The sequence below is a fragment of the Kitasatospora sp. NPDC003701 genome (assembly GCF_053587085.1).
Genome location: NZ_JBSFNM010000040.1, coordinates 1 through 57,671 on the forward strand (window position 1 = coordinate 1; position 57,671 = coordinate 57,671).

Annotated in this window: 22 protein-coding genes (1 of these 22 running past the window's edge); 13 read left to right on the plus strand and 9 right to left on the minus strand. The window is 74.9% G+C overall.

The features are described 5' to 3' along the window. The first annotated feature begins 154 nt into the window (after positions 1 to 154). From ACWDRR_RS29770 to ACWDRR_RS29820, 11 genes are all read left to right on the plus strand, one after another. Entirely contained in the window at positions 155 to 1,021 is an 867-nt protein-coding gene (locus tag ACWDRR_RS29770) for a pyridoxal-phosphate dependent enzyme (RefSeq protein ID WP_449775333.1), read from the plus strand. A 110-nt stretch (positions 1,022 to 1,131) separates the two neighbouring features. Beyond that, entirely contained in the window at positions 1,132 to 2,130 is a 999-nt protein-coding gene (gene sbnB / locus ACWDRR_RS29775; protein WP_449775334.1) for a 2,3-diaminopropionate biosynthesis protein SbnB, read from the plus strand. Between the two features lie 279 nt (positions 2,131 to 2,409). Beyond that, entirely contained in the window at positions 2,410 to 2,622 is a 213-nt protein-coding gene (locus ACWDRR_RS29780; RefSeq protein ID WP_449775335.1) for an MbtH family protein, read from the plus strand. A gap of 107 nt (positions 2,623 to 2,729) precedes the next feature. Then, on the plus strand, positions 2,730 to 7,724 hold the full coding sequence (locus ACWDRR_RS29785) for an amino acid adenylation domain-containing protein (RefSeq protein WP_449775336.1): 4,995 nt from the start codon (positions 2,730 to 2,732) through the stop codon (positions 7,722 to 7,724). Further along, on the plus strand, positions 7,721 to 29,758 hold the full coding sequence (locus tag ACWDRR_RS29790) for an amino acid adenylation domain-containing protein (RefSeq protein ID WP_449775337.1): 22,038 nt from the start codon (positions 7,721 to 7,723) through the stop codon (positions 29,756 to 29,758). The genes ACWDRR_RS29785 and ACWDRR_RS29790 overlap by 4 nt, the downstream gene beginning before the upstream one ends. A 41-nt stretch (positions 29,759 to 29,799) precedes the next feature. Beyond that, on the plus strand, positions 29,800 to 30,759 hold the full coding sequence (locus ACWDRR_RS29795; protein ID WP_449775338.1) for an ornithine carbamoyltransferase: 960 nt from the start codon (positions 29,800 to 29,802) through the stop codon (positions 30,757 to 30,759). Further along, complete coding sequence (locus ACWDRR_RS29800; RefSeq protein WP_449775339.1) at positions 30,756 to 32,000, plus strand: MFS transporter; 1,245 nt, start codon at positions 30,756 to 30,758, stop codon at positions 31,998 to 32,000. Before ACWDRR_RS29795 ends, ACWDRR_RS29800 begins: the two co-directional genes overlap by 4 nt. 98 nt (positions 32,001 to 32,098) lie before the next feature. Continuing rightward, a complete protein-coding gene (locus ACWDRR_RS29805; protein WP_449775340.1) occupies positions 32,099 to 33,043 on the plus strand; it encodes a TauD/TfdA family dioxygenase in 945 nt (314 codons plus the stop codon). A 12-nt stretch (positions 33,044 to 33,055) separates the two neighbouring features. Beyond that, a complete protein-coding gene (locus ACWDRR_RS29810; RefSeq protein WP_449775341.1) occupies positions 33,056 to 34,018 on the plus strand; it encodes a TauD/TfdA family dioxygenase in 963 nt (320 codons plus the stop codon). Between the two features lie 32 nt (positions 34,019 to 34,050). Next, positions 34,051 to 34,797: a thioesterase II family protein gene (locus tag ACWDRR_RS29815; protein ID WP_449775342.1), complete on the plus strand. Its 747-nt coding sequence runs from the start codon at positions 34,051 to 34,053 to the stop codon at positions 34,795 to 34,797. Further along, positions 34,794 to 36,500 carry a fatty acyl-AMP ligase gene (locus ACWDRR_RS29820; RefSeq protein WP_449775343.1) on the plus strand — a complete coding sequence of 569 codons (1,707 nt, stop codon included), beginning with the start codon at positions 34,794 to 34,796 and terminating at the stop codon, positions 36,498 to 36,500. The genes ACWDRR_RS29815 and ACWDRR_RS29820 overlap by 4 nt, the downstream gene beginning before the upstream one ends. A gap of 68 nt (positions 36,501 to 36,568) precedes the next feature. Here the strand turns inward: ACWDRR_RS29820 and sbnA are convergent, their stop codons facing one another. From sbnA to ACWDRR_RS29865, 9 genes are all read right to left on the minus strand, one after another. Beyond that, the gene (gene sbnA / locus ACWDRR_RS29825) at positions 36,569 to 37,540 is read right to left on the minus strand and encodes a 2,3-diaminopropionate biosynthesis protein SbnA (protein WP_449775344.1); all 972 of its coding nucleotides are present in this window, start codon (positions 37,538 to 37,540) and stop codon (positions 36,569 to 36,571) included. An 11-nt stretch (positions 37,541 to 37,551) separates the two neighbouring features. Next, on the minus strand, positions 37,552 to 37,824 hold the full coding sequence (locus tag ACWDRR_RS29830) for an acyl carrier protein (RefSeq protein WP_449775345.1): 273 nt from the start codon (positions 37,822 to 37,824) through the stop codon (positions 37,552 to 37,554). A gap of 23 nt (positions 37,825 to 37,847) precedes the next feature. Beyond that, positions 37,848 to 39,539 carry an acyl-CoA dehydrogenase gene (locus tag ACWDRR_RS29835; RefSeq protein WP_449775346.1) on the minus strand — a complete coding sequence of 564 codons (1,692 nt, stop codon included), beginning with the start codon at positions 39,537 to 39,539 and terminating at the stop codon, positions 37,848 to 37,850. After that, on the minus strand, positions 39,532 to 41,262 hold the full coding sequence (locus ACWDRR_RS29840) for an acyl-CoA dehydrogenase family protein (RefSeq protein ID WP_449775347.1): 1,731 nt from the start codon (positions 41,260 to 41,262) through the stop codon (positions 39,532 to 39,534). The genes ACWDRR_RS29835 and ACWDRR_RS29840 overlap by 8 nt, the downstream gene beginning before the upstream one ends. After that, entirely contained in the window at positions 41,255 to 47,086 is a 5,832-nt protein-coding gene (locus tag ACWDRR_RS29845; RefSeq protein WP_449775348.1) for an amino acid adenylation domain-containing protein, read from the minus strand. The genes ACWDRR_RS29840 and ACWDRR_RS29845 overlap by 8 nt, the downstream gene beginning before the upstream one ends. Further along, positions 47,083 to 47,589, minus strand: a complete 507-nt coding sequence (locus ACWDRR_RS29850; protein ID WP_449775349.1) for a DUF3291 domain-containing protein — start codon at positions 47,587 to 47,589, stop codon at positions 47,083 to 47,085. Before ACWDRR_RS29850 ends, ACWDRR_RS29845 begins: the two co-directional genes overlap by 4 nt. 62 nt (positions 47,590 to 47,651) lie before the next feature. Next, positions 47,652 to 48,998 carry a cation:proton antiporter gene (locus ACWDRR_RS29855; RefSeq protein ID WP_449775350.1) on the minus strand — a complete coding sequence of 449 codons (1,347 nt, stop codon included), beginning with the start codon at positions 48,996 to 48,998 and terminating at the stop codon, positions 47,652 to 47,654. After that, the gene (locus ACWDRR_RS29860; protein ID WP_449775351.1) at positions 48,995 to 49,453 is read right to left on the minus strand and encodes a flavin reductase family protein; all 459 of its coding nucleotides are present in this window, start codon (positions 49,451 to 49,453) and stop codon (positions 48,995 to 48,997) included. Before ACWDRR_RS29860 ends, ACWDRR_RS29855 begins: the two co-directional genes overlap by 4 nt. 71 nt (positions 49,454 to 49,524) lie before the next feature. Next, positions 49,525 to 51,102, minus strand: coding sequence for a tryptophan halogenase family protein (locus ACWDRR_RS29865; protein WP_449775352.1), 1,578 nt, complete (start codon positions 51,100 to 51,102; stop codon positions 49,525 to 49,527). A gap of 707 nt (positions 51,103 to 51,809) precedes the next feature. Between ACWDRR_RS29865 and ACWDRR_RS29870 the strand changes: the two genes are divergently transcribed. Beyond that, entirely contained in the window at positions 51,810 to 56,771 is a 4,962-nt protein-coding gene (locus ACWDRR_RS29870) for an amino acid adenylation domain-containing protein (protein WP_449775353.1), read from the plus strand. A gap of 107 nt (positions 56,772 to 56,878) precedes the next feature. After that, on the plus strand, positions 56,879 to 57,671 hold the beginning of the coding sequence (locus ACWDRR_RS29875) for an amino acid adenylation domain-containing protein (protein WP_449775354.1). It continues 9,899 nt past the right edge of the window; 793 of the gene's 10,692 nt are visible here — the first part of the coding sequence; the start codon lies at positions 56,879 to 56,881; its stop codon lies off the right edge, out of view.

Below are 57,671 nucleotides of genomic sequence, written 5' to 3' on the forward strand. Positions count from 1 at the left end.
GCGCCCTCGTCACCCTGGCCACCACGACACAAGCAACCGCACGCGCAACCCGCCAACGAGCCATCGAAGCCGCAGGCAACCGCGAATAGAACACGACCGGCCGACACCGCACGCGAACCGCAGACGGCCACCGGAGAGGACGGGGTGAACTCCCATGGGGCTCAGCGCAGGGATCCTGGATACGATCGGCAATACCGCCCTGGTACGGCTGTCGCGCGTCGACGAGGGCTTCGCCGGGCAGCTCTACGCCAAGTTGGAGGGCTTCAACCCGACCGGCAGCGTGGAGGACCGCTCCGCCGTCGCCGCGGTGGACGAACTGCTCCGGCGCGGCGAGTTGGTCCCGGGCTCGACCCTGGTGGCCGAAACCGGCTCCGTCGACTTCGCGGTCAGCCTGGCCCAGACCTGCCGCAGCCGCAGGATCGAGCTGGTGTGCGTCGCCAGCCCCGCCGTCCGGTCTGCCGTCGGCGGGCTGCTGCGGGCCTACGGCGCCCGGGTCGAGGTGCCGGACGGCGACGCGGCGGACGAGTCGGCGCGGGAGGCGGCCGCCGGCGAGCTCGCGGCGCGGATCGGCGGGCACTGGCCCGGGCCGCACAGCGCGTTGCGCCGCGCCCAGTCCGACCCGGGTGCGGCGCGCGAGATCCTCGAAGGGCTCGACGGCCCGCCCGACCTGCTGATCTGCGCTGCGGACAGCCCGGCGGTCCTGCGCGGCTGCGCCGAGCTGATCCGGCTGTCGGGCCTGGCCACCGAGCTGGTCGCGGTCCACCTGGTCGCCGACGCCGATGATCCGATGCCGTCGGACCCGGGTGTCGAAGGGGTGCGCCACCGGCTCCTGATCGACCGGGCGACGGCCGCCCGGGCCTGCCGGCGCCTGGTCGAGCGGGAGGCGATCCTCGCCGGGCCGCGGTCCGGGGCGGCCCTGGCCGCCTTCGAGCGGCTCGCCGACGGGCTGGCGCCCGACGCGAAGGTCGTCCTGGTCTTCCCGGACAAGGGCCAGCGCTACCTGGACTCGATCTACCCCTGAGCACCGCCGGCTCCCGGAGGGGCGCGCACCGGAGCCAGGACCGTCGCGGCCGGAGCCGTAGCCGCGGTACATCCGGACCCCCTCCCGGGGTTCCCGACCGAAGGAACGTCATGCTGATCCTGCGAAACTCCGAGGTTCGCGAGATCCTCGCCACCCACCGCGACCTGGTCGTCCAGGCGGTCGGCGACACCTACCGCAGGCACGACGAGGGCCTGACCACGGTGCCGCACTCGATCTTTCTCCGCTTCCCGGACAAGCCCAAGGACCGCATCATCGGCCTGCCGGCCTATGTGCGCGGCGGCGAGGAGCCCTCGTCGACGGGGATCAAGTGGATCGCCTCCTTCCCGGGCAACGTCGCGCGCGGGATCGACCGGGCCAGCGCCGTCATCGTGCTCAACGACCCGGAGACCGGGCGGCCGGCGGCGCTGATCGAGGGCTCCGAGATCTCGGCGCACCGCACCGCGGCCAGCGCGGCGATCGGCGCCCGGGCGCTGTCGGTGGAGGCCGAGCCCGAGGAACTCGCCCTGATCGGCTGCGGCCCGATCAACCGTCAGGTGCTGTACTACCTGCGCGACGCCTTCCCGAGCCTGAGCCGGCTGCGGCTGTTCGACCTCGACCGCGAGCGGGCCGTGCAGTTCGGCGAGGAGGCCGCGCGGCAGTACGGTCTGGCGGTGACGGTCGGCGACTCGGTCGCCGAGACGATCGCCGAGCAGCGCCTGATCGCCCTCGCCACCACCGCGCCCGCGCCCCACCTCGACCTCGGGCCGGCGGCCAAGGACGCGACCGTCCTGCACGTCTCGCTGCGCGACCTGCACGTGGAGGAGATCCTCGCGGCGCAGAACGTGGTGGACGACGCCGACCACGTCTCCCGTGAGCAGACCTCGGTGCACCTGGCCGAACAGGCCAGCGGCACGCGGGACTTCATCGACGCCGAGATCGGTGCGATCCTGCGCGACCCGGCCGCGTTCCGGCGCGACCCGGCCCGCCGGGCGATCTACTCGCCGTTCGGTCTCGGCAGCCTCGACATCGCGCTCGCCGACCGCATCCGCGGCCTCGCGCAGGCGGCCTCCCTGGGCGTCGTCGTCGACGGCTTCCTGCCGGGCGAGTAACCCTCCCGCAGTTGGCTCCCGCCGGTCCCGTGGCCCCCTCGGCCGCGGGGCCGGCGCTGTCGTTCGCGGGCCGGGACGGGGTCCGGACGGTGCCGGGCGGCCCGGGGCCAGGCGAAGTATAGAACGCGGTATAGACGTCGCGCCGAGGATCTCCTTCGACGGGAAGGGCGCGTACCGCGGGATGCCGTGGGCGCTCCGATCCGCGTGCCCGGTTCCCGTTCCTCACCGATCGTCCGTCAGCCGGCATGCCCGCCGGCCGACCGTTCGTCAGGAGTACCGATGGAAGAGCAGACCGACCTCCGCCGCTACCGCGTCGTCCTCAACGACGAGGAGCAGTACTCGATCTGGTGGGCCGACCGCGACCTGCCCGCCGGCTGGCGGGCCGAGGGTGTCGAGGGCTCCAAGGACGAGTGCCTGGCCCACATCGACGAGGTCTGGACGGACATGCGTCCGGCCAGCCTGCGCCGCCGCATGGAGAACGCGGCCGGCTGAGGGTGTCCGGTGGATCGGACGGGCCACCGTCCCGCCCGGACCACCCGGCACCCCCTCAGTCCACCCCTTCGCCGCCACCGCGTCGTCCCCGATCAGGAGTGTCCACGATGAACCCGCCAGTGCCGAGCGACGAGTCCGCCCTGCTCGCGCAGCTCGTGGCCCAGCAGGCCGACCTGACGCCGCACGCGGTCGCGGTGACGGACGGCGCGAGCTCCCTCGGTTACGCCGAGCTCGACGCCCGGGCCAACCGGCTGGCCCACCACCTGCTGGAGGCCGGGGTCGCCCCGGACACCGTGGTGGGGGTCCGCCTGCCCCGGGGCGTCGAGCTCGTCGTCGCGCTGCTGGGCGTCTGGCGGGCCGGTGGCGGGTACCTGCCGCTCACCCCGGACCTGCCGGCGGCCCGGCTGGCCCGGCTGGTCGGCGACAGCGGGGCCCGCCTGGTGATCACCGACGCCGCCTCGGCGCAGGCCGTCCGGGAGGCGGGCGCCGACCCGGTCGTCCTCGACGGCTCGGCCGAGTGGTTCGACGCCCTGCCGGCGACGGCCCCGGAGGTGCGGCCGGCGGCGGAGCACCTCGCCTACGTCATCTACACCTCCGGTTCGACCGGTGAGCCCAAGGGCGTCGCGATCACCCACGGCGGCATCGCCAACCGGGTCCGCTGGGTCGTCCGCGAGGGCGGGCTGACCGGGCAGGACACGGTGCTGCAGAAGACCGCGATCACCTTCGACGCCCACTGCTGGGAGGTGTTCGCCCCGCTGATCAGCGGCGGCACCGTCGCCCTGGCACCGGTGGGCGTGGAGGCCGACCCGGCCGCCATGCTGCGGGCCGTCGCGGACCACCGCGCCACCGTGCTGCAGGTCGTGCCGTCGGTGCTCCGGCTGCTGCTGGAGGAGGACGGCTGGGAGCGCTGTGACGCGCTGCGGCTGCTGTTCTCCGCGGGGGAGCCGCTGACCAGGGAGCTGGTCTCCGCGGTGCGGAGCAGGGCGGCCGGGGTCCAGGTGTGGAACACCTACGGCCCGACCGAGTGCTCCATCGACGTCACGGCGCACCGGGTCGACCCCGAGGCGCTCACCGGGCCGGTGCCGATCGGCCGGCCCATCACCGGCATGCGGGTCCTGGTCGTGGACGCCGCCGACCGCCCGCTCGGCCCCGGCCGGGCCGGGGAGCTGCTGGCCGGCGGCATCGGCCTGGCCCGCGGCTACCTGGGCCGCCCGGCGATGACCGCCGAGCGCTTCGTCCCCGACCCGTTCGCCGGAGACGGCTCCCGGCTCTACCGGACCGGCGACCGGGTGCGCTGGCGCAACGACGGGGTCCTGGAGTACCTGGGCCGGATCGACGACCAGCTCAAGATCAACGGCGTGCGCGTCGAGCCCGCCGAGATCGAGGCCGCGCTGCTCGCCCACCCGTCGGTGCTGATGACCGCGGTGGTCGGGTACGAGACCCCGAACGGCGACAAGCGACTCGCCGCGCACTACGTCCCGCGCCCGGAGGCGCCCCGGGCCGGCTCCGCCGAGCTGCGCCGCTTCCTCGCCGAGGCGCTCGCCCCGGCGATGGTCCCGGGCACCTTCGTCGAGCACGCCTCGCTCCCGCTCGGGCCGACCGGCAAGATCGACCGCAAGGCCCTGGCGGTGCCCGCCGCCGGGTCGGGCGGTGTGCGGCGCGCCCCGGTGACGGAGGCCGAGCAGTTGGTCGCCGGAGCCTGGCGCACCGTGCTGGGCGCCGACGAGGTCGGCCTCGACGACGACTTCTTCGACCTCGGTGGCACGTCCCTGCAGCTGACCCGCCTGGTGACCCGGCTGCGCGAGCTGTCCGGCGCCACGGTCGCCCTGCGCGGGCTGTTCGGCGCCACCACCGTCGCGGCGCAGGCCGAGCTGCTGGGCACGGCCGCCGAGCCGGGCCCGAAGCCCGTCGACCGCGGCCGGCCGCTGCCGCTCTCGCCCGGCCAGCAGCGCATCTGGTTCTCCGAGCGGCTGCGCTCGGGCGTCGGCGAGTGGGTGTCCGGGCTCGTCCTGCCGGTGCCGGCCGACGCCGGGACCCCGGTGGTCCAGCGCGCGCTCGACCTGCTGGTCGAGCGGCACGAGGTGCTGCGCAGCCGCTTCCCCGAGATCGACGGCCTCCCGGTGCAGATCGTCGACCCGCCGGCCCCCGTCGGGCTGCGGGTGGTGCGCGGCGGCGCCGCGGCGGTGCCCGGCGTCCTGCGCACCGAGCAGCAGGAGGGCTTCGACCTGGCGGCCGGCCCGCTGCTGCGCGCGGTGCTGGTCGAGGACGGGACCGACCGGGCGCTGTGCCTGCTGATCCACCACATCGCCTCCGACGGCTGGTCGACCGGCATCCTGGAGCGCGAGTTCGCCGAGCTCCTCGGGGCGCTCGCCGCCGGCCGCACGCCCGAGCTGCCGGCCCTGCCGATCCAGTACGGCGACTACGCGGCCTGGCAGCAGGAGGCCGCCAAGGAGCCCTGGACCGAGCGTGAACTCGACCACTGGGCCCAGGAGCTGGACGGTCTCACGGCGCTGCGGCTGCCCACCGACCGGCCGCGTCCGGCGGTCCGCGACGCCCGCGGCTCGATCGTCCCGCTGGAGATCGACGCCGAGCGGAGCGAGGCGCTGGACCGGCTCGCCCGCAAGGCCGGCACCACCAGGTTCACCGTGCTGCTCACCGCCTTCGCCGCCCTGCTCGGACGGCACGGCGGCAGCTGGGACCTGCCGATCGGCACGCCCGTCGCGGGCCGGGAGTTCCCGCAGACCGAGGGCGTGGTCGGCTTCTTCCTCAACAGCCTGGTGCTGCGCGCCCGCCTGGAGCCGGAGCTGTCCTTCACGGCGGCCGTGGACCGGCTCGGAGGGACCGTCAAGACCGCGCTCGCGCACCAGTCGTTGCCCTTCGACCGGCTGGTGGAGCGGCTCGCGCCCGAGCGCGACCTCTCCCGCACCCCGATCTTCCAGGCCGCCTTCGACTTCCACGACGCCGACTTCAACGCCCTGATCGCCGAGGACGCGCCGGTCGAGTCGCTCGCCGAGATGTGGCACTCCACCCACACCGACCTCACCCTGATCCTGCGGTCGCGCTCCGACGGCTCGCTGGTCGGCGGCCTGGAGTACGCGACCGCGCTGTTCGACCAGGCGACCGTGCGCCGGATGACCGAGCACCTGCTGCGGATCATCGAGGTCGCCGCGACCGCGCCGCACCTCGCGCTGGCCGAGCTGCCGCTGCTCTCGGCGGCCGAGTTCCGGACCGTGGACGGCTGGGGCACCGGCGAGGCCGTGGACGGGACGGCGCCGGTCCCGGTGCCGGCCCTGGTGGCCCGGCGGGCCGCGGAGACCCCGGACGCGGTGGCGCTGGTCGGCGAGGACGACGTCTGGACCTACGCCCGGCTGGACGACTACGCGGGACGGCTGGCGAGCCGGCTGCGCGCGGCCGGCGTCGGCGCCGAGGACGTGGTCGTCGTCGCCATGGACCGCGGGCCGCGGTTGATCGCGGCTCTGCTGGCGGTCTGGAAGGCGGCCGGCGCCTACCTGCCGGTCGACCCGACCTTCCCGGCCGACCGCGTCGCGCGGATGGCGGAGGCCGCCGGCGCCCGGGTGCTGCTCGCCGACGGGCCGAACGCCGAGCGGTACGCCACCGCCGTGGACTCCTGGACGGTGCTGGACGTCGACCGCCGGCAGGCGGCGATCGAGGCCGGCGAGCCGCTCCCCCCGGCCCCGGACGACCTCGACCGGCTCGCCTACCTCATCTTCACCTCGGGCTCGACCGGCCGCCCCAAGGGCGTCGCGGTCACCCACCGAGGCCTGGCCAACCACGTCCAGTGGGCCGCGCGCACCCTCGTCGGGGCCGCGCCCGGTGGTGGCGCGCTGTTCTCCTCGATCGCCTTCGACCTGGTGGTGCCGAACGTCTGGGCGCCGTTGACCACGGGTGAGCGGGTCTGGCTGCAGGCCCAGGACGGCGACCTCTACGAGCTCGGCGACCACCTGGCCAAGGCTGGTCCGTTCGGCTTCCTCAAGCTGACGCCGAGCCACCTGCAGGTGCTCACCGACCGGCTCGGCCCCGAGCGCTGCGCCGAACTGGTCGGCGAGCAGGGCCTGATCGTCGCGGCCGGCGAGCGGTTGCCCGCGGCGCTGGCCCGCCCCTGGGCCGCCGCCCTCGGCGACGGCCGGCTGATCAACGAGTACGGCCCCACCGAGACCTCCGTCGGCACCTGCGTGTTCCCGGTGGACAACCCGGTGCTCGGCGACGAGGTGCCGATCGGCCGACCGCTGCCCGGCATGGTCATGCGGGTCCTCGACGAGCGGATGCGGCCGGTCCCGGTCGGCGTGATCGGCGAACTCCACGTCGGTGGCACCGGGGTGGGGCGCGGCTACCACGGCCGGCCCGGCCTGACCGCCGAACGATTCCTGCCCGACCCGCTCGGGGCCCCCGGCGCCCGCCTCTACCGCACCGGTGACCTGGTGCGCTGGACGGTGCGCGGCCAGGTGGAGTTCGTCGGCCGGATCGACGAGCAGGTCAAGATCCGCGGCTTCCGGGTCGAGCCCGGCGAGGCCCGCGCGGTGCTGTTGGAGCACCCGGCGGTGCGGGACGCGGCCGTGGTCCCGGTGCCGAGGCCCTCCGGCGAGCTCCAACTCACCGCGTACTACGTGCTCGCCGACCCGGCGGAGCCGGCCCCCGCCGGCGCGGAGCTGGCGGCGCACTGTGCGCGGGCGCTGCCCGACTACTCGGTCCCGGCCTCCTTCACGGTGCTCGACCGGATCCCGCTCAACGCGAACGGCAAGCTCGACCGCTCGGCCCTGCCCGAGCCCGAGGCCGCGGCCTCGGCCGGTGCTCCCACCGGCCCGCGCGACCTCGGCGAGCAACTGATCTTCGAGATCTGGCAGGACCTGCTGGGCGGGCCGGTCGGAATCGAGGAGAACTTCTTCCAGGCCGGCGGCAGCTCGATCCTCGCGATCCAGCTGGTGGCCCGACTGCGTGAGGCCTTCCAGCTGCAGATCGGGGTGCGCAACGTCTTCGAGGCGCCCACGATCGCCGAAATGGCCCGGCTGGTCGAAGACATGATCCGCCAGGACGACGCCGCGCAGGGCGCGGGCCCGGACTCCCTGAAGGGACACAACGCGTGAACGACAAGGTCGAGCCGGCGCCGGTGCGCGGTACCCAGCCCACCTCCCGCGAGGACCTGTTCCGCGCGAGGCTGCAGGCCGCCGGGGCGGCGCGCCGCGAGGCGTTCCCCCGGGCCGACCGGTCCCGCCCGCTGCGGCTGGGTGACGGTCAGCAGCAGATGTGGTTCCTCAACCGGCTGGATCCGGAGAGCGACGAGTACGTCGTGCCGCTGGCGCTGCGTCTGCGCGGCGCCCTGGACGAGGACGCGCTGGCCGCCGCCTGGCGGTTCGTGTTCTCGCGCCACGAGATCCTGCGCTCCCGCTACGCGACGGTGGACGGCGAGCCCGCCCAGCTGGTGACCGACGAGGTACCGGCCGCGCCCGCCGTGACCGACCTGCGCGCGGCGCCCGCCGAGCGGCGCGAGGCCGAGACGCGTGCGGCGCTCGACCGCGAGTTCGCGCGCCCCTTCGACCTCGCGGTCGACCTGCCGGTGCGCGGCTCGCTGATCCGGGTCGCCGACGACGAGGCGATCCTCGCCGTCGCCTTCCACCACATCGCCTGCGACGCCTGGTCCACCGGCGTCTTCGCCACCGAACTCGCCGCCGCCTACACGGCGGTGCTCGGCGGCACCGAGCCGCAGCTGCCCGAGCTGACCGTGCAGTACGCCGACTACGCGGCCTGGCAGCGCTCACGGGTGGACAGCGCCGACGCGGAGCGCGACCTCGCCTACTGGCGCGGCCGGCTGGCCGGGGTCGAGCCGATCGACCTGCCCACCGACCGCCCCCGCCCCGCCGTGCGTGACCACGCCGGCGGGCAGGTCCGGTTCACCGTTCCCGAGGACCTGGCGAACCGGGTCCGGCAGTACGCCCGCAACCACGGCACGACGCCGTTCGCGGTGCTGCTGACCACGTACCAGCTCCTGCTCTCGCGCTACACCGGGGTCCAGGACGTGGCCGTGGGCACCGTCGTGTCCGGCCGGGACGCCGCGCAGCTGCGCGGTCTGATCGGGTACTGCATCAACAGCCTCGTCCTGCGCGGCCGTTGGACCGACGACCGGAGCTTCGACGAGCTGGTGCGCGGCAACGCCGCCACCGTGCTGGAGGCCTTCGACCACCAGCAGATCCCCTTCGCCCGGCTGGTCGACGAGCTGGAGCCGCAGCGCGACCTGTCGCGCACCCCGCTGTACCAGGTCGCCTTCACGATGCACGACGAGCGCGCCGACGGCCTCGCCTTCGGCGACGTCGCCGCCTCCGCGTTGGAGGCCGGCGAGGGCGTCGCCAAGTGCGACCTGGCCCTCCAGGTCTCCGGCGTGCGGACCGGCGCGATGGGCGCCGGCTTCGTCTTCGCCGCCTCGCTCTTCGACGAGCGGACCGTCGAGCGCTTCGCCCGGCACTTCCTGCGTCTGCTGGACCGCTGCACCACCGAGCCGTCGGCCGCCGTCCGCACCGCCGTCTTCCTGGACGGGACGGAGGCCGCGCTGACGGCGGACACCCGGCCGCTGCCGGCCGCCACCGTGCCGGCCGGCCTGCACCAGCTGTTCGAGGCCGCCGCGGCGAAGAGCCCGGAGGCCGTCGCCCTGGTCGTCGGCGAGCAGGCCTTCGGCTACCAGGACGTGAACGAGCGGGCCAACCGGCTCGCCCACCGCCTGCGCGCCCTCGGCGCCGGGCCGGAGCGGTCCGTCGGCGTGCTGCTGGAGCGCGACGCGCGGCTGGTCCCGGCCCTGCTCGGTGTGCTCAAGTCGGGTGCCGCCTACCTGCCCCTGGACCCGTCGCTGCCGGCCGACCGGCTGGAGTACGTGCTGACCGACGCCCGGGCCGGGATCGTGCTGACCACCGCCCGGCTGGCCCCGCAGCTGCGGACCCACTTCGACGGTGTGGTGGTCGAGCTCGACGGCGCCGACGCCCCGGCGATCGCGGCCGAGCCGGCCGGGAACCCGCAGGCGGAGGTCCACCCGGACAACCTGGCCTACACGATCTACACCTCCGGCTCGACCGGCCGCCCCAAGGGCGTCCGGGTGAGCCACGCCAACGTGGCGCGACTCCTGACGACCGCTCAGGAGCACTACGCGTTCGGCGAGTCGGACGTGTTCAGCATGACCCACTCGTACGCCTTCGACGTCTCCGTCTTCGAGATGTGGGCGGCCTACGCGCACGGCGCCCGGCTCGTCCTGGTCGCCGAGGAGGTCGTGCGCTCGCCCGAGGACCTGCTGCGCACCCTCGTCGCCACCGGTGTCACCGTGCTGTCCCAGACGCCGTCGGCCTTCCGCGGCCTGGTCGCCGCCGCCCGCGAGGGGGACCCGCGGCTCGACGAACTCGCGCTGCGCCTGGTGGTCTTCGCCGGTGAGAAGCTGGAGGTCCGCGAACTGGCCCCGTGGGCCGAGCGGATGGGCCTGGACGGGCGCGTGGCGCTCGCCAACATGTACGGGATCACCGAGACCACCGTGCACAGCACCCACCACCGCCTGGACGCGGCCGACTTCGAGCCGGGCGCGCCCAACCGGATCGGCGAGCCGCTCTCGGACCTGCGGCTGCGGCTGCTCGACGCCGAGGGCCGGGCCGTTCCGGTGGGTGTGGTCGGGGAGATCTGTGTCGCGGGTGCGGGTGTGGCCCGTGGGTACTCCTCGCCGCGTTTGACGGCGGAGCGTTTCGTGCCGGACCCGTTCGGCGTGCCGGGTTCGCGGATGTACCGCAGTGGTGACCTGGCGCGGCGCCGGGCGGACGGCGTGCTGGAGTTCATGGGCCGCCGCGACCACCAGGTGAAGGTCCGGGGCTACCGGATCGAGCCGGGCGAGGTCGAGGTCGCGCTGGCGGCGAACCCGTCGGTGGGCGAGGCCGTGGTGATCGCCCGGGACGACGACGGTTCGGGTGCCCGTCTGGTGGGTTACGTGGTGCCGGCGCCGGGGGCCGGGGTGCCGTCGGCGCAGGAGCTGGCCGAGTGGTGCGGCCGGACGCTGCCGGCGTACATGGTGCCGTCGGCCTTCGTGCTGCTGGACCGGGTGCCGCTGAATGTGAACGGCAAGCTGGACCGGGCCGCGCTGCCGGTGCCGGGTCGGGACGACGTGCGCGGTGGCGGTGCGTTCGTGGCGCCGCGTTCGGCGGACGAGCGCGTGGTCGCCGCCGTGTGGCAGTCGGTGCTGGGTCTTGAGCGGGTCGGTGTCGAGGACGGCTTCTTCGACGTCGGCGGCGACTCCATCCGGGCGATCACCGTGGTCGGTGCGCTGCGCGCGGAGGGCTTCGACGTCGCCGTGCGCGACCTGTTCGAGCACCGCACCGTCGCCGCCCTGACCGAGGCGGCCCGCGGCCGTGCCAAGGCGCTGCCGGAGGCGCCGTCCGTCGAGCCGTTCGCCCTCCTCGACGGTGTCGACCGGGAGGCCCTGCCGGCCGGCGCGGTGGACGCCTACCCGATGTCGCAGAACCAGCTCGGCATGCTCGTCGAGATGCTCGCCTCCAGCGGAGTACCGGCCGGCGAGGGCATCGGGAACCTGTACCACAACACCACGACCTTCCCGATCACCGACGGGCGCGGCTTCTCCGAGCCGGCGTTCCGTGCGGCGCTGGAGCTGCTCGCCCGGCGGCACGAGATCCTGCGGACCTCGCTGCACCTGACCGACTACCCGCGGCCGCTCCAGATCGTGCACGGCTCCGCGACCCTCGGCCTCGGCGTGCGCGACCTGCGCGGCCTGGGCGAGGACGAAGTCGCCGCCGTGCTGGCGGAGTTCACCAGGGCCGACCGCGCCGAGCTGTTCGACCTCGCGGTGCCCGGGCTGCTCCGCTTCTTCGTCCACGTGACCGACGGCGGCTACCGGCTCTCCGTCACCGAGTGCCACGCGGTGCTGGAGGGCTGGAGCCACCACTCCCTGCTGATGGAGCTGCTGGCGCTCCACGGCGAACTGCGCGACGGCGTGGAGCCCGCGCCGTACGAGGCGCCCGGCGTGCGCTTCGCCGACTTCATCGCGGCCGAGCAGGCCGTCCTGGCGAACGAGGAGAGCCGCGCCCACTGGAGGGACCTGGTCGGCCGGACGGCCGGCTTCGTGCTGCCCGAGGCATGGGGCGACCAGGCCGCGGACGCCGGCGTCCCGGTGGCCGCGCGCACGCCGTGGGCGGACCTGGAGGACCGGCTGCGGACCCTGGCCGTCGCCTCCGACGCCTCGCTCAAGAGCGTCATGCTCGCCGCCTTCGGCAAGGTGATGAGCCAGCTCACCGAGGAGCCCGCCTTCCGGGTCGGCCTGGTCGGCGACGCCCGCTCCGAGCGGCTCGGTGCCGACCGGGTGGCCGGCATGTACCTGAACACGCTGCCCTTCGCGGTCGACCGCTCCGCCCGCACCTGGCGCGAGCTGGTGCGCTCGACCTTCCGGCAGGAGGCGGCGTTCTGGCCGCACCGCGGCTACCCGCTGCCCGCCATCGTGCGGGACTCCGGCCAGGGCTCCCGGCTGTTCGAGGTCTTCTTCAACTACCAGGACTTCCACCAGATCGACGGCGAACTGGTCGGCTTCGGCGGCAACGACGAGAGCCCGACCGAGTTCCCGCTCACCGTCTCCTCGCGCGCGGGGCACATCTTCCTGACCGCCAACCCGCGGCTGGTCGGCCGCGCCGCCGCCGAGCGGATCGCCGCGATGTTCCGCCTGGTCCTCGAAGCGATGGCGGCGGACCCGGACGGCGACGCCCAGGCCGCCCGCCTCCCCGAGGCCGAGCGCACCCTGGTGCTCGGCGACTGGTCGGCCACCCCCGCCGCGGCCACCGCCGAGCAGGCGCTCGCGGCCTTCGAGCGCCACGCCGCGCAGTCGCCCACGGCGACCGCCGTCACCGGCCGCGGTGTCCTCGGCGAGATCGTCGAGGAGCTGAGCTTCGCCGAGCTGGACGCCCGGGCCAACCGGTTCGCCCACCGCCTGCGGGCGCAGGGCGCCGGCCCCGAATCGGTCGTCGCGGTCTGGCTGCCGCGCTCCACCGACCTGGTGGTCGCGCTGCTCGCCGCCTGGAAGGCGGGTGCCGCCTACCTGCCGCTGGACGTCGCGGCCCCCGAGGGCAGGGTCGCCCACCTGCTGGCCGATGCCAAGGCCGTCGCCCTGGTCACCGACGCGGCCGGCCGGCAGCGCCTGGACGGCCGGGCGGCCTGCCCGGTCGTCACCCTCGGCGAGGGCGAGGACTCCTCGGAGCAGTGGCCGGCCACCGCCCCCGAGCGCGCGGACGGCTCGGACCGGCTCGCCTACGTGATCTACACCTCCGGCTCCACCGGCACGCCCAAGGGCGTGCAGATCGGCCACCGGGCGCTGGCGGGCTACCTCGACTGGGCCGTCACCGACTACATCGACTCGGAGGGCGGCACCGCGCTGTTCTCCTCGGTCGCCTTCGACCTCGTGGTGCCGACGCTCTGGGCCGCGCTCGCGGCCGGACGCCCGGTCCACGTGTTCCCGGAGGAGCTGGACCTGGCCGACCTCGGGCGCGCGCTGCGGGCCGCGGCGCCGTTCGCCTTCCTCAAGCTGACGCCCGGCCACCTCGAACTGCTGTCCAAGCAGTTCGAGGACGCCCGCGGCCTCACCCGCACCCTCGTGGTCGGCGGCGAGAGCCTGTCCGCCCGCGTCGCGGAGGCCTGGTGCGAGCTGCTCGGCGGCGGCCGCGTCGTCAACGAGTACGGCCCGACCGAGGCGACCGTCGGCAACAGCGTGTACGCCGTGACCGGCGCGCTCGCCCAGGACCCGGTCCCGATCGGCCGGCCGATCCCCGGCACCTCGATGTACGTCCTCGACGAGCACCTCCAGCCGGTGCCGGTCGGCGTGGTCGGCGAGCTGTGCATCGGCGGCGGCCACCTCGCCCGCGGCTACGCCGGCCGGCCGGGCCAGACGGCCGAGCGCTTCGTGCCGGACCCGTGGGGCGAGCCCGGTGCCCGCCTGTACCGCACCGGCGACCTGGTCCGGTTGCTGCCGAACGGCGACGCCGACTTCCTGGGCCGCCGCGACGAGCAGGTGAAGATCCGTGGCTACCGCGTCGAGCTCGGCGAGATCGAGGCGGTGCTCGCGGCGGTGCCCGGGGTCTCCCAGGCCCGGGTCACCCCGGTGCCCACCGCGGCCGGCCGGCTGCTGACCGCCTACTACGTGAGCGAGTCCGGCGAGGCCCTCGACACCGCCGCGCTCAGCGCGAGCGCGGCCGCCTTCCTGCCCGCCTACATGGTTCCGGACGCCTTCGTCGCGGTGCCCTCGGTCCCGCTGACCGCCAACGGCAAGCTGGACCGCGCCGCGCTGCCCGCCCCCGAGGCGGCGGCGCAGGCCCGCCGGGCCGCCCGGCGCGCGCCGGGCGACCCGCTGGAGGAGCGGGTCGCCGCGGTCTGGTCGCAGGTGCTCGGCCTCGACGAGGTCGACGTCGAGACCAGCTTCTTCGACCACGGCGGCGACTCCATCCGCGCCGTCTCCCTGGTCGGCTCGCTGCGCTCCTCCGGCCTCGACATCGGGGTGCGCGACGTCTTCGAGGCGCGCACCGTCGCCGGGCTCGCCGAGCTGCTGCGCCGCCGCGACGCGGTCGAGGCGACCGCGACCGCCGTCGCGCCGTTCGCGCTGATCGGCGCCGAGGACCGGGCCGTGCTGCCGGCCGGGGCCGTGGACGCCTACCCGCTGTCGCAGAACCAGCTCGGCATGCTGGTCGAGACACTGGCCTCCGAGGCCGACAACTCCTACCTCGACGTGGCCTCGTTCCTCATCGCGGACTCCGTCGCGTTCGACCCGGCGGCCTTCCGCCGGACCGTGGACCTCGTGGCGGCCCGGCACGACATCCTGCGGACCTCGTTCGACCTGCACACCTACTCGGTGCCGATGCAGGTCGTCCACGCCGGGACGGACATCGAGGTCGGGTACGCCGACCTGTCCGGCCGCTCCGAGCAGGAGCGGCGGGCCGACCTGGAGCGCTTCGTCGCCGCCGAGCAGGCCCGCGCCTTCGACCTCCAGGCCGGCCGGCCGATGCTGCGGATCTTCGTCCACACCGAGGACGAGGGCACCTGGCGCTGCACCTTCACCAAGAGCCACGCGCTGCTCGACGGCTGGAGCTACCACCTCCTGCTGACCGAGCTCGTCGAGTGCTACCGGCAGGTCCTGGCCGGGCGGACCCCCGCGGCGCCCGAGGCGGGGACGGCGCGCTACGCCGACTCCATCGCGGCCGAGCTGGCGGCGCTCGCCTCCGAGGACTCCCGCGGGTACTGGCAGGAGATCGTCGACAACCGGGCCCGGCTGACCTTCCCGGAGACCTGGCGGGGCGACACCACCGCGCCGCGCGCCAAGGTCCGCGCCGGCCTGCGGTTCACCGACCTCGAACCGGGGCTGCGCGCCCTGGCCCGGGAGGCGGGCGTCTCGCTCAAGAGCGTGCTGCTGGCCGCCCACCTGAAGGTGATGAGCCAGCTCACCCACGAGGCCTCGTTCCAGACCGGCGTGGTCTGCCACACCCGTCCGGAGACGGCCGGCGCCGACCGCGTGCTGGGCATGCTGCTCAACACCGTGCCGTTCGGCCACGACCGCTCCGCGCGCACCTGGCGCGAGCTGGTCGCCTCGGTGTTCGAGGGCGAGTCCCGGATGTGGGAGCACCGGCACTTCCCGATGCCCGCCATCCAGACCGAGCTGGCCGGGGGCGGCCGCGTCCTGGAAGCCTTCTTCAGCTACCTGGACTTCTCCGGCGCGGACCTCGAGGACACCACCGACGAGAGCACCGGGATCAACACCAGTGCCACCGAGTTCGCGCTCGGCGTCACCACCCTCGACACCATCCTGACGCTGCGCACCGACTCGCACACCATGACCCAGGAGCGGGCCGACCACCTGGCCGCGATGTACCGCGCGGTGCTGGAGTCGATGGCCGCCGGCCCCGACGGCGACGCCCGGACGGTCCGGCTGCCGGCCGACGCGGTGGGCGTCGAGCAGTGGGGCGAGAAGGCCGACTTCGGCCGCGCGAGCGTGCCCGAGCGGATCGCGGCGCAGGCCGCGCGCACCCCCGACGCGGTCGCCGTCGTCGCGGGGGAGCGGACGCTCTCCTACGCGCAGCTGCTCGCCTCGGCCGACGCGGTCGCCGAGCGGCTGCGGGCCGCCGCGGTCGCGCCGGGCTCGCTGGTCGGCGTGGTCGTCGACCAGGGCCTCGACCTGCTGCCCGCGCTGCTGGGCATCTGGCGGGCGGGCGCGGCGTACCTGCCGCTGGACCCGTCCTACCCGGCCAAGCGCCGGGGCGCGCTGCTGGCCGACGCCGGCGCCGCGGCCGCCGTCACCCAGCGCCACCACGCCGAGCAGCTGGGCGAGGCCTTCCCGGGCCCGCTGGTGCTCGCGGACGCGCCGGCCCCGTCCGGCGCGGACCGTCCGGCCGCCGTCCACCTGCCGGACCCGCAGGACCTCGCCTACGTCATCTACACCTCGGGCTCGACCGGCCGGCCGAAGGGTGTCGAGGTCACCCACGAGGGCCTGGCCAACCACCTCGGCTGGGCGGCCCGCGACCTCGGCGGGGCCGGCCGGGGCGGATCGGCGTTGTTCTCCTCGGTCGCCTTCGACCTGGTGGTGCCCAACCTGTGGGCGCCGCTGCTGACCGGCGACCCGGTGCGGATGCTGCCCGCCGGCCTGGACCTCTCGGACCTCGGCCGCGAGCTGCTGGCCGGCGCCCCGTACTCCTTCCTCAAGCTGACCCCCGGTCACCTGGAGATCCTGTCCGGGCAGATCACCGCGGCGCAGGCCCGCGACCTGGCCGGCGTCGTCGTGGTGGCCGGCGAGGCCCTGCCCGGCGCGCTGGCCGGCCAGTGGGCCGGGTGGCTCGGCGACCGCCGCCTGGTCAACGAGTACGGCCCGACCGAGGCCTCCGTCGGCACCTGCGTCAACCCGCTGTCGCTCCCGGTGCCGGCCGGCGTGGTGCCGATCGGCAAGTCCCTGCCCAACATGGGCATGTACGTCCTCGACGACAACCTCCAGCCGGTGCCCGACGGCGTGGCCGGCGAGCTGTTCGTGGTCGGCACCGGCGTCGCCCGCGGCTACCGCGGACGACCCGGGCTGACCGCCGGGCGCTTCCTGCCCGACCCCTTCGGCGCCCCCGGCTCGCGGATGTACCGCACCGGCGACCTGGCCTGCCGGGACACCGACGGGAACGTCAGGTTCCTCGGTCGCCTGGACGACCAGGTGAAGATCCGCGGTCACCGGATCGAGCTGGGTGAGGTGGCCGCCGCGCTGCGCGCCCACCCCGAGGTCCGGGACGCGGCGGCGATCGCGAGCGCCTCACCGGCCGGGGACCTGCGCCTGGTGGCGTACGTGGTCGGCGGGGCCGGCGCGGCCGAGCTGGCCGCCCACTGCGCCGAGGTGCTGCCCGAGTACATGGTCCCGGCGGTGTTCGTCCCGATGGACGCGCTGCCGCTGACCGCCAACGGCAAGCTGGACCGCAAGGCCCTGCCCGACGCCCAGGAGGCGGCGGAGCGCGCCTACACCGCCCCGCGCACCCCGCTGGAGCAGCGGGTCGCGGCGGTCTGGTCGGCCGTCCTCGGGGTGCCGAGGGTCGGCGTCGAGGACCGGTTCTTCGAGATCGGCGGCGACTCGATCAAGGTGATCGCGCTGATCAGCGCCCTGCGCGCGGAGGGCCTGGACGCCCAGGTCCGCGACCTCTTCGAGCACGGCACCGTGGCCGGCAGCAGCCGGGCGCTCGCCGAGCGCACCGCCCCGACCGGGGCCGTGACCCCGGTCGCCCCGTTCGCGCTGGTCTCCGCCGAGGACCGCGCCAAGGTGCCCGCCGACGTGGTGGACGCCTACCCGCTCTCCCGGATCCAGACCGGCATGCTGGTCGAGATGCTGGCGAGCGGGGACGGCTCGACCTACCACAGCGTCGGCTCGCAGCGCGTCCCGGACCGGCAGCCCTTCGACGCGCACGCGTTCCGCGCGGCGCTCGCCGTGGTCGTCGCCCGGCACGGGATGCTGCGTACCTCCATGCACCTGACCGGCTTCTCCGAGCCGATGCAGCTGGTGCACGCGGGCGCCGAGGTCCCGCTGACCGTGCACGAGCGGCGCGAGGAGCTCGAAGGCCTGCTGGAGCGCGAGCGGGTCACGCCGTTCGACCTCTCCGCCGCCCCGCTGCTGCGGGTCGCGGTGGTCCTCGACGGCGAGGACGGCTGGTGGCTGACGCTGGTCCAGCCGCACGCCACCCACGAGGGCTGGGCCCGCCACAACCTGGTCACCGAGCTGCTGGCCGCCTACCGCGGGCTGCGCGCCGGCGGGGCGGCGGACGCGGCCGAGCCGACCGGGGCGCGGTACGCCGACTTCATCGCCGCCGAACGGCGCTCCCTGGACTCCGAGGAGGACCGCGCCCACTGGCAGCAGGTGATCGCCGAGCGCTCACCGGTCGCCCTGCCCGCGGTCTGGGCGCGCAAGGGCGGGCCGCGCGAGGCCTACGACCAGCGGATCGACTTCCCCGATCTGGCCGAGGCGCTCCAGGCGGTCGCCGCCCGGGCCCGCACCTCCGTCAAGAGCGTGCTGCTCGCCGCGCACACCAAGGTCGTGTCCCAGCTGGCCAACGAGCCCGGCCGCTACTTCGGCCTGGTCGCCGACGCCCGCCCGGAGCTGACCGGCGCCGAGCGCGTGTACGGCATGCACCTCAACACGGTGCCGTTCGCGGTGGACGCCCTGCCGGACACCTGGCTGCGGCTGGTCCGTACGGCCTTCGACCGGGAGGCCGCGGCCTGGACGCACCGGCACTACCCGATGCCGGCCATCGCCAGGCTGCGCCCGGACGCCGGCGAGGCGCTGTTCGACGTCGTCTTCAACTACTTCGACTTCGCGAAGCAGGAGGAGGCGGCCGGCGACGGGCCGCGGATCGGCGACTCGCAGAACGACTTCGCCCTCACCGTCAACTGCTCGCCGGTGCACATCTCGCTCACCACGAACACCCACGTGATGGACCGGGAGGCGGCCGCCCGCCTGGCCGCGATGTACCGCGCGGTGCTGGCCGCGATCGCGGCCGACGCCGACGGCTCGCCGCAGGGCGTCCTGCTGCCCGAGGAGGACCGCCGCAACCTGCTGGAGCTGTGGACGGACACCGCCCGCGAGCCCGTCGACCTCGACGCCGTGGCGGCGTTCACCCGCTTCGCCGCCGAACGCCCGGAGGCGCTCGCCGCCCGCGACGGCCGCGAGCAGCTCAGCTACGCCGAGCTGGACGCGCGCGCCAACCGGCTCGCGCACCACCTCGTCTCGCTCGGGACGGGGCCGGAGAGCGTGGTCGGCCTGCTCGCCGAGCGCTCGGTCGAGCAGCTGGTCGCGGTGCTCGCGGTGCTCAAGACCGGCGGCGCCTACCTGCCGGTGGACCCGCACCTGCCCGACGAGCGCAAGGCCTACCTGCTCGACGACTCGGGCGTCCGGCTGCTGATCGCCGACCGGTCCGACGACCCGGCGGGCCGCGACGGCCGGCGGATCGTCGGGCTCGACCGCGCCGAGGAGTGGGCCGACCGGCCCGCGACCGCCCCGACCCCGCAGGTCACGCTCGACAACCTGGCCTACGTGATCTACACCTCCGGTTCCACCGGCCGCCCCAAGGGCGTGATGGTGCACCACCGCGGCATGGGCAACCACCTGCTCGCCAAGGTCGAGGACCTGGAGCTGACGGGCGACGACGTCGTCGCGCAGAACGCCCCGCTGAGCTTCGACGTCTCGGTCTGGCAGATGCTCGTCGCCTTCGTGGTCGGCGGGTCGGTGAGCGTCATCGGCTCCGAGGCCGCCGCCGACCCGGCGGCCCTGTTCGACCGGGTCGTCCGCGACGGCGTCACCGTGCTCGAAGTGGTGCCCTCGGTGCTGCGCGCCGCGCTGGACGTCTGGGACGCCGGTACCCCGGCTCCGGACCTGCCCGCGCTGCGCCGCCTGGTGGTCACCGGCGAGACCCTCCCGCCCGAGCTGTGCGTGCGCTGGTTCTCCCGGTTCCCGCAGGTGCCGATGGTCAACGCCTACGGCCCGACGGAGTGCTCCGACGACATCACCCACGCGATCCTGACCGAGGCCGGAGAGGCCGAGGGGATCAGGGTCCCGATCGGCCGGGCCGTGCGCAACACGACCCTGTACGTGCTCGACGAGGCCGGCGAGCTCGTCCCGGTCGGCGTGCCGGGCGAGCTCTACGCGGGCGGCGTCGGGGTGAGCCGCGGCTACATCGGCCGCCCCGGGCTGACCGCCGAGCGTTTCGTCCCCGACCCGTGGGGCGAGCCGGGCACCCGGCTCTACCGCACCGGCGACCTGGTCTGCCGGCGCGCCGACGGGCAGCTGGAGTTCCTCGACCGGGTCGACGACCAGGTCAAGGTGAACGGGCAGCGCGTCGAGCTGGGCGAGATCGAGGCCTCGCTGGCCGCGCACCCGGCCGTCGGCACCGCCGTGGTCCTGCTGCGCGGCACCGACGCCGGGAGCGAGCGCAAGCGGCTGGTGGCCTACCTGGTCCCGGCCGCCGACCGGGCCCCGGTGCCGGCCGAGCTGCGCGCCTGGCTCACCGACCGGCTGCCGCTGCACATGGTCCCCGCGGCCTTCGTGGCGATGGAGTCGCTCCCGCTGACCCCGAACGGCAAGACCGACCGGCGCGCCCTGCCCGAGCCCGGCGGGGAGCACTTCGCGGGCATGGCCTCCGTCCCGCCGCGCAACGCCGTCGAACGCCGGCTGTGCGGCATCTGGAGCGAGGCGCTGCACGTTCCGGAGGTCGGGATCGAGGACAACTTCTTCGACCTCGGCGGCGACTCGCTGGTCGCCGTCGCGCTGGTCGGCCGGGTCCGCGCCGAGGGCCTGGACGCCACCGTCCGCGACGTCTTCGAGTTCCGTACGGTCGCCCGGCTCGCCGAGGCGCTGGCCCTGCGGCCGAGGCTGGGCGAGGACGCCCAGAGCACCGTCGCGCCGTTCGCGCTCGTCCCGGAGAAGGACCGGGAGGCGCTGCCCGAGGACGCGGTCGACGCCTACCCGCTGACGCAGAACCAGCTCGGCATGCTCGTCGAGATGCTCGCCGACAGCGACCGGAACGTCTACCACATCGTCAACAGCTTCCGGATCAAGGACGAGCACCCCTTCGCGGCCGAGACCCTGCGCGAGGCGGCGGACCTGCTCTCCGCGCGGCACGAGGTCCTGCGCACCTCGATCCGGTTGACCGGCCACTCGGTGCCGCTCCAGGTCGTGCACGGGCGGTCGAGCATCCCGGTCGGCAGCGCGGACCTGCGCGGGCTCGACCAGGAGGCGGCGGTCGCCGAACTCCAGGCCTACGTCAAGGACCAGCGGGCCCGGCCGTTCGACCTCGCCACCGCGCCGCTGCTGCGGATCCACGCCCACGTGGAGAGCGACGAGGCCTGGTGGCTCACCTTCACCCAGTGCCACGCCGTCACCGAGGGCTGGAGCTACCACCTCGTCCTGATGGAGCTGCTGGAGACCTACCGCGCGCTGCGGGCCGGCCGGACCCCCGAGCCGGCCGAACTGCCCGCCGTCCGCTTCGCCGACACCGTGGCCGGGGAACTGGCCGCGATCGCCGACGAGGAGCAGCAGACCTACTGGCGCGGGATCGTCTCCGAGTACAGCCCGCTCAACCTGACCGGGCTCGGCGCGAACCCCGGGGCGGAGCCGGCGCCGGTCTACGGCCAGGTCCCGTTCGAGGACCTCGAAGCCGGTCTGCGGGGGCTCGCTTCCAGGGCCCAGGCCTCGCTCAAGTCGGTCCTGCACGCCGCGCACCTGAAGGTGATGAGCCAGCTCACCGACGCCTTCGGGTTCCACTCCGGGCTGGTCTGCGACACCCGCGTCGAGGTGCTCGGCGCCGAGCGGGTGCCCGGCATGTACCTCAACACGGTCCCGTTCCCGATGGACCGGGGCGCCCGCACCTGGCGGGAGCTCGTGCAGCGGGTCTACGCCCGTGAGGTCGAGCTCTGGCCGCACCGCCGGTACCCGATGCCGCTGATCCAGCGCGCCGGGGGCGGCGGCCGGCTGGTGCACGTCTACTTCAACTACCTCGACTTCCACCTGGTCGACGACGAGGTCGTGGACACCGGGCGGCGGATCAGCAACGCCCCGGTCGAGACCGGCATCGGCCTGACCGTCCACAACCGTGGAAGCCGTCTGCACCTCAGCAGCCACTCGGCCGTGATCAGTCCGGCTGGCATGGAAAGGATCACCGCCATGTACCGCGAGGTCTTGGAAGGTATGGCGAACAACGAGGACGGGGACGCCTCGGCGATCTACCTGCCCGCCGAGGAACGCGCCCGGCTGCTGTCCGAGGACGGCTCCGGGGCCGGCGCGGACGCCGTCGGCGGCACGCTGACGCGCCTGTTCGCGGACCAGCGGGACGCGCTGCCGGACGAGCCGGCGGTCACCGCGCAGGGCGTCACGCTCAGCTACCGCGAGCTCGACGAGCGCGCCAACCGGCTGGCCCACCGCCTGATCGAGCTGGGCGCGGAGCCGGAGCAGCTGATCGGCCTCTGCCTGGAGCGCGACGAGCACCTCGTCCCCGGCCTGCTGGGCACCCTCAAGTCGGGTGCCGCCTACCTGCCGCTCGACCCGGCGGCCCCCGCCGGACGACTGGGCCACATCGCCACGGACGCCCGGGCCGGACTGGTCGTCACCGTCCGTGCGCTGGAGCCGCTGGTCCGCGAGTTCTTCGACGGCCCGCTGGTCGTCCTCGACGACGACGCCGAGGCCGCGCTGCTCGCCGGCCTGCCCGTGACGGCCCCCCGGGTGGCGATCGAGAGCGACCAGCTCGCGTACGCCATCTACACCTCGGGCTCGACCGGTCTGCCCAAGGGCGTCCAGGTGACGCACCGCAACGTGGTCCGGCTCGTCGCCACCGCCCAGGAGCACTACGCGTTCGACGAGTCGGACGTGTTCAGCATGACCCACTCCTACGCGTTCGACGTCTCCGTCTTCGAGCTGTGGGCCGCGCTGGGCAACGGCGGCCGCGTCGTGGTGGTCGCCGCGGACACCACCCGCTCGCCGGAGGACCTGCTCGACCTGCTGGTCGAGGAGGAGGTCACGGTGCTCTCCCAGACGCCGAGCGCCTTCCGCGCGCTGGTGGCGGCCGCCCGCGACGGCGACCCGCGGATCAAGGCGCTGGCCCTGCGCGCGGTGGTCTTCGCCGGTGAGCGGCTGGAGATCCCGGCGCTCGCGCCCTGGATCGAGCGCCGCAGCCTGAGCCGCACCGCGCTGGTGAACATGTACGGGATCACCGAGACCACCGTGCACAGCACCTACCACCGACTGACCCGCAAGGACTTCGCCGCCGACGCCGGCAACGCGATCGGCCGCCCGCTCAGCGACCTGCGCCTGCACCTGGTGGACGAGGCGGGGAACCTCGTTCCGGTGGGTGTGGTCGGGGAGATCTGTGTGGCGGGTGCGGGTGTGGCCCGTGGGTACTCCTCGCCGCGTTTGACGGCGGAGCGTTTCGTGCCGGACCCGTTCGGGGTGGCGGGTTCGCGGATGTACCGCAGTGGTGACCTGGCGCGGCGCCGGGCCGACGGTGTGCTGGAGTTCGTGGGTCGTCGGGACCACCAGGTGAAGGTCCGGGGCTACCGGATCGAGCCGGGTGAGGTCGAGGTCGCGCTGGCGGCGAGCCCGTCGGTGGGCGAGGCCGTGGTGATCGCCCGGGACGACGACGGTTCGGGTGCCCGTCTGGTGGGTTACGTGGTGCCGGCGCCGGGGGCGGGGGTGCCGTCGGCGCAGGAGCTGGCGGAGTGGTGCGGCCGGACGCTGCCGGCGTACATGGTGCCGTCGGCCTTCGTGCTGCTGGAGCGGGTGCCGCTGAATGTGAACGGCAAGCTGGACCGGGCGGCGCTGCCGGTGCCGGGCCGCGACGACGTGCGCGGTGGCGGTGCGTTCGTGGCGCCGCGGTCGGCGGACGAGCGCGTGGTGGCCGCGGTGTGGCAGTCGGTGCTGGGTCTTGAGCGGGTGGGTGTCGAGGACGGCTTCTTCGAGGTCGGCGGCGACTCCATCCGGGCGATCTCGGTGGTCGGTGCGCTGCGTGCGGAGGGCTTCGACGTCGCGGTGCGCGACCTGTTCGAGCACCGCACCGTCGCCGCCCTGGCGGCCTTCGCCCGGGCCGGCTCGCCGCGCGAGGACGGCGGCCTCCCGGAGGCCGGCGAACTCGTCGACTTCGGCATCTCCTCCGTGCCGGAGGCGATCGCGCTCCAGGCCCGGCGGACGCCCGACGCGGTGGCCGTGGCCGCCGGTGAGCAGCAGCTCGACTACGCCGAGCTGATCGCCCGCGCCGACGCGGTGGCGGCCCGCCTGCGCGCCGCCGGCGCGACGTCCGGTTCGGTGGTCGGCGTGGTCATGGACCGCGGCGCCGAACTGCTGCCGGTGCTGCTGGGCGTCTGGCGCTCGGGCGCGGCGTACCTGCCGCTGGACCCGTCCTACCCGGCCGCGCGCTGCGGCTACACCCTGCTGGACGCGCACGCCGTCGCCGTCGTGGCGCACGGCCGCTACGCCGAGGGCCTGGAAGGCGTCTTCGACGGACCGGTGCTCCGCGCCGAGGACCTGGTCGCCGCTCCGGCGCCGGAACCCGCGGTCGAGCCGGCCGCGGTGGACCCGCTGGACCTGGCGTACGTCATCTACACCTCGGGCTCCACCGGAAAGCCCAAGGGCGTGCAGATCACCCACGAGGGCCTGGTGAACCACCTCGGGTGGGCCGCCCGCGACCTCTGCGGCGCCGGCGAGGGCGGCTCCGCGGTCTTCTCCTCGGTGGCCTTCGACCTCGTCGTCCCCAACCTCTGGGCACCGCTGCTGGTCGGTCAGCAGGTCCGGCTGCTGCCGCAGGACCTCGAACTCGCCGACCTCGGCCCGGCCCTGCTGGCCGGCGCACCCTACTCCTTCCTCAAGCTGACCCCGGGTCACCTGGAGATCATCACGCAGCAGATCACCGGCGCCCAGGCCGCGCGCCTGGCCGGCGTCGTCGTGGTGGCCGGCGAGGCGCTGCCCGGCGCCCTGGCCGCCCAGTGGTTCTCCTGGCTCGGCGCCGACCGGGTGATCAACGAGTACGGCCCGACCGAGGTGACCGTCGGTACCAGCGTCAACCCGCTCGCGGAGCTGCCCGGCCCCGGGGTGGTGCCGATCGGGCGCGCCCTGCCGAACCTGGCGATGCACATCCTCGACGAGTTCCTCGACGAGGTGCCGGCCGGCGGCGCCGGCGAGCTGTTCGTGGCCGGCACCGGCGTGGCCCGCGGTTACGGCGGGCAGCCCGCGCTGACCGCCGACCGCTTCCTGCCCGACCCCTTCGGCGCCCCCGGCTCGCGGATGTACCGCACCGGCGACCTGGCCCGGCTGGACGCCGACGGGAACGTCGAGTTCCTCGGCCGCCTGGACGACCAGGTGAAGATCCGCGGCTACCGGATCGAGCTGGGCGAGGTCACGGCGGCGGTGCGCGCGCACCCCGCGGTGACCGAGGCCGCGGTGATCGCGGCCGGCGGCGAGGGCGGCGACCGGCGTCTGGTGGCCTACGTCGTCGTCACCGGTGGCGAGCTCCCGGCCGACCTGGCCGAGCACTGCGCCGGCGCGCTGCCGGAGTACATGGTGCCCACCGCGTACGTGCCGCTGGACGCCCTCCCGCTGACCGCCAACGGCAAGGTCGACCGCCGGGCCCTGCCGGACGTGGCCGACGCGACGGGACACGCCTACACCGCCCCGCGCACCGACCTGGAGGCACGCGTCGCCGAGGTCTGGGCCGAGGTGCTCGACCTGCCCCGGGTCGGCATCCACGACAGCTTCTTCGACATCGGCGGCGACTCCGTGCGCGCCGTCGCCGTCGCCGGCCGGCTGCGCGCCGAGGGCCTCAACACGAGCACCCGCGACGTGTTCGCGCAGCACACCGTCGCCCGCCTGTGCGTGGCGCTCGCCGACCGGACCGAGATCCGCGAGGAGCGGACCAGGGTCGAGCCCTTCGCCCTGATCGGCGAGGAGGACCGGGCGCTGCTGCCGGACGGACTGGCCGACGCCTACCCGCTGACGCAGAACCAGATCGGCATGCTCGTCGAGATGCTCTCCAGCGAGGGCAAGCAGCACTACCACATCGTCAAGACCATCGGCCTGACCGACGAGGAGCCCTTCGACGAGGACGCGCTGCGCGCCTCGCTGGCCGAGCTCATCGCCCGGCACGAGATCCTGCGCACCTCGTTCGACCTCGACGCCTACTCGGTGCCGATGCAGCTGGTGCACGCGACCGCCGAGCCGCGGCTGATCGTCCACGACTCCACCCACCTGAGCGAGGAGGAGGAGCCGGCCTTCCTGGCCGCGTTCCTCGACGGCGAGGCGAACTCGCCGGTCGACTACCACGAGGCGCCGCAGCAGCGGCTGATCGTGCAGAAGCTCTCCGGCGGCCGCTGGCAGCTGAGCTTCTCGCAGTCGCACGTGATCCTCGACGGCTGGAGCTTCTTCCAGCTCCGGGTCGAGCTGCTCGCGCTCTACCGGGCGATGCGGGACGGCGGCGAGGTCCCGCCGCGCCGGGACATCGGGATGCGCTTCGCCGACCAGGTGGCGGCCGAGCTGCGCGCCCTGGCGTCCGACGACGACCGCAAGTACTGGAGCGAGGTGGTCGGCGGGAACCCGAAGTTCGAGCTGCCCGCGGCGTGGGGCGACCCGGAGGCCGGGCCGGACGACGTGTTCCGCCGCTCCATCGAGTTCGGTGAGCTGCTGCCGGGCCTGCGCGCACTGGCCTTCCAGTCGGGGGCCTCGGTCAAGACCGTGCTGCTCGCGGCGCACCTGAAGGTGCTCAGCCAGGTCACCGCCGAGCGCACCTTCTTCAGCGGCCTGATGTCGCACGTCCGGGCCGAGGTCGCGGGCGCCGACCAGGTCGCCGGCATGAGCCTGAACCCGCTGCCGTTCGCCTTCGACCGCACCGCCCGCACCTGGCGCGAGCTGGTCGCCCAGGTCTTCGAGAACGAGACCCGGACCTGGGAGCACCGGCACTACCCGATGCCGGCGATCCAGAACGAGGCGGCCGACACCGCGCGCCTGATGGACGTCCACTTCAGCTTCATCGACTTCGACCAGCAGGAGGACGGCCCGGTCGACCGGCGGCTGGACTTCTGCTTCAGCTCCAACGAGTTCCCGATGACGGTCGCGGTCAAGGCCGGCCGGCTGACCTTCAACACCAACGCCCGGGCGATGTCCGTCAAGGCCGCCGAGCTGATGGTGGAGACGTACCGGTCCGTGCTGACGGCGATGGCCGAGGACCCGGACGGCGACGCCCGTGCCGTCCACCTGCCGGACGGTGAGGAGGCCCGGCTGCTCGACTTCGCCGCCGGCGCGGTCCGGTCCGCCGAGCCGCCGCTCACGCTCGCCGCCTTCGACGCGCAGGCCGCCCGGACGCCGCAGCAGGTGGCCGTGGTCCGCGGCGGCGACGCGGTGACCTTCGCCGAGCTGTCCGACCGGGCCGACCGGATCGCCGCCGCGCTGGCGCCGACGGCCGGCACCGACCGGGTGGTCGCGGTCGCCCTGGACCGCGGGCCCGACCTGCTCGCCGCGTTCCTCGGGACCTGGCGCGCCGGCGGCGGCTACCTGCCGCTCGACCCGGCCTACCCGGCCGAGCGGCTGAGCCGGACCCTCGCCGACGCGGGCGCCGTGGCCGTGGTGACCGAGGAGAAGTACGCCGCGACCTTCGCGGAGCTCTCCGGCGTCCCGCTGGTCGTGGTCGACCGCGAGCTGCCCGAACCGGCCGCCCCGCGCGAGGCCGTGGCCACCGATCCGGACTCGCTCGCCTACGTGATCTACACCTCGGGCTCCACCGGTGTCCCCAAGGGCGTGCAGATCACCCACCGCTCGCTGGCCGGCTACCTGGCCGGCGTCACCGAGCTCACCGCCGACGCCGAGGGAGCGGCGCCGCTGTTCTCCTCGGTGGCCTTCGACCTCGTGGTGCCCCAGCTGTACGTGCCGCTGCTGCGCGGCCGGGCGGTGCACATGATGCCGAACGACCTCGGCCTGGACGAGCTCGGCTCCTGGCTGGCGGCGGGCGGCCCGTACTCCTTCCTCAAGCTGACGCCCGCCCACCTGGGCATCCTCGCCGACCAGCTGACCGGGGAGCAGGCCCGCGGCCTGGCGGCGATCGTGCTGGTCGGCGGCGAGGCCTTCCCGAGCGCGCTGGCCCGGCGGTGGGCGGAGCTCTCGGGCGGTGCGCGGATCCTCAACGAGTACGGCCCGACCGAGGTGACCGTCGCCAACAGCTCCGCCGAGTACGACCCCGCGTACGGCGGCGACACGGTGCCGATCGGCCGGCCGCACACCGGTACCACGATGTACGTGCTCGACGACGAGCTGCGCCGGCTCCCGGTCGGCGTGATCGGCGAGGTCTTCGTCGGCGGCGAGGGCCTGGCGCGCGGCTACCTGAAGCGGCCGGGCCTGACCGCCGGGTCCTTCCTCCCCGACCCGTTCGGGGCGCCGGGCGCCCGGCTCTACCGGACCGGGGACCGGGCACGGCTCCTGGACGGCGGCGAGGTCGAACTCCTCGGGCGGGGCGACGGGCAGATCAAGCTGCGCGGGCACCGGATCGAGCTCGGCGAGATCGAGACCGCGCTGGCCGCCCACCCGTCGGTGGCCACGGCCGTGGTGCTCGCGGTCGCCCAGGAGGGCAACGAGGGCCTGCGGCTGGTCGGCCACGCCGTCCCGCGGGTCGGCGAGAGCCCGGACGGCGCGCGGCTGCGCGAGTGGCTCGGCGAGCGACTGCCGGAGTACATGGTGCCCGCCACCGTGCACGTGACGGAGGAGCTGCCGCTGACCGCCAACGGCAAGGTCGACCGGGAGGCACTCGCCCAGGCCGGCGAGGTCGCCGAGGAACGGCCCTACAGCGCGCCGCAGACCGCGACCGAGCGGGACCTGGCCCGGATCTGGGAGGCGGCGCTCGGCCACGAGCGGGTCGGCATCGACCACACCTTCACCGAGCTCGGCGGCCACTCGATGATCGTCATCCAGGTGGTCGGGGCCTCCCGGCGGGCCGGCCTGCCGCTCAGCCTGGCGATGCTCTACCAGAACGACACCGTCCGGAAGCTGTCCGCCGCCATCGACGCCGAACTCGCCGCCAGGTCGGCGCAGCCGGCCCCCGCGGCGCCGGCCCCGCAGGCCGCGCCCGCCGCGGTCGACCGGGCCGCCGTCGAGCGGGCGCTGGCCGAGGGCCGGGTGCCGGGCGCCGTGGTCGCCGTCATCGAAGGCGGGGAACTGACCGCGCTGGAGGCCTTCGGCTCCACCCGGAGCGAGGGCGGCCGGCCGGTCGGACCGGACACCGTCTTCCCGGTGGGCTCGGTCAGCAAGCAGGTCACCGCGTTCGCCGCGCTGCGGCTGGTCGACGAGGGCGTCCTCGCCCTGGACACCGACGTCAACGCGTACCTGACGCACTGGCGGATCCCCGGCGACGGCGCGGACGCGCCGATCACCGTCCGGCAGCTGCTCGCCCACCTGTCCGGGCTGCGGATCACGGCCGGTGCGGGTTACCCGCGCGGCGGTGCCGTGCCGGGGTTGCGCGAGCTGCTCGCCGGCGAGGTCGAGGGCCGCCCGGGCGTCCGGCGCGAGCTGCTGCCCGGAGCCGGGTTCCGCAAGGCCAACGTGCACTTCTCGGTGCTCCAGCAGGCGATGTCGGACGCCACCGGCGAGCCGTTCGCCGAGCTGGTGGACCGGCTGGTGTTCACACCGCTGGGCATGACGGACTCCTCCTTCCGGCAGGAGTTCCCCGAGGGCCGGACGGCCGCCCACGGCCACGACGCGCTGGGCGCGCCGGTCGAGGGCGGCTGGGAGCAGCGCGCCGACACCGCGGCCGCGGGCCTGTGGACCACGGCGGCCGACCTGGCCGCGTTCGCCCTGGAGATCCGCCGCTCCGGTCTCGGCCGGCCGCGCGCGCTGCTGCGCCCGCGGACCGTCGCCGAGCTGCTCACCGAGCAGTCGCCGGGCAGCTTCTACGGGCTCGGCACGGTGCTCGACACCGAGGGCGACACGGTCTGGTACGGCCACGCGGGTGAGCTGACCGGGCACCGGGCGATGACCATGGCCGAGCTGCGCTCCGGCCGGGGCTACGTCGTTCTGGCGGCCGGCGCCGGCGGAGATCACCTGGTCCGGATGTTCACCTCGGCGGCCACCGGCCGCCCCGAGACCCGCTGACCCCGGGCCACCGCCACCGACGACGCTGGTAAAGGAACCGTATGACCAGGCATCTGATATCCCTTGAGGACCTCGCCGACGACGACCTGTACGCCATGGTCGCCCGCGCCGCCGACCACGGCGCGGGCCGCCTGGCCGGCCACCGGCCGCTGGACGGGGCGGTGGTCGGGATCTACTTCCGCAAGACCTCCACCCGCACCCGCACCGCCTTCTCGGCCGGCGCGCTGCGCCTCGGCGCGGGGATCGTCGCCTTCGGACCGGACGACCTCCAGACCAACACCGGGGAGACCAGCGAGGACACCGGGGCGGTGTTCGCCCGGATGCTCGACACGCTGGTCGCGCGCACCGCCGGCGAACCGGAGGAGCTGCGCGGCTGGGCCGGGCAGGGCGGCATGTCGGTGGTGAACGCGATGACCGCCGACGAGCACCCCACCCAGGCGATCGCCGACCTGGCGGCGCTGCAGGGCCGGTTCGGCCGGATCAGCGGCCTGCGGATCCTCTACCTCGGCGAGGGCAACAACACCGCGGCCGCGCTCGCGCTGGCCCTGGCGCGGTACCCGGACACCCACCTGGAGCTGCGCACGCCGCCGGGGTACGGGCTGCCCGCCCGGATCCTCGAACTCGCCGCCGCACGCGCCGCGAAGACCGGCGCCCGGATCGTCGAGCGCCACGACACGGACGCGCTCCCCTCGGGCTTCGACGTCATCTACACCACCCGCTGGCAGACCACCGGCACGGTCAAGCCCGACCCGGACTGGCGGCGCGGCTTCGAGCCCTTCCGGGTCACCCGCGAGCTCTGGCGCACCAGCCCGGACGCGGCGTTCATGCACGACCTGCCGGCCCACCGCGGCGAGGAGGTCAGCGCCGACGTGCTCGACGGCCCGCGCAGCATCGCCTTCGACCAGGCGGCCTGCAAGATGTACGGAGCGATGGCGGTGCTCGAATGGTGCCGCCACGGCGCCGTCGTCCCGTCCGGTGCGACCCTGGCGGGGCGGCTGTGACCAAGACCGATGTGGCCGAGCCGGGCGAGGCCCTGGAACCGCTCTCGAAGAACCGCGACTTCACCCTGCTCTGGCTCGGCGCCGGGGTCTCCGTGCTCGGCAGCCGGGTCAGCTCCACGGCCTTCCCGCTGCTGATCCTCTGGCAGGGCGGGTCGATCGCCTCGGCGGGCCTGGTGGCCTTCGCGGCGCAGCTGCCGAACCTGGTCGTGCAGCTGCCGGCCGGCGCCCTGGTGGACCGCTGGGACCGCCGACGGGTGATGCTCGCCTGCGACCTCGGCGCGGGTCTGGCCATGGCCGGGGTGGTGGCCGCGCTGCTGCTCGGCCACCTGTGGATCCCGTTGCTCATGCTGGCGGCCTTCGTCGAGGGCAGCGCGATGATCTTCTACCGACTCGCCGAGCGTGCCGCGGTGCGCAACGTCGTGCGCCCCGAGCACCTGTCCACCGCGCTCTCCCGCAACGAGGCGCGCGGCCAGGCCTCGGGCCTGCTCGGCAGTCCGCTCGGCTCCGGCCTGTTCACACTGCTGCCGTGGCTGCCCTTCCTGGTCTCGCTGGCCGGCCGCGCGCTGGCCTGCTTCAGCCTGCTGGCCATCCGGACCGAGTTCCAGCAGGCCAGGAAGCCGACCGGCGAGCGCAACCTGCGGGCCGAGATCGGCGCGGGCATGGTCTGGCTGTGGAACCAGCGCTTCCTGCGGGCGGCGATCTCCCTGGTCGCCGGCAGCAACCTGGTCTTCCAGGCGACCAACCTCGCCGTGGTCCTGATCATCAAGCAGAACGACGGCTCGCCGATGGAGCTCGGCGTGGTCAGCGTGGTCGGCGGGCTCGGCGGCGTGCTCGGCGCGATGTCCGGCGGCTGGTGGCTCGCCCGGCTGCCGGCCTCCCGGATCGTGCTCGGCGCCGTCGTGGTGTGGACGGCCCTGGTCCCGATGATCCTGCTGAGCCCCAACCCGGTGGTCCTCGGCGCGCTGTCGGCCGGGATCGCCGCCGTCGGCGCCACCACCAACCTGGCCGCCGGGGTCTACCTGACCAAGGTCTGCCCGGACGAGATGCAGGGCCGGGCGATCAGCGTGGCGAGCCTGCTCTCCTCCGGCACCAACTCGCTGGGCGCGGTGGCGGCCGGCTTCGCGCTGGCCCACGCCGGACTCACCACCACGATCGGCGTGGCGACCGGCTTCATGGCGCTGCTCGCCCTGATCGCCGCGGTGAGCCCGGCGGTCCGCTCCGGCCGGGAGCCGCTCAAGTAGCAGCGGTCGGTCCGGGCGCCGGACACGATGCAGAGGGCCTATAGGCGGTGGGCGGAGCGTGGAGTCGGTGCCCGCCGGCACATGTTGAAGGGACGGACGTGAATCACAACTGGAAGCCCCGGGAGCTCAACCCGGACGAGACCGGCACCGCCGCGAACGCGGCGGCGCTGGTCGAGTACCTGCGCGGGATCGACCTGGCCGCGCTGCTGACCGCCGAGAAGGCGCTGGTGATGCGCGGGTTCGGCGTCGCGCCCGGCGAACTCGACGACGTGCTCGACGCGTTGCTGCCGGACCGGCTCGCCTACGTGCACGGCAACTCGCCGCGCACGAAGGTCGGCCGCAACGTCTACACCTCGACCGAGTACCCGGCCGCGCTGGCCATCTCGATGCACAACGAGATGTCGTACGCCTCGCGCTGGCCGACCCGGCTGGCCTTCTACTGTGAGACCGCACCCGGCTCCGGCGGCGCGACCCCGGTGATCGACGGCGAGCTGTGGCTGGAGTCGGTCGGCCCGGAGATCCGCGAGGCCTTCGCCGGCGGCGTGCGCTACCAGCAGAACCTGCACGGCGGTTACGGCCTGGGCAAGAGCTGGCAGCAGACCTTCGAGACCGAGGACCGCGGCGAGGTCGAGGCCTTCCTGGCCGATTCGGCCGCCACCTGGGAGTGGCGCTCGGACGGCGGCCTGCACGTCGAGCAGCTGCGCCCGGCCTTCGTCCGTCACCCGGTGACCGGCGCCGAGGTCTGGTTCAACCAGGCCGACCAGTGGCACCCGGCGGGCCTCGGCGACGCGACCGCGCGGGCGCTCACCCAGATCATGCCGCCCGAGGACCTGCCGCAGTCCGCCACCTTCGCCGACGGCAGTCCGATCCCGGACGAGTACGTCACCACGATCCGCGACCTGGGCCTGGAGAAGGCGGTCGACGTGGACTGGCACGTCGGGGACCTGCTGCTGATCGACAACGTCCTGGTCGGGCACGGCCGGCGACCCTTCGACGGCCCGCGCCGCGTGCTGGTGGCCATGTCCGGAACCGACGAGGCGTGAGGAAACCGCACCATGACTGACAACACCCTGGCATACGTCGTCGAGGCCGGGACGGACAGCCGCGCCCCCCGGGAGGTGTTCGAGGCCGAGCGCCCCCTGATCCGCCGGAAGCTGCTGGAGCACGGCGCGGTGCTGCTGCGCGGCTTCCCGATCGACGGGGTCGCGGGCTTCCAGGAGGCCGTGCGGACCCTCTCCGGGGACCCGCTGGTCTACAACGAGCGCTCCTCGCCGCGGCACTCGATCCTCGGGAACGTCTACACCTCGACGGACTACCCGCCGAACGAGGAGATCTTCCTGCACAACGAGAACTCCTACCAGGCCTCCTGGCCGCGGCTGCTGTGGTTCTACTGCGAGACCGCGCCGGAGACCCGGGGCGCCACGCCGCTGGCCGACATCCGGGCCGTCCACCGGGCGATCGACCCGGGCGTGCGCGAGGAGTTCGCCCGCAAGGGCTGGATGGTCGTGCGCAACTTCCACGAGGGCTTCGGCGTGCCGTGGCGCTCGGTGTTCAACACCGATGACCGCGCCGTGGTCGAGGCCCACGCCGAGCGCAGCGGCCTCACGGTGGAGTGGCGCGGCGCGGACGGGCTGCGCACCAAGGCCGTGCGCAAGGCGATCCACCGCCACCCCGACACGGGCGAGGAGGTCTGGTTCAACCACGCGACCTTCTTCCACTACACGACGCTCGCGCCGGACGTCCAGGAGGGCCTGCTCGCGCTGTTCGACGAGGAGGACATGCCGAGCAACACCTACTTCGGTGACGGCACGCCGATCCCGGCCGACGTCACCGCGCACCTGCGCGACTGCTACCGGGCCGCGTCCACGCGCTTCGACTGGCAGCAGCGCGACATCCTGATCGTCGAGAACATGCTGGCGGCGCACGCGCGCGAGCCGTTCACCGGCCCGCGCAAGATCGCGGTCGCGATGACCGAGGGCCATGTGCCCGACTCCGACGCCGGGGCCCGGGCGAGTTGAGACCCTTCCCGCGAGCCGCGCAGTCGTCCTGGTTGCGCAGCTTCGTCCCGCGCGGTACCGCGGCGCGCGCCCGGCTGGTCTGCTTCCCGCACGCCGGCGGGACGGCCAGCGCCTTCCGGGAGCTGGCCGAACTGCTCGCGCCCGAGATCGAGGTGCTGGCGGTCCAGTACCCGGGCCGGCAGGACCGCTTCGCGGACCCGTTCGTCGCCGATCTCGAGGAACTCGCCGACCTCCTCGCCGAGCTCCTCACCCCCGGCCTGGGCCGGCCGCCCACCGCCTTCCTCGGGCACAGCATGGGCGCGACCGTCGCCTACGAGGTGGCGCGCCGGCTGCGGCCCCGCTACCCCTCGCCGCTCACCGCGCTGTTCGTCTCGGCCCGCAAGGCCCCCGACCGGATCACACCGATGGGGCTGGAGTTCAGCGACGAGGAGATCCGGCTGGCCGTCGACCGGCTCGGCGGTACCGGCAGCGAACTGCTGCGCCACCCCGACCTGTGGGAACTCTCGGCGCCGATCCTGCGCAACGACTTCCTGATGAGCGAGCGCTACCGCTTCGCCCCGGGGCCGCCGGTGGCCTGTCCGCTCACCGTCCTGGTCGGCGACGCGGACGAGGCCTTCACCGAGCAGGACGCGGCGCACTGGTCCCGGCACACGCTCGGATCCTTCGCCGTGCACGGCTTCGAGGGCGGCCACTTCTACTTCGAGCAGAATCCCGAACCCCTGGCACAGGTCCTGGCCCAGGCCCTGCGGCAGTGGACGGACCAAGGGAGCAAGCCATGACCGTGGACCTCTCCGGTTACCGGAACGTCCCCGACGCCCTCGCCGACCGCGCGCGGCGGCGGCCGGAGCACCCGGCCCTGATCGTCTCGCCGGACGGCGGACCGGACGGCGAGGAGGTGTACACCCACGCCGAACTGCTCGCCCGGGTCGAGCGTTCGGCGCGTCACCTGGCCGCCCGGCTGGCGCCCGGCAGCCGGGTCGTGCTCGCGCTGCCCAGCGGCGTGGACTTCGTCGAGTCCTACTTCGGCTGCCTGACCGCCGGGATGGTCGCCGTTCCGGTGCCGCCGCCCGGCGGTTCGGCGCAGGGGCGGGCGCGGATCGAGCAGATCCTCCGGGACTGCGAGCCCGCGCTGGTCCTCACCGAGGAGGGCGAGGTCCGGGGCCTCGCCGAGACGGTCGCACAGGCCGGTCTCGACGGCTGCGCCGTGGAGACCGGGGCCGCCGCGCAGACCGCGGCCCAGGAGCCGGCCGCGCTGCCGGAGGTCGGCCGGGACACCCTCGGCGTTCTCCAGTACAGCTCGGGCTCCACCGGCGAGCCCAAGGGCGTGATGGTCACTCAGGGCAACATCCTCGCCAACGCCGAGCTGTTCTGCCGGGCCAACGGCGCCGGCCAGGACGACGTCTTCGGCGGCTGGATCCCGATGCACCACGACATGGGCCTGTTCGCGATGCTCAGCTCCGCGGTGCTGTCCGGGGCCACCATGGTGCTGATGCCGCCGACCAGCTTCGTCAAGCGGCCGGCCACCTGGCTGCGGCTGATCGACCGGCACCGGATCGGCGTGAGCGCGGCTCCGAGCTTCGCCTTCGACATCTGCGTGCGGCTGGTCCCCGAGGCGCAGGCGGAGACCTTCGACCTGTCCAGCCTGCACTGCGTCATCAACGGTTCCGAGCCCATCCACGTGCCCACGCTGCGCGCCTTCACCGAGCACTTCGCCGGCGCGGGCTTCGCCCCGGAGGCCATGGCGCCCGGCTACGGCCTCGCCGAGGCGACCGTGTACGTCTCGACCAAGCCGCCGCGCCGGCGGCCCGCGCTCCTCACCACCGACGGCGGCCGGGAACTCGCCGGCTGCGGTCTGCCGGTCGGCTTCGAGCTGGAGATCGTCGACCCGGTGACCCGCCTGGCCTGCGCGCCGGGCGGGACCGGCGAGATCTGGGTGCGGGGCGAGAGCGTCGGACGGGGCTACTGGAACCGGCCCGGGATCAGCGAGGAGACCTTCCGGGCCCGCCTGGCGGACTCCGCCGACGACACCTGCTGGCTGCGCACCGGTGACCTCGGCAGCGTGCGGGAGGGCGAGCTGGTGATCACCGGCCGGCTCAAGGAGGTGATGGTGATCCGCGGCCGCAACGTCTACCCGCAGGACGTCGAGCACGAGGCGCGCACGGCCCACCCGCTGCTGGCGGGCTTCGTCGGCGCGGCCTTCGCGGTGCAGGTCCCCGAGGAGCGCGTGGTGCTGGCGCACGAGATCAGCCCCGGGGCCTCGCCGGAGGAGTTCCCCGCCCTGGTCGCGGCCGTCCGCAAGCAGCTGACCGGGGTGCTGGGCTCCCCGCTGCGCGACGTGGTGCTGCTGCGCCGCGGCGCCGTCCGCCGGACGACCAGCGGGAAGATCCAGCGCGGCACGATGCGCTCGCTGTTCCTGGCGGGCGGCCTGGAGCCGGTCTTCGCCGACCTGTCCCCGGAGGTGCGCGGACTGCTGCCGGCCTGAGGCCGGTCCCCGACGCGACGACGACGAAGGCGCGGTCCCCGGGGGAGGGGACCGCGCCTTCGTCGTGCTCAGTCGAGCCCGGGGGGATCCGGGACCTCGCCGAGGTTGCGGGCCACCCAGGCGTCGTCGTAGACGGTGTCCAGGTACCGTTCGCCGCTGTCCGGGAAGAACAGCACGCTGGTCGAGTCGTCCGGCAGCTTCGGGGCGAGCCGTTCGTAGGCCGCCACCACCGCGCCCGAGGAGGCGCCGGCGAGCACGCCGGTGCGCGCCACCGTACGGCGGCAGGCCGCCACGCACTCGAGGTCGGTCACCCGCATCCCCTCGTCGACCAGCGAGAGGTCCACCAGGGCCGAGCGCACCCCGGCGCCGTGGCCGGGCAGCAGCCGGCGCCCGGGCTGCCCGCCGAGGATGACGCTGCCGGCCGCGTCCACCGCGATCACCTTGGTGGACATGCCGCTCTGCTGGATGTACTGGGCGCAGCCGCGCAGCGTGCCGAAGGTGCTGACCGCGGCGAACAGGTAGTCCACCTTGTGGTCGAGCTGCTCGGCGATCTCCCGCATGGTGCGCTCGTGCGCGCGCGGGTTGAGCGGATTGCCGTACTGGTTGGGCCAGTAGACGTGCGGGCCGGAGGCGACCAGCTCCCGCACCCGGCGCAGCCGGGCGGCGAGGAACTCACCGGTCTCCGGGTCGGGCTGGTCGACCATCTCGATCCGCCCGCCGTACGCCTCGATCAGCGCGAGGTTGCTGCGTACCGTGCGGATGTCGGCGACGCAGACGAACCGCATGCCGTAGTAGCGGCACAGCTGGGCCAGGCCCACGCCGAGGTTGCCCGAGCTGGACTCGACGACGGTGGTCTTCGCCGGGTCCAGCTCGCCGGAGCGGATGCGGGCGGAGAGCATCTCCAGCGCGGTGCGGTCCTTGATGCTGCCGCCGGGGTTGAACCATTCGAGCTTGGCGAACACGCGCGAGCGGGAGCCCGGTACCAGGCCGTCCAGCTCCACCAGGGGAGTGCCGCCGATGGTCTCCGTGATTCCCTGCATGACCGGGGCGGTCATTCCTGGCCGCCACCGTTCACGAGGTACTCGGCGAGCGCCGTGACGGTCTCGAAGTCCCACAGCAGGGTGGGGTCGGCCGGCACGCCGAACTCCTCCTCGATGTCGGCGGAGAGCGAGAACGCGTAGACCGAGTCGAGGCCGTAGTTGGCGAGCGGGACGTCGGCGGCGACGTCCCCGGGCGGCAGCTGCACGTAGTAGGCGACCCGCTCGATGAGCCAGGAGGTCGTCTCCGGGAGGGACTTGGGCGAGTTGAGCGAGCTGGTTGTCATGGTTCTTCCTAGGTTTCCGGAGTTCACTGACGCCCCGTCAGGTCGAGCGGGCGCCCGGCCCGGTGCAGGCCGGCCGTCTGCCGGAACAGGGCCTCTTCGAGTTCGGTGCGTTCCTCGGCGCCGATCGGCCGGCGGCCCGGCAGGCGGGCGGCCAGGCGGTCGAGGGCCGCCGAGACCCACAGGTCGTCGCCGAGGCCCGACCCCGCGTCGCCGTCCGCGTGCCGCCACACGCCCAGGCAGGCGGCCGCGGCGAGGACGACGGTGTAGCGGTGCGCGGCCTCGAACACGGCAGGTGCGGCGTCGAGCGTGGTGTCCCGCGGCGAGAGGGCCGTGAACTGGTCACGGAGCCGGGCGAGTTCGTCGCGGAAGTGGGCGGCGAAGCGGGCGGGCAGCCCGCCGCCGGGCTGTCCGGCGACGGCGGCGAGGGTCGCCGCGGCGGTGTCGGCCCGGGGGATGCCGAGCCCGGGCGCGGTGAAGTCCATCGGCGGCAGCGGCGCGCCGGGGCGGAACAGCCCGGCCCCGCCCGGCTCGGCGTCGGCGCCGAGCCAGCAGCGCTGCGCCAGCCGGGGGAGCAGCGGCAGCAGGCCGGTCAGGCAGGCGCTGCGCGAGGCGTGCATGAACGCGATCGGGGTGAGGTCGCGGGCGAGCTTCTGGAAGATCGCCGCGGGCCCCTCGCGCAGGTACGACTGCGCGCCGAGGACCATCCGCAGCGACTCGACGACGTCCTTGAGCAGCTGCGGGACCAGGTACTTGACCGCCGGGGCGAGCAGCGGGGCCTGCCCCGGCAGGAGGTGCAGCGCCCGGACCGCGACCGCGCACAGCGCGTCGGCCGCCAGCAGGTCGGCGGCGGCGCGCGCGATCGAGGACCGCACGTACGGCAGCGCCACGATGGACGACCCGTACAGCCGGCGCTCCTCGGCCGCGCCGAGCGTCACCCGCAGGCAGCTCTCCGCGGCGGCGAGGAACATCGCCGGCAGCGTGGTGCGGGTCACCTGGAAGCTGCGCAGGCCCAGTTCGAGGCCCTGGCCGGGGGCGCCGAGCAGCGCGTCGGCCGGGACGGGGTAGTCGAGGAACTCGGCGCCGCCCAGGTGCACGCCGCGCAGACCGCTGCTGGGGTAGCGCGGCCCGGGGCGCAGCCGCTCCGAGGCGCGGTCCAGCTCGGGGAGCAGGAACAGGCTGTGACTGCGGCTGCCCGGACGGTCCGAGGTGCGGGCGAAGACCACCATGCCGTCGGAGGTGCCGAGGTTGGTGACCACGTCCTTGCGTCCGCGCAGCTGCCAGCCGTCGGGGACGGCGGTGGCACGGAAGGCGGCGCCGGCGAGGTCGTTGCCGTGGTCGAGCTCGTTGTAGACGATGGCGAAGCGCTTGTTCGCGGCGAGCGCGTCCGCCATGGCGCGCCGCTGCGGCTCGTCACCGGCCGCCCACACGTGGACGGCGGCCAGGTAGGAGCTGCCGGCGTAGCCGACGCCGAGGCCGGGGTCGCGCCGCCAGAGCACCCGGGCGGCCGCGACGAGCCGCTCCAGGGAGTCGAGCCGGCCGCCGAGCGCGGTCGGGACGAGCTCGCGGTTGAATCCGAAACCGTCCAGGGCCTCGGTGGCCGCGGCGAGTTGTTCCTCGCGTCCGTCGGCGGCGAGCAGCGCCCGGAAGCCGGTCGGGTTGGTCTCCTGCCACGGGTCGCCGAGCAGGTCTTCGAGGGCGGACACGCGGTCAGCCATGGGAACCCTCCGAGTGCCGTACGAATCCGAAGGCCGAGATCGGGCCGGGCCGCTCCGTCGCCCGCAGGAGCCAGTCGACCAGCCGGTCGTCCAGCTCCTCGTGCCAGGCCGGAGCGAACCGCGGTGCGTCACCGCAGAGTTCCGGGTCGAGCCGGCGGACGATGTCGCGCAGCGCCCCGGTGAGCCACAGCTCTCCGGCCCAGGGCCGCGCCTCCCGGGCGGCGGCGTGGTTCGCCGTCCAGAGGTGGAGGGCGGCCGCGGCGGCGAAGCAGAGTTCGTACTGCTGGGCCAGGTCGTGGGCGTACATCGCGGGCCGGCGGTTCGGGCGGACGCCGGCCATGGCCGCGCAGACCCGGTCCGCGGCGTCCACCGTGTGCCGGGCGAGCGCCGACAGCTCGGCGTTCCGGGCGGCGTCCACCGCGGGCAGGGTGGTCCGGGCGGACGCCACCACACTGCACCCGCGCCGGCTCGCCGCGCGCAGCTGCGCCCACGGTACGGCGGCGAGCGGCGCGGCGAGCCCGGCCGTCACGGCCAGGCCGTCCCGGTCGGCGGTGCCGGCGGCGTGCCCGGCGGCGATCGCCGCGAACTGGTTGATCAGCGCGTGCCGGTTGACCGGGGTGCTGCCGTCGAAGATGGCGAGCACGGCGTGGTCCCGGGCGAGCTTCTGGAAGGCGCCGTGCTCGTGCAGCTCGGTGAGCAGCGAGCGGGCGCCGAGGAAGTCGCCGAGCCGGCCGAGCACGTCGTCGGCCAGCGTCGGGGCGAGCGCCTTGAGCACGGCGGACACCACGCTCATCTCGCCGGTGAGGGCGTGCGCCGCCCGGCTGCCGACCACGCCGGCGGCCTCGACGGCCAGCAGGGTGGCGGCGCCGCGGGCGAGCAGTGATCGGACGAAGGGCCGCTCGACCAGCGGCCGCCCCTGGATCCGGTGCTCCGCGGCGAACCGGGTGGCCAGCCGCAGGGCGTGCTCGGTCGCGCCGACCGAGAGCGCGCCGCACATCGTCCGGGTGAGCTGGAGGGCCTTGAGGACGGTCTCCGCGCCGCCGCCCGGTGCGCCGATCAGCGCGGACCCGCCGACGTGTGCGCCGTCGAAGCGGATCCCGCTGATGTCGGCGCCACGGATGCCCAGGGTGTCGACCTTCGGCAGCGGTGTCGCCGAACCGGGCGCCAACTCGTCCTTGTCCACCAGGAAGAGGCCGAAGCCGCGGCCGCCGCCGCGTTCGTCGGTGCGGGCCAGGACGGACAGCAGCCGGCCCCGGGTGGCGTTGTTGATCGGCCACTTGGTGCCGTCGAGGCGCCAGCCGCCGTCCTCGGGGACGGCGGTGAGCTCGCCGGCGAGCAGGTCGGCGCCGTGGCCGGGCTCGGTCAGGGCCCAGCCGACCCGTGCGCCGCCGAGCACCGCCCCGGCCAGGCCGCGGGCCTGCTCGGGCGAGCCCGCGATCCACACGCAGATCGAGCCGAGGTACGTCTTGGCGTGCGCCACGGCGACCGACAGGTCGTTGCGGCCCATCGCCCGCCAGAGCTCGAACAGCTCCTGGTGGCTCTCCAGCCGGCCGCCGTGCTCGCGCGGCACGTACTGGGCGGGCAGCCCCAGCTCGTCCAGGCCGGCGAGCTGCGTCAGCGGGTAGGCGGACGCGCGGTCCAGCTCGGCGAGCACCGGTGCGGCCCCGCCCAGGAGCACGTCGATCTCCGCGGCGAGGGCGGTCGCGTTCTGCGGTTCAGTCATCGGATCCGACCACGTTTCCATAGCCGCCCCACTGGGCGAGATCGACGAAGCCGTACGCCGTCGGCAGGTGGTCCAGCGAGTCGACCGACCGCTCCGGGTCGGCCGCCAGGCCCTCCAGGACGCGGACCACCCGGTCCAGCACGTCCTGGGCCTCGTCCGTGCCGTAGACGTCGGGGCGGTGGCCGAGCCACAGGCGCAGCCGGGCCCCGGGGATGACCACCAGGCGCAGCGGGAAGTGCGTCCCGTCGTGCCCGTCGAGCGCGGTCAGCCGGACGTCGCTCAGCCGGGCGTCCAGGGCCTGCGGGTCCAGCGGGTAGTTCAGGCAGACCATGGTCGTGTCGAACAGGGTCCGGCCGCGGGCCGCGCGCTGGATCTCGGCGAGGCCGAGGAACTGGTGGTCGAGCAGCTCGGTCTGCTCGCGCTGGAGCCGGGTGAGCATGTCGACGGCGGGCTCGGCCGGATCCATCCGGACCCGGACCGGCACCGTGTTGGTGAACATCCCGACGGCGCGCGCGATCCCGGGCAGCTCGGGCGGGCGCCCGGACACCGAGGTGCCGAAGACGACGTCCTCGCCGCCGACGATCGCGCCGAGCACCACCGCCCACGCGCCCTGGGCCAGGGTGTTGACGGTGAGACCGCGGGTGCGGGCGAGCCCGGTCAGCTCCGCGGTCAGCTCGGCCGACAGCTCGGTGCGCAGCTGGTCCTGGCGGACGGTGCTGAGGCCGGCGGCCTGCGGGGCGACGACGGTGGGCTCGGCCGGTCCGGCCAGGGCCGAGGACCAGGCCCGTGCCGCCGCGTCCCGGTCCTGTCCGGCCAGCCAGCCGAGGTACCCGGCCGGCGAGCTCTCGCGGGCGGCCTCCGGGCTCTCCCGGCCCTCGTACAGCGAGAACAGGTCGGCGAGCAGCACCGGGGTCGACCAGCCGTCCCACAGCAGGTGGTGGTTGAGCAGGTGGACCCGGTGGTGGTCGGCGTCGAGCCGGACCACCACCAGCCGCAGCAGCGGCGGGTCGGCGAGGTCGAAGCGCACCCGCTCCAGCTCCGCCTCCAGCTCGGCGAGGGCCGCCGCGCGGCCCGCGTCGTCGTGCCCGGAGAGGTCGACCAGCCGCCAGCCCGGCACGGCCGAGGCGCAGACGACCTGGAGCGGCTCGGCGTCGTCCGGGCAGTCGAAGGCGACCCGCAGCGCCGGGTGCCGCTCGACCAGCCGCTCGGCGGCCCGGCGCAGCCGGGGGGCGTCGAGCGGGCCTTCGAGGTCGAGCGTCAGCCGGGCGACGTACGCGTCCTCGCCGTCCCCGTCCAGCAGGGTCTGGGTGAGCAGCCCCTGCTGGAGCGGCGTCAGCGGCCAGATGTCGGTGAGGTCGGGCCGCTCCTGCTCCAGCCGGTCCAGGCGGGCGGCGTCCAGCGGGACCAGCGGGAAGTCCGAGGGGGTGCGGCCGCGGAAGCCCGGGTCCTCGGCGGCGGCCGCGAGCCGGTCCAGCGAGGCGAGCCAGGAGTCGGCCAGGGCGCGGATGTCGTCCTCGCCGAACAGCTCCTCCGGCCAGGAGAACACCGTCCGCAGCCGCAGGCCGTCCGCGTCCTCGTGGGCGATCGAGTTGACCTCGATCTCGTGGACGAACGGCATCGCGGGATCGGCGCCCGAGCCCGGGGTCCGCGGGTCCGGTTCGAGGCTCCACGGCCCGCCCGTGTCCATGGCGAACCTGCCGAGGTAGTTGAAGCCGATCCGGGGGGTCGGGGCGTCGGGGAAGGCGCCCGCCAGGTACTTGGCCGGGCCGAAGCCGGTGCCCCGGGCGGGGAGCGCGTGCAGCTGCTCCTTCACCCGCTTGAGCGCCCGGGCGAGGTCCGTGCCGGGGCCCGGGTCGAGCCGGACCGGGTGGATCGCGGTGAACCAGCCGACGGTGCGCGAGAGGTCGGCCGGGGGCGGCAGCCGGTCCCGGCCGTGGCCCTCCAGGTCGATCAGGACCTCGTTGCCGGACGGACCGCCGCGCAGTTCCCGCCAGCCGCCGAGGGCGAGCGAGAACCCGGTCAGCAGGACGTCCTCGGGCCCGGCGCGGAAGGCCGCCGGGATGCCCACCAGCAGCCGGCGGGTGGTGTCGGCGGGCAGCTCGACGTGCAGGTGCCGGGCGCGGCCGGCCAGGTCGACCGCCGGGTCCAGGGCGCGCCCGGCGATCCGCGGATCGGGGGTGCGCAGCACCTCGCGCCAGTGGTCGGCCTCCGACGCGGTGTCGGCGGCGGACGTGTTCACCCGGTGCGCCCAGTCCCGCAGCGAGGTGCGGACCGGGGGCAGTTCGGGCCGGCGGCCGGCCGAGACCGCCTCCCAGGCGGCCGCGAGGTCGGCGAGCAGGACGCGCCAGGACACCCCGTCGACCACCAGGTGGTGGGCCATCAGTAGCAGGCTGCCGTCCCGCTCGCGGCCGGCGTCGAACCAGACCGCCCGCAGCATCCGGCCCAGCCAGGGGGCGAGCAGCTCGCGGGCGAGGACCGTCTGCTCGTCCAGGGCCCGCGGCGTCGCCGGGCCGTCGACCGCGGTCAGGCAGTCGGTGACCTCGTACCGGCCGGGCTCGTGGACCTCCAGGTGGGGCGTGCCGCCGTCGCCGTGGACCAGCACCGCCCGCAGGGCGTCGTGCCGGTCCACCACGGCCTGCAGCGCGGCGCACAGCGAGGCCCGGTCGGCCTCCCGCGGCACCCGCACCACCACGGACTGGTTGAAGCCGGACACCCCGTGCTTCCACCCGGTCACCTCGCCGAACCAGGCGAGGGCCGGCGTCGTCGGGACGGGTCCGTACGGCTCGGCGACCGGCTCGGCCGGGGCCTCCTCGGCCTGGGCGACCGCGGCGAGTTCGCGCGGGGTCCGGTGGCGGAACACGTCGGCGGGGGAGAGGCCGACCCCGGCCTCCCGGGCCAGCGAGACGACCTGGAGGGCCAGGATGGAGTCGCCGCCGTGGTCGAAGAAGGACTCGTCCACGCCGAACCGCGGCACGCCCAGCACCTTGGCGAAGGCCGCGCACAGCGCCGCCTCGGCCCCGGTGGCCGGCGCCGCGTCCGCCGCCTCGGGCCGCGCGAAGTCGGGCTCGGGCAGCGCGGCGCGGTCGACCTTGCCGTTCGGGGTGAGCGGGAAGGCCTCCAGGACCACGATCGCGGCCGGGACCATGAAGTCGGGCAGCGAGCGGGCCGCGCGGCGGCGCAGGGCCGCCGTGTCCACGGTGGCACCGTGGTCGGGCACCACGTAGGCGTGCAGCCGGGTCCCGCCGGCGGCGGCGACCACCAGCGCGTTGGCGACGGACCCGTCACGGGCGAGGACGGACTCGATCTCGCCCGGCTCGATCCGGAAGCCGCGGAGCTTGATCTGGGCGTCGGCGCGGCCGAGGTACTCCAGGGTGCCGTCCGCGCGGCGGCGGGCCAGGTCCCCGGTGCGGTACATCCGGGCGCCGTCCGGGCCGAACGGGCAGGGCAGGAACTTCTCCGCCGTCGCCCCCGGGCGGTCCAGGTAGCCGCGGGCCAGGCCGGTGCCCGCCACGTACAGCTCACCCGGCACCCAGGCGGGCACCGGCTGCAGTTCGTCGTCGAGGACGAAGACCCGGGCGTTCTGGACGGGCATGCCGATCGACGGCTTCACCCGGCCGGCCAGCGGCGCGCTGCAGGAGGCCGTCACCGTCGCCTCGGTCGGGCCGTAGGCGTTGAACATCCGGCGCCCGGCCGACCAGCGCTCGGCGACCTCGGGCGCGCAGTCCGCGCCGCCGACCACCAGCACCCGCAGCTCGGGCAGCGGGACGTCGGGCAGCGTCGCGACGACCACCGGCGGCAGCGCGGCGTGGGTGATCCGCTGCTCGCGCAGGAAGTCGTGCAGGTACGTCCCGGAGAGCGTGCGGCCCACCGGGGCCAGCACCAGGCAGGCGCCGGAGGCCAGCGCGGGCCAGATGTCGGCCACGGCGGCGTCGAAGCTGGGGGAGACGAACTGCAGGGCCCGGCTGCCGTGTTCGTAGCCGAACCGGGCGATGTGGTCGTCGATCAGGTTCGACAGGCCGGCGTGCGAGACCACCACGCCCTTGGGCCGGCCGGTCGATCCGGAGGTGTAGATGACGTACGCCGGGTGCTCGGGCAGCGGGCCGTGCCCGGCCGCGCCGCCGCCGTGCCCGGTCACCGCGCCGGTGCGGTCGATGACGCAGGCCGGCCGGGAGTCGGCGATCAGCAGGTCCCGGCGCTGCTCCGGGTACTCCGGGTCCACCGGGACGTAGGCGGCGCCGGCCTTCAGGACGGCGAGCATCGCCACCACCAGCTCCACCGAGCGCGGCAGCATGATCGCGACCCGGTCCTCCGGCCCGACCCCGCGCGCGGCCAGCTCGGCGGCCAACTCCTCCGCACGACGGTCGAGTTGCGCGTAGGTCAGGGTCTCCGACCCGGAGACCAGCGCGAGGCCGTCGGGGTGGGCGGCGGCCCGCTCCGCGACGGTCCGCGCGACGAAGCGGATGCCCGGCTCCCGCGCGGTGTCGTTCCACTCCCCGAGGACGACCCGCTGCTCCTGCCCGGAGAGCAGCGGCAGCAGGCCGAGCGCGAGGGTCGGCCGGGCCGCGGCGGCCTCGGCGAAGCGCAGGAAGCGGTCGCGGTGCGCCCGCACCTCCTCCTCGGTGAAGTAGTCCGGGTTGGCGTCGCAGGCGACCGTGGCGCCGCCCGGGGTCGGGCTGCCGATGCCGAAGGTCAGGTCGGCCGCGGGCCCGGCCGACAGGCTGTGCACCGTCACCGGGAGGCCGGCCCACGCGGTGGCGGGCAGCGCGGGCAGGAAGTTGACCATCGCGCCGACCAGGCCGAACTCGTCCCCGGTGAGGCCGAGCGCGCGGGTGAGGTCCTCGTGCCGGAACCGCTGGTGCCGCAGCGCGGCGGCGAACTCCTCGCCCACCGCGGCCAGCAGGTCGGCCAGGCTCGCCCCGGCCGGCACGGTGATCCGCAGCGGCACCGTGCTGCTGGCCATGCCCGGGGCGCGCCGCTCGGCCGGGGAGGTCCGGGCCGCCACCGGCAGGCCCAGCACGACCTCCTCGCGGGCGGTCATCCGGGCCAGGTAGGCGGCGGTGATCGCGGTGACCACCACGGGCCAGCCGGAGCGCCGCTCGCGGGCCAGGTCGCGCAGTGCGCGGACCGTCGGCGCGGCGAACTCACCGCTGCAGCTGACCCGTTGGGGGAAGGCGTCGGCGCCGGCCGGCGGGGCGGTACGGATGGCGAGCCGACTCGGCAGCGGCTGGTCGGCGAAGTGCCCGGTCCAGTACGCCGCGTCCTGCGCGTACTGCTCGGAGGCGCGGTAGGCCGCGTCCGCCCCGGCCAGCGCCGGGAACGGCTCGAAGCGCCCCACGCCGGGGGTCTCCCCGGCGGCGAGCGCCGAATACAGTTCGCCGAGCCGGCCGAGGACCATCGAGTACGTGGTCGCGTCGGCCGCGCTGTGGTGGTACCGCTGGTAGAAGAAGTGCAGGTCGGGGGCCAGCCGCAGCAGCGCGGCACGGGACAGCGGGCCCCGGTCGAGGTCGGTGGGCCGACGCAGGGCCGCCCGCATCCACTCGGCCGCGGCCGCCCGCGGGTCGGCGGCCGCGGTGAGGTCCACCAGGTCGAAGCCGTCCGCCTCCTCGGCCGTGACGCTCACCCAGGTGCCGTCCGGCGCGACGGCGCGCAGCCGCAGCACCCCGCACTCCTCGGCCAGTTGCCGCCACGCCCGCCCGAGCACGGCCTCGTCGACCGGCCCGCCGATCTCGGCGTGGCCCGCGATGACGAAGCGGCGCCCGGTGGCGTCGAGGCGCTGTGCGGCCCAGACGCCGAGCTGGGCGGCCGACAGGCGCTGCCCGCTCATCGCTGCTCCCCGGCCTCGACCGCGAACCCCTCGGCGGAGTTCTCCTCCTGCGGCGGGAAGACCTTGCGGAAGGTGAAGGCGTGCGGCGTCGGCCCGTGCTCGCGCAGGTGCAGCAGCCGGGCGTGCGCCTCCTCCACGGTCGGCACGGTCCAGGCCGGGACCCACCAGAGCGTCTGGAAGGCCTCCGGCATGGCGACGAAGAACTCCTTGCGCCGCCGCATGAAGGTCGCGTGGTCCCCCTGGTAGACGAAGTCGCGCAGGTCGTCCAGGGTCTCCCAGACGGAGAGGTTGACGACGGCCCGCGGGTCGTCCGGCCACACCGAGTCCACCACCCGGCGCCCGTCCGAGGACCCGCCGAACAGCCGCCACACGTAGCCCTTGCTGAACTGGGCCTGGCGGTTGATCGGATCGAAGTTCTCGACGAAGTCACGGAACCCGGGCGAGTCGACGGGGACCGCGGGCAGGCCGATGTTGACCTGGGCGACATGGAATTCGGCAGGCATGGGGACTCCACTTTCGGGCGGGGGAGCCGGAGGTCACGCTCAGCGGCGCCCCGGTGGGCGACTCAGGGTGCTCGGTGTTCGGCGGCCGGTCCGGAGGCAGCGCCGACGAGATCGGTGTGGGCCGGCGGTTCCGTGGCGAGCGGATGGCCGGGCTTGCCGACCTTGCCGACCAGCAGGGTCAGCAGCGGCCCGGTGGCGATGGTGGTCAGCAGCGCCATCACCACGAGGACGGTGTAGTGCGAGGCGTCCACGAGCCCCATCTGCCGGCCGGCGGTGAGCACGATCAGCTCGGTCAGGCCGCGGGTGTTCATCAGGACACCGAGGATGGTGGCCTGACGGCTCGGGATTCCGGTGAGCCTGGCTCCGAGGTAGGTGCCGCCGATCTTGCCGAGGACCGCGACCGCGACCACGCCGAGCGCCGTGAGCCACTCGGCCGGGCTCAGCGCGGCGAGGTTCACCTGCCAGCCGGCCACGATGAAGAAGATCGGCATCAGCAGCTTGGCGCCGATCGGCTCGACCTCGCGCCGCAGCCGGGCGGCCCAGCCGCTCGGCCCCTCGGGGTCGACGACGCCGGGCACGCTCTCGCCCCGGGCGTCCGACTTCGCCCGCTGCTCGCTGCCGGCGATGGACATGCCGAACAGGAACGCCCCGAAGATGAAGTCCAGGCCCATCCACTGGGTGACCGCGCAGGAGGCCAGCAGCCCCACCGCGACCATGACCAGGTCGACACCGCCGAACCGCGCCGCACCGCCGCGCACCGCGCGGCGGAACAGCGGCCGGACGACGAAGGCCAGCACGGCGAGGAAGACCGGCAGCAGGAGCAGCCGGGTGGGCGTCTGCCCGGCCACGGTGAGCGTGTCCAGGCCCAGCAGGACCCAGATCGCCACGTCGCACACCGCCGCGCTGGTCACCGAGAGCCGGCCGACCGGTGTCTGCAGCAGCCGGCGGTCCTCCAGCACCCGGACCAGCACCGGGAAGGCGGTCACCGAGAGCGAGATGCCGACGAAGAGGACGTACCCGGCGTCCGAGACGACCGGTCCGCCCGGCGTCCACACCAGCCCGAGCCCGCACCCGAGGGCCAGCGGGACCAGGACGGCCCCGGCGGCGACCCCGAGGATGTTGCGGTTCGAGCCGCGGGCGACGCCGGGCTCGAACTCCAGCCCGACCACGAACATCATCAGGGCCACGCCCAGGTCGGCGAAGCCGCTGAGCAGGCCGCGGACCTCGGTCGGGAACAGGGCCGAGGCCAGCGCGCCGTGTGCCACCGTCGGCCCGAGCAGCACACCGGCCACGATCTCGCCCACCACCGCCGGCTGCCCGAGGCGCCGCGCGATCGCGCCGGCGACCAGCGCGATCGCCGCGATCGCCGTCAGCGAGGTGAACATGGTGATCAGCAGGTCGTTGGTCATTCTTCTTCCCGGGGCCAGGACGCGAACGTCCGCCTGCCGTAGAGCAGCGGCGCCTCGTCGAACAGGGTGATCGCCTCGACCTGGCCGAACAGCACGGCGTGGGTGCCGACCACCTGGACGTCGACCAGCTCGCACTCGGCCACCGCCAGCGCGTCGTCGACGAGCCACGGCAGTCCGCTGTGCTGGGTGCGCTGCCAGCGCACCTGGGCGAAGCGGTCCACGTTGCGGGTCGCGAAGAGCCGGGCCGTGCCGGCCGCGCGGGCGTGCAGCAGGTTCACTGCGAACGCACCGCGGCGGGCGGCGACGGCCATGGTCACGCTGTTGGTGTCCAGGCAGACCAGCAGGGTCGGCGGGGACAGCGTCACGCTCGTCATGGACGAGCAGGTCAGCCCCTGCGGCTCGCCGTCCTCCAGTGCCGAGGTGATCACGGTGACACCGGTCGGGAAGTTGCTCATCAGCGACCGGTACTCGTCTCTGAACAGCTCGGAGACGGTCGCGCCGGCGGAACCGGCGCGATCGGGCTCGGTCACTGGGCCGGGGCGGAGCCGGCCGACGAGTCGCCCTGCTCGTGCAGGCTGGTCAGGTACTCGCGGGTGCTGGGCAGCGCCTTGACCAGCTCGGCCGCCTCGGCCTGCAGCAGCTCGAACTCGGCGAGGGCGCTGGTCGGGTCGATGTGCGACAGCGCGGGACGCGCCCGCTCCGGCTCGGCGCCCAGGCCCATCAGCATCGTGACCCAGGAGTAGTCCTCGAAGCCGTGGTAGTGCGGGTAGATGGTGGCCGGGTCGAGCAGGGTCGAGTCGGCCAGCTCCAGGCGACGGGCCAGACCCTCCGGGATCTCCCGGGTCTTGGTGGCCTTCCAGTACGGGGTGTCCTCGCGGGCCGACGCACGGTAGTGCAGGACCAGGAACTCCTTGACGCCGTCGAGCACGTGGGCGACCCGCTCGTTGTAGGCGTCGCGCAGGGTCGGGTCCCAGTTCTCGTCCGGGAAGTGGCGCACCAGCTGCTCGATGGCGTGCTGGATGAAGAAGATGCCGGTGGACTCCAGCGGTTCGACGAAGGCGCTGGACAGGCCGACGGCGACGCAGTTGTTCACCCAGGAGCGCTCGTTGCGGCCGATCCGCATCCGGATGTGGTTGGCCTCCAGGCCCTCCGCGTCCGGGCCGATGAAGTCGCGCAGGGTCTGCTCGGCCTCCTCGGGGGTGCAGAACTCGTCCGAGTAGACGTAGCCCGTGCCGTCCCGGTTGTAGAGCGGGATGGTCCAGATCCAGCCGGCGTCCATCGCGGTCGCCGTGGTGTAGGGGCGCATGCCGTCCTGGGCGGTGTTGCGCGGCACCCGCAGCGCGACGGCGCGGTTGTTCGGCAGCACGTCCTGGAAGGAGATGAACGGCTCCTCCAGCGCCCCGTTGATCAGCAGGCCGCGGAAGCCGGTGCTGTCGACGAACAGGTCGGCGGCGAGGTCACCGGACTCGCGGGTCGTCACGTGGGTGATCCAGCCGCGGTCGTCCCGGGCGACGTCGACCACGTCGTCGACGACGTGCTTCACGCCACGGGCGGTGGACCAGTCGCGCAGGTAGCGGGCCAGCAGCGCGGCGTCGAAGTGGTAGGCGTACGGGAACTGGGCCCGCTGCTCGGCCAGCGTGGAGCGGCCCAGCGAGCTGTCCAGCTCCGAGGCGAACAGGCCGCCGCCGAGCATGCGCGGGGAGCGCTGGGCCTCGCACAGGTGGGGGGTCAGGTAGCAGGCCTCGTCGAAGCGCTTGGACCCGTCGCCCAGCTTCAGCCACCAGTCGGCGAGGTTGAAGCCGTCGGCGACGCGCAGCCGCTCGAAGGGGTGGTAGAAGTGCGTGCCGTCGCCGCGCCAGTTCTCGAAGCGGATGGCGAGCTTGTAGGAGCCGGAGACGGCCGGCATCCAGTCCTGCTCGTCCAGGCCGAGGAAGTCGAAGAAGTGCCGGACGGTGCTGAACGTGGCCTCGCCGACACCGATCGTCTCGACGCGGTCCGACTCGACCAGGGTCACGTCCACCTTGTCGCCGAAGGCGGCCTTGAGGTACGACGCGCTCATCCAGCCGGACGTGCCGCCTCCGACGATTAGGATCGACCGAACCATCCCGTGCCTCCTGGGTACGTGGAGCGGTCCGACCACCGAACCGTCCCGATCATCCTGATGACCGCGGCTATAGGTCACCCATCAGCGACCATGCGCTGCGCTCCACGGGCCGCCGCGGCGGGCCCCCCGGGGTGCGCCCCCGGCGCCGCCCCCGAGGCCCGGCGGTGGCCACCCCGGGCCGGCCGGGCGGCGGACTCGCGTTCGCCGTCGAGGCCCTGACGTCACATCAGGACGGGGTCGTCGCGCCCTGCGTCCCCCGCGCGTCCCGAGCGGCCCGCCGGAAGGCAACCCCGCCCGTGGAGGCCGGCGCCGCCTCCGCCGCCCCCGGCCGCGCCCGCCTCGGCCTGACGGACCGTCGGGCCGTGCCGGTCCGGACCGGTTCCGGGCGGCCCGGTCGGGCCGGCCGCCGTGCCGGACCCCGGTGGCGCCCGGCGTGGCGCTCCACGGCCCCGCCCGGCTGCCGCGGCGCCGCCAGCCGGGGTATGGACGGGTTATGGAGGGCCGTTCGTAGGCTCTGGTTCCGTCGGGTCGGGGGTTCCGCGCGTCCGGTGACGCGCTGCCACCGGGCGCCGCCGGTCCGGCCCGCGATTCGGCGGGAGCAGGCCCGGCCCGTGCCGGGACCGGCCGCGCGGCACGGCGGTCCGAGCTCGCGCCCGACGCCCCGCCGGCGGCCCGGCCTCGCCATCGCCCGAAGGAGTTCGACCGGAATGGATCCTCTGCTGCTTCCGGAGCTCATCGCCCGGCAGATGTCCCGCACCCCGGACGCGGTCGCCGTCGTGGACGGCGACCGGACGGTCGGCTACCGCGAGCTGGACCGGGCCGTCGAGCGCACCTGCCGCGGGCTGCTGGCGCGCGGAGCCGGTGCGGACCGGCTGGTCGGCGTGGCGCTGGACCGCGGCGTGGACCTGGTGCTCGCGGTGCTCGCGGTGTGGCGGGCGGGCGGCGCCTACCTCCCGCTCGACCCGGCCCTGCCGGCCGCCAGGCTGGCCGAGTCGATCCGGGACGCCGGCGTCTCCCTGGTGCTGGCCGAGGAGCCGCTCGCCGCGACCGTCCGGGCCGCCGGGGCCCGCCCGGTGACGCCCGCCGAACTGCGCGGGCCGTCCGAGGCCTTCCTGCCCGTCGCCCCGGCCGTCACCGACCCGGACCGGCTCGCCTACGCCGTCCTCACCTCCGGCTCGACCGGCCGGCCCAAGGCGGTCGCCGTCACGCACGCCGGAATCGCCGGCCGGGTCGCCTGGACCGTCGACACCCACGAACTGGGCCCGGCGGACCGCGTCCTGTTCAAGACCTCGATCGGTTTCGACGCCGCCGCCTGGGAGTTCCTCGCCCCACTGGCCGGCGGCGGCACGGTGGTCGTCGCGCCGCCCGGCACCGAACGCGATCCGGCGGCGCTGCTGCGCACCGCCGCCGCCCACCGGGTGACGGTCCTCCAGGCGGTGCCCTCCGTGCTGCGGTCGCTGGTCGACGAGGGCGACTGGAGCGGCTGCGACGCGCTGCGGCTGGTCTTCAGCGCGGGCGAGCCGCTGCACGCCGAACTCGCGACCCGGCTGCGTGACCGCACCGGCCCGGGAGTCCGGCTCTGGAACACCTACGGCCCCACCGAGTGCAGCATCGACGTCACCGCCCATCCCGTCGACCCCGCACGGATGACCGGGCCGGTCCCGATCGGCCGGCCCATCACCGGAATGCGGGTCCTGGTCCTCGACCCGGCCGGTCACCCGGTGCCGGTGGGCGTGCCCGGCGAGCTCCACGCGGGCGGGCCCGGCGTCGCCCGCGGCTACCTCGGCCGGCCCGGGCTGACCGCCGAGCGCTTCGTCCCGGACCCGTACGGCCCGCCCGGCGCCCGGCTCTACCGCACCGGCGACAAGGTCCGCTGGCGCCCGGACCGCACCCTGGAGTACCTCGGCCGGCTGGACCGGCAGCTGAAGGTGAACGGGGTCCGGATCGAACCCGGCGAGATCGAGGCGGTGCTCGCCGCCCACCCCGGGGTCGGCGCGGCCGTCGTCACCCCCGTCACCCCGGCCGGCGCCACCGGGGTCCGGCTGGCCGCGCACGTCGTGCTGCGCAGCCCGGTCCCGCCCGGCGAGCTGCGCGCCTTCCTCGCCGGGCGGCTGCCGGAGAGCCACCTGCCGGCCGTCGTGCGCGAGGTGCCGGCGTTCCCGCTGACCGCCTCCGGCAAGGCCGACCGGGCCGCGCTGCGGGCCGCGGCCGAGGCGGAGGGAGCGGGCCGGGCCCCGTACGCCGCCCCGCGCGACCGGGCCGAGGAACTCGTCGCCGAGGTCTGGTCCGGGCTGCTGTCGGTGGACCGGATCGGGGCCCACGACGACTTCTTCGCGCTCGGCGGGACCTCGCTCCAGCTGGTCCGGCTGGCCGCGGGCCTGCGGGCGGCGGGCGGCGGGCCGGTCCCGCTGCGCGGCCTGTTCACGGCCGCCACCGTGGCCGAGCAGGCCCGGCTGCTCACCCCGGCGGCCGCGGACCCCTCCGACGGCGGGCCGCTGATCCCGGTCCCGCGGGGCGGCGCGCTGCCGCTCTCGCCCGGGCAGCGGCGGCTCTGGTTCCTCGACCGGCTGCGGCCGGGCGGCACCGAGTGGGTCGCCCCGCTGCTGGTCCGGCTGCCGGCCGCCACCGGCGCGGACACCGTGCGCCGGGCGCTGCGGCTGCTCGCCGAGCGGCACGAGTCGCTGCGCACCCGCTACACCGCGGAGGCCGGTGAGCCCCGGCAGTGGATCGGCCCGGCGGAGGAGGTCGAGCTGCGGGTCGAGGACGCCACCCGGGAGCGGCTCGCCACGCTGTTCGATCGGCAGTTCCGTCGCGGCTTCGACCTCGGACACGGCCCGCTCTGGCGAGCGCTGCTGGCCCGGATCGAGGGCGAGGAGCATCTGCTGCTGCTGACCCTGCACCACATCAGCTGCGACGGCTGGTCGACGGTCGTCCTGGAGCGCGAGCTGCGCGAGCTGTGCGCGGCCCTGCACGAGGGCCGCGAGAGCACCCTGACCCGGCCCGAGGTGCAGTACGCCGACTGGGCGGCGTGGTCCGCCCGGCGGCTGACCGACGGTCGGCTCGCGGCCGAACTCGACTACTGGCGAACCGCGTTGGACGGCCTGCCGACCCTCGACCTGCCCGTCGACCGGCCCCGCCCGGCCGAGCGCGACGGGCGCGGCGCCGCCCACGCCTTCCAGCTGGGGCCCGAGCAGGCCCGGCGGCTCACCGCACTCGGCCGGGCCCACGGCGCGACGCCCTTCGTCGCCCTGCTGACCGGGTTCGCGGCCGCGCTGGCGCGCCACACCGGCCAGTGGGACGTCCCGGTCGGCACCCCCGTCCCCGGCCGCACCCGGCCGGAGGTCGAGGACACCGTCGGGTTCTTCCTCAACTCCTTGGTGCTGCGCTGCCGGCTGGACGGCCGGGCCGGCTTCGCGGCGGCCCTCGACCGGGTGCGCGACCTCGCCCGGGAGGGCTTCGCCCACCAGGACCTGCCCTTCGAGCAGCTGGTGCAGGCGCTCGGCACCGAGCGCGACCTCTCCCGCACCCCGCTCTACCAGGTCGCCTTCGACCTGCACACCGAGGGGCGGACCAGCGTCGCCGACCGCGACGAGGACCTGGCCGCGTTCACCGACGCCTGGCGGGTGGCCAAGACCGACCTGACCCTGTTCATGCGCCGGATGCCGGACGGCTCCTACCGCGGCGCGCTGGAGTACGACACCGCGCTCTTCGACGCGGCCACCGTCGCCGCCCTGGCCGACCGGTTCACCCGACTGCTGACCGCGGCGGTGGCGGACCCGGAGCGGCCGCTGGAGGCCCTGGACCTGCTGTCGCCGGCCGAGCTCCACCGCCAGCTGGTGGAGTGGAACGCGCCCGGAACCGCCGGTCTCCCGGCCACCGTCCCGGCCCGCTTCGAGGAACAGGCCCGGCGCACGCCGGCCGCGCCCGCCGTGCTGCTGGGCGAGCGGGTGCTGAGCTACGCCGAGCTGGACGCCGCCGCGAACCGGCTCGCCCACCGGCTGCGCGCGGCCGGCGTCCGGGACGAGGACCGGGTCGGCGTCGTGCTGGAACGCGGACCGGAGCTGCTCACCGCCCTCCTGGCGGTCTGGAAGGCGGGCGCCGCCTACGTCCCGGTCGACCCGGCCGACCCGGCCGGACGGATCGCCGAGGTGCTCCGCGCCTCGGGCGCGGCCGCCTGGATCGGTACCGGTGGCACCGGCCCGGCCGACCACCCCGGAGCCGTCCGGCTGGACACCGAGGCGGCGGCCGTCGCACAGCTGCCCGGCACCGCCCCGGCCCGTACCGAGGAGGCCGGCCGGCTGGCCTACGTGATCTTCACCTCGGGCTCCACCGGCCGGCCCAAGGGCGTCGAGATCACCCACCGGGGCCTGGCCGACCACGTGGACTGGGCGGCGACCGAACTCGCGGCCCGCGGCAGCGGCGGCGCGCCGCTGTTCTCCTCGCACGCCTTCGACCTCGTCGTCCCCAACCTCTGGGCGCCCCTGGTGGTCGGACAGCCGGTGCGGGTCTTCCCCCCGGACGCCGAGCTGTCCCGCCTCGGCGACTGGCTCGCCCGCACCGGCCCGTTCAGCTTCCTCAAGCTGACGCCGGGACACCTCGACATCATCGCCGACCAGCTGAGCGCCGAGCAGGCCGCGGCGCTGGCCCCGGTCCTGGTGGTCGCCGGGGAGCCGTTCACCCGGCAGACCCTGGAGCGCTGGCGGGCCCTCGCCCCGGACACCGAGCTGATCAACGAGTACGGACCGACCGAGGCCGCCGTCGGCACCACCGTCCACCCGGTGCCCGCCGGCCCGCCGACCCGGATCCTGCCGATCGGGCGGCCGCTGCCGCACACCACGGTGTACCTGCTGGACGACGCGCTGCGGCCGGTCCCCCGGGGCACGCGGGGCGAACTGTGCATCGGTGGACGCCGGCTGGCCCGCGGCTACACCGGCCACCCCGCGCTGACCGCCGAGCGCTTCGTCCCGGACCCGTACGGGGAGCCCGGCGCCCGGCTGTACCGCTCGGGCGACCTCGCGCGCCAACTCAACGACGGAACGGTCGAGTTCCTGGGTCGGCTGGACGAGCAGGCGAAGATCCGCGGCCACCGGGTCGAGCCGGCCGAGGCCCGGTCCGCCCTGGCCCGGCACCCGGCCGTCCGCGAGGCCGCGGTGCTGGTGCACCGGCCGGCCGGCGGGGACCCCTCGCTCGCCGCCTACTACCGGCCGGCCGACCTCGCCGCCGCGCCGTCCGCGCGGGAGCTGGCCGAGCACTGCGCCCGGACGCTGCCGCCCTACCTCGTCCCGGCCACCTTCACGGCGCTCGACGAGCTCCCGCTGACCGCCAACGGCAAGCTCGACCGCCGCGCCCTGCCCGCGCCCGGCCGGGCGACGGGCGCGCCGGAGACCCGGACCGCCCCGAGCGGACCGCTGCAACAGCGCATCGCGGCCCTGTGGGCGGAGCTGCTCGGCACCGAACCCGACGCGGACACGGACTTCTTCGTCAGCGGCGGGACGTCGATCACCGCGATCCGCCTGATCGCCGCCGTCCACCAGGAGTTCGGCATCGACCTGCCGGTCCGGGCGGTCTTCGAGACCCCCACCGTCACCGGCCTGGCCACCGCGGTCGAGGAGCTCGTCCTGGCCCGGGTCGCCGGGATGACCGACGACGAGATCGCCGCCACGTTCTGACCGCGGCCGCCCGCACCCCCGCCCACGACCTGCCGCACGGCCGCGCACCCGGTGCCGGACCGCCCTCCCCGTCCGCGCCCCACCACAGCTGAGGAGAGCCGAGAACCATGACCGGCACCGAAACCGACACCACCGGCTCCGAGGCGCTCCGGGCCGAGTACCTGCGCCGCGTCCTCGGCGGCGAGCTGCGCGGCCGCCACCGCGGCATCGGCAGGGCGGACCGGAGCGGGCCGCTGCGGCTGTCCGCCGGCCAGCGGCAGATGTGGTTCCTCAACCGGCTGGAGCCCGGCAGCCCCGAGTACCTCCTCCCGGTGGTGCTGCGGCTGCGCGGCGAACTCGACGTCACCGCGCTGGGCGCGGCCTGGCGCCGGCTGCACGACCGGCACGAGGTCCTGCGCACCCGCTACGCCCTGGACGGCCGGGAGCCGGTCCAGCTGGTCGACCCGACCGGGACCCCCGACCTGCCGGTCGACGACCTCGGCCACCTCCCCGCCGAGCAGCGCGAGGAGGCGGTGCGCGCCCACATCGCGCGCGAGTCGGAGCGGCCCTTCGACCTGGAGCAGGAGTGGCCGATCCGCGGCCGGCTGCTGCGCCGTGCCCCGGACGACCATGTGCTGATCATGGTCGCCCACCACATCGCCTGCGACGCCTGGTCCACCCGGCTGGTCGCCGAGGAGCTCGGCGAGGGCTACCGCCGCGCCGTCGCCGACCGGGCGGGGGCCAACGCGCCGGCCGACGCGGTGCCGGCCGTGCAGTACGCCGACTACGCCGCCTGGGAGAACTCCCGGCCCACCGAGGAGGCCCTGGCGTTCTGGCGCGAGCAGCTCGCCGACCTCGGCACGCTCGACCTGCCCACCGACCGCCGCCGACCGGCCGTCCGCGGTCACCGGGGCGACACCG

Bases quoted from the DNA above. Each gene is read 5' to 3' on its own strand.
- ACWDRR_RS29845 (WP_449775348.1), bottom strand. From the start codon at position 47,086: ATGAGCGGGCAGCGCCTGTCGGCCGCCCAGCTCGGCGTCTGGGCCGCA.
- ACWDRR_RS29840 (WP_449775347.1), bottom strand. From the start codon at position 41,262: ATGACTGAACCGCAGAACGCGACCGCCCTCGCCGCGGAGATCGACGTG.
- ACWDRR_RS29870 (WP_449775353.1), top strand. From the start codon at position 51,810: ATGGATCCTCTGCTGCTTCCGGAGCTCATCGCCCGGCAGATGTCCCGC.
- ACWDRR_RS29835 (WP_449775346.1), bottom strand. From the start codon at position 39,539: ATGGCTGACCGCGTGTCCGCCCTCGAAGACCTGCTCGGCGACCCGTGG.
- sbnA (WP_449775344.1), bottom strand. From the start codon at position 37,540: ATGCAGGGAATCACGGAGACCATCGGCGGCACTCCCCTGGTGGAGCTG.
- ACWDRR_RS29780 (WP_449775335.1), top strand. From the start codon at position 2,410: ATGGAAGAGCAGACCGACCTCCGCCGCTACCGCGTCGTCCTCAACGAC.
- ACWDRR_RS29795 (WP_449775338.1), top strand. From the start codon at position 29,800: ATGACCAGGCATCTGATATCCCTTGAGGACCTCGCCGACGACGACCTG.
- ACWDRR_RS29820 (WP_449775343.1), top strand. From the start codon at position 34,794: ATGACCGTGGACCTCTCCGGTTACCGGAACGTCCCCGACGCCCTCGCC.
- ACWDRR_RS29850 (WP_449775349.1), bottom strand. From the start codon at position 47,589: ATGCCTGCCGAATTCCATGTCGCCCAGGTCAACATCGGCCTGCCCGCG.
- ACWDRR_RS29860 (WP_449775351.1), bottom strand. From the start codon at position 49,453: ATGAGCAACTTCCCGACCGGTGTCACCGTGATCACCTCGGCACTGGAG.
- ACWDRR_RS29830 (WP_449775345.1), bottom strand. From the start codon at position 37,824: ATGACAACCAGCTCGCTCAACTCGCCCAAGTCCCTCCCGGAGACGACC.
- ACWDRR_RS29855 (WP_449775350.1), bottom strand. From the start codon at position 48,998: ATGACCAACGACCTGCTGATCACCATGTTCACCTCGCTGACGGCGATC.
- ACWDRR_RS29770 (WP_449775333.1), top strand. From the start codon at position 155: ATGGGGCTCAGCGCAGGGATCCTGGATACGATCGGCAATACCGCCCTG.
- ACWDRR_RS29810 (WP_449775341.1), top strand. From the start codon at position 33,056: ATGACTGACAACACCCTGGCATACGTCGTCGAGGCCGGGACGGACAGC.
- sbnB (WP_449775334.1), top strand. From the start codon at position 1,132: ATGCTGATCCTGCGAAACTCCGAGGTTCGCGAGATCCTCGCCACCCAC.
- ACWDRR_RS29865 (WP_449775352.1), bottom strand. From the start codon at position 51,102: ATGGTTCGGTCGATCCTAATCGTCGGAGGCGGCACGTCCGGCTGGATG.
- ACWDRR_RS29785 (WP_449775336.1), top strand. From the start codon at position 2,730: ATGAACCCGCCAGTGCCGAGCGACGAGTCCGCCCTGCTCGCGCAGCTC.